This window comes from Liquorilactobacillus oeni DSM 19972, assembly GCF_001436275.1.
In the GTDB taxonomy this organism is placed as follows: domain Bacteria; phylum Bacillota; class Bacilli; order Lactobacillales; family Lactobacillaceae; genus Liquorilactobacillus; species Liquorilactobacillus oeni.
In genome coordinates this window covers 57,672-115,342 of sequence record NZ_AZEH01000034.1, presented here as the reverse complement: position 1 = coordinate 115,342, position 57,671 = coordinate 57,672, and the positions used below count along the sequence as shown (strand labels likewise).

Annotated in this window: 51 protein-coding genes and 7 pseudogenes (2 of these 58 cut by a window edge); 39 read left to right on the top strand and 19 right to left on the bottom strand. The window is 35.1% G+C overall.

Going from position 1 to position 57,671, the window contains the following annotated elements; all coding sequences use genetic code 11:
• From FD46_RS04530 to FD46_RS04515, 4 genes are all read left to right on the top strand, one after another.
• Positions 1 to 606, top strand: partial view of a PTS transporter subunit EIIC gene (locus FD46_RS04530; protein WP_057895992.1) — the final stretch only. It extends 711 nt beyond the left edge of the window; 606 of the gene's 1,317 nt are visible here — the last part of the coding sequence; its start codon lies beyond the left edge, outside the window; it ends in the stop codon at positions 604 to 606.
• Positions 596 to 1,450, top strand: coding sequence for an alpha/beta hydrolase (locus tag FD46_RS04525; protein ID WP_057895991.1), 855 nt, complete (start codon positions 596 to 598; stop codon positions 1,448 to 1,450). Before FD46_RS04530 ends, FD46_RS04525 begins: the two co-directional genes overlap by 11 nt.
• A gap of 196 nt (positions 1,451 to 1,646) precedes the next feature.
• Positions 1,647 to 2,075 carry a CopY/TcrY family copper transport repressor gene (locus FD46_RS04520; RefSeq protein ID WP_057895990.1) on the top strand — a complete coding sequence of 143 codons (429 nt, stop codon included), beginning with the start codon at positions 1,647 to 1,649 and terminating at the stop codon, positions 2,073 to 2,075.
• 13 nt (positions 2,076 to 2,088) lie between these two features.
• Positions 2,089 to 4,335 (top strand): heavy metal translocating P-type ATPase, encoded by a 2,247-nt coding sequence (locus FD46_RS04515; protein WP_420805342.1) that lies wholly within the window; start codon positions 2,089 to 2,091, stop codon positions 4,333 to 4,335.
• 373 nt (positions 4,336 to 4,708) lie between these two features.
• Here FD46_RS04515 and FD46_RS04510 read toward each other — a convergent pair whose 3' ends face one another.
• The 4 genes from FD46_RS04510 to FD46_RS04500 all read right to left on the bottom strand — a co-directional run bounded on the left by FD46_RS04510 (position 4,709) and on the right by FD46_RS04500 (position 9,091).
• A complete protein-coding gene (locus FD46_RS04510; RefSeq protein ID WP_057895989.1) occupies positions 4,709 to 5,734 on the bottom strand; it encodes a polysaccharide pyruvyl transferase family protein in 1,026 nt (341 codons plus the stop codon).
• A 19-nt stretch (positions 5,735 to 5,753) separates the two neighbouring features.
• A complete protein-coding gene (locus FD46_RS04505; protein WP_057895988.1) occupies positions 5,754 to 7,127 on the bottom strand; it encodes a sugar porter family MFS transporter in 1,374 nt (457 codons plus the stop codon).
• 159 nt (positions 7,128 to 7,286) lie between these two features.
• Positions 7,287 to 7,421 carry a hypothetical protein gene (locus FD46_RS10675; RefSeq protein ID WP_268872846.1) on the bottom strand — a complete coding sequence of 45 codons (135 nt, stop codon included), beginning with the start codon at positions 7,419 to 7,421 and terminating at the stop codon, positions 7,287 to 7,289.
• A 632-nt stretch (positions 7,422 to 8,053) separates the two neighbouring features.
• On the bottom strand, positions 8,054 to 9,091 hold the full coding sequence (locus tag FD46_RS04500) for a zinc-binding alcohol dehydrogenase family protein (RefSeq protein ID WP_187329019.1): 1,038 nt from the start codon (positions 9,089 to 9,091) through the stop codon (positions 8,054 to 8,056).
• A gap of 154 nt (positions 9,092 to 9,245) precedes the next feature.
• On the opposite strand from FD46_RS04500, the gene FD46_RS04495 reads away from it, so the two are divergent.
• The 3 genes and pseudogenes from FD46_RS04495 to FD46_RS04485 all read left to right on the top strand — a co-directional run.
• Entirely contained in the window at positions 9,246 to 9,593 is a 348-nt protein-coding gene (locus FD46_RS04495; protein ID WP_057895987.1) for a winged helix-turn-helix transcriptional regulator, read from the top strand.
• 151 nt (positions 9,594 to 9,744) lie between these two features.
• Positions 9,745 to 10,509: a MerR family transcriptional regulator gene (locus tag FD46_RS04490; protein WP_057895986.1), complete on the top strand. Its 765-nt coding sequence runs from the start codon at positions 9,745 to 9,747 to the stop codon at positions 10,507 to 10,509.
• 385 nt (positions 10,510 to 10,894) lie between these two features.
• Positions 10,895 to 11,278, top strand: a pseudogene (locus FD46_RS04485) (MFS transporter); the annotation flags it as partial.
• An 18-nt stretch (positions 11,279 to 11,296) separates the two neighbouring features.
• On the opposite strand, the pseudogene FD46_RS04480 reads toward FD46_RS04485, so the two are convergent.
• Positions 11,297 to 11,935, bottom strand: a pseudogene (locus FD46_RS04480) (glutathione S-transferase N-terminal domain-containing protein).
• 55 nt (positions 11,936 to 11,990) lie between these two features.
• Positions 11,991 to 12,278, bottom strand: a complete 288-nt coding sequence (locus tag FD46_RS04475) for an ArsR/SmtB family transcription factor (protein ID WP_057895984.1) — start codon at positions 12,276 to 12,278, stop codon at positions 11,991 to 11,993.
• A gap of 141 nt (positions 12,279 to 12,419) precedes the next feature.
• Between FD46_RS04475 and FD46_RS04470 the strand changes: the two are divergent.
• From FD46_RS04470 to FD46_RS04460, 3 genes and pseudogenes are all read left to right on the top strand, one after another.
• A pseudogene (locus tag FD46_RS04470) lies at positions 12,420 to 13,721 on the top strand (Y-family DNA polymerase).
• A complete protein-coding gene (locus tag FD46_RS04465; protein WP_057896026.1) occupies positions 13,714 to 14,034 on the top strand; it encodes a hypothetical protein in 321 nt (106 codons plus the stop codon). Before FD46_RS04470 ends, FD46_RS04465 begins: the two are co-directional and overlap by 8 nt.
• On the top strand, positions 14,027 to 14,395 hold the full coding sequence (locus FD46_RS04460; protein ID WP_057895983.1) for a hypothetical protein: 369 nt from the start codon (positions 14,027 to 14,029) through the stop codon (positions 14,393 to 14,395). The genes FD46_RS04465 and FD46_RS04460 overlap by 8 nt, the downstream gene beginning before the upstream one ends.
• Positions 14,396 to 14,638: 243 nt before the next feature.
• Here FD46_RS04460 and FD46_RS04455 read toward each other — a convergent pair whose 3' ends face one another.
• Complete coding sequence (locus FD46_RS04455) at positions 14,639 to 15,814, bottom strand: hypothetical protein (protein ID WP_057895982.1); 1,176 nt, start codon at positions 15,812 to 15,814, stop codon at positions 14,639 to 14,641.
• 350 nt (positions 15,815 to 16,164) lie between these two features.
• Here FD46_RS04455 and FD46_RS04450 point away from each other — a divergent pair, with 350 nt between their 5' ends.
• The 3 genes from FD46_RS04450 (at position 16,165) to FD46_RS04445 (ending at position 18,173) form a co-directional block, all read left to right on the top strand.
• Complete coding sequence (locus tag FD46_RS04450; RefSeq protein ID WP_057895981.1) at positions 16,165 to 17,214, top strand: tagatose 1,6-diphosphate aldolase; 1,050 nt, start codon at positions 16,165 to 16,167, stop codon at positions 17,212 to 17,214.
• 189 nt (positions 17,215 to 17,403) lie between these two features.
• The gene (locus FD46_RS10575) at positions 17,404 to 17,613 is read left to right on the top strand and encodes a metallophosphoesterase family protein (RefSeq protein WP_235805568.1); all 210 of its coding nucleotides are present in this window, start codon (positions 17,404 to 17,406) and stop codon (positions 17,611 to 17,613) included.
• Positions 17,589 to 18,173, top strand: coding sequence for a metallophosphoesterase family protein (locus FD46_RS04445; RefSeq protein WP_235805567.1), 585 nt, complete (start codon positions 17,589 to 17,591; stop codon positions 18,171 to 18,173). Before FD46_RS10575 ends, FD46_RS04445 begins: the two co-directional genes overlap by 25 nt.
• Before the next feature lie 168 nt (positions 18,174 to 18,341).
• Here the strand turns inward: FD46_RS04445 and FD46_RS04440 are convergent, their stop codons facing one another.
• Together FD46_RS04440 and FD46_RS10570 are read right to left on the bottom strand one after the other, a co-directional pair.
• A complete protein-coding gene (locus FD46_RS04440) occupies positions 18,342 to 19,316 on the bottom strand; it encodes an FAD-binding oxidoreductase (RefSeq protein WP_235805566.1) in 975 nt (324 codons plus the stop codon).
• Entirely contained in the window at positions 19,237 to 19,731 is a 495-nt protein-coding gene (locus FD46_RS10570) for an FAD-binding oxidoreductase (protein WP_235805565.1), read from the bottom strand. The genes FD46_RS04440 and FD46_RS10570 overlap by 80 nt, the downstream gene beginning before the upstream one ends.
• Positions 19,732 to 20,028: 297 nt before the next feature.
• On the opposite strand from FD46_RS10570, the gene FD46_RS04435 reads away from it, so the two are divergent.
• The 3 genes and pseudogenes from FD46_RS04435 (at position 20,029) to tnpA (ending at position 22,922) form a co-directional block, all read left to right on the top strand.
• Positions 20,029 to 20,919: a helix-turn-helix domain-containing protein gene (locus FD46_RS04435; RefSeq protein WP_057895980.1), complete on the top strand. Its 891-nt coding sequence runs from the start codon at positions 20,029 to 20,031 to the stop codon at positions 20,917 to 20,919.
• Positions 20,920 to 21,016: 97 nt separating this feature from the next.
• A complete protein-coding gene (locus tag FD46_RS04430; RefSeq protein WP_057896025.1) occupies positions 21,017 to 22,216 on the top strand; it encodes an MFS transporter in 1,200 nt (399 codons plus the stop codon).
• 242 nt (positions 22,217 to 22,458) lie between these two features.
• A pseudogene (gene tnpA, locus FD46_RS04425) lies at positions 22,459 to 22,922 on the top strand (IS200/IS605 family transposase).
• A gap of 91 nt (positions 22,923 to 23,013) precedes the next feature.
• Here tnpA and FD46_RS04420 read toward each other — a convergent pair.
• Positions 23,014 to 23,469 (bottom strand): DUF4811 domain-containing protein, encoded by a 456-nt coding sequence (locus FD46_RS04420; RefSeq protein WP_057895979.1) that lies wholly within the window; start codon positions 23,467 to 23,469, stop codon positions 23,014 to 23,016.
• Positions 23,469 to 24,893 carry an MDR family MFS transporter gene (locus FD46_RS04415; RefSeq protein WP_057895978.1) on the bottom strand — a complete coding sequence of 475 codons (1,425 nt, stop codon included), beginning with the start codon at positions 24,891 to 24,893 and terminating at the stop codon, positions 23,469 to 23,471. The genes FD46_RS04420 and FD46_RS04415 overlap by 1 nt, the downstream gene beginning before the upstream one ends.
• A gap of 162 nt (positions 24,894 to 25,055) precedes the next feature.
• Here FD46_RS04415 and FD46_RS04410 point away from each other — a divergent pair, with 162 nt between their 5' ends.
• The 4 genes and pseudogenes from FD46_RS04410 (at position 25,056) to FD46_RS04395 (ending at position 28,412) form a co-directional block, all read left to right on the top strand.
• The gene (locus tag FD46_RS04410; protein ID WP_057895977.1) at positions 25,056 to 25,655 is read left to right on the top strand and encodes a helix-turn-helix domain-containing protein; all 600 of its coding nucleotides are present in this window, start codon (positions 25,056 to 25,058) and stop codon (positions 25,653 to 25,655) included.
• Positions 25,656 to 26,179: 524 nt separating this feature from the next.
• Positions 26,180 to 26,405, top strand: a pseudogene (locus FD46_RS04405) (MazG nucleotide pyrophosphohydrolase domain-containing protein); the annotation flags it as partial.
• 32 nt (positions 26,406 to 26,437) lie between these two features.
• The gene (locus tag FD46_RS04400) at positions 26,438 to 26,965 is read left to right on the top strand and encodes an alpha/beta fold hydrolase (protein WP_057895975.1); all 528 of its coding nucleotides are present in this window, start codon (positions 26,438 to 26,440) and stop codon (positions 26,963 to 26,965) included.
• 877 nt (positions 26,966 to 27,842) lie between these two features.
• Positions 27,843 to 28,412, top strand: a pseudogene (locus tag FD46_RS04395) (site-specific integrase).
• A gap of 7 nt (positions 28,413 to 28,419) precedes the next feature.
• Here the strand turns inward: FD46_RS04395 and FD46_RS04390 are convergent.
• Entirely contained in the window at positions 28,420 to 30,264 is a 1,845-nt protein-coding gene (locus tag FD46_RS04390) for an MFS transporter (RefSeq protein ID WP_057895974.1), read from the bottom strand.
• Between the two features lie 164 nt (positions 30,265 to 30,428).
• On the opposite strand from FD46_RS04390, the gene FD46_RS04385 reads away from it, so the two are divergent.
• The 5 genes and pseudogenes from FD46_RS04385 to FD46_RS04365 all read left to right on the top strand — a co-directional run bounded on the left by FD46_RS04385 (position 30,429) and on the right by FD46_RS04365 (position 35,676).
• Positions 30,429 to 31,004: a TetR/AcrR family transcriptional regulator gene (locus tag FD46_RS04385; protein ID WP_057895973.1), complete on the top strand. Its 576-nt coding sequence runs from the start codon at positions 30,429 to 30,431 to the stop codon at positions 31,002 to 31,004.
• Positions 31,005 to 31,246: 242 nt separating this feature from the next.
• On the top strand, positions 31,247 to 31,930 hold the full coding sequence (locus tag FD46_RS04380) for a response regulator transcription factor (protein ID WP_057895972.1): 684 nt from the start codon (positions 31,247 to 31,249) through the stop codon (positions 31,928 to 31,930).
• Positions 31,920 to 32,921 carry a sensor histidine kinase gene (locus tag FD46_RS04375; RefSeq protein WP_057895971.1) on the top strand — a complete coding sequence of 334 codons (1,002 nt, stop codon included), beginning with the start codon at positions 31,920 to 31,922 and terminating at the stop codon, positions 32,919 to 32,921. The genes FD46_RS04380 and FD46_RS04375 overlap by 11 nt, the downstream gene beginning before the upstream one ends.
• 81 nt (positions 32,922 to 33,002) lie before the next feature.
• Positions 33,003 to 33,763: pseudogene (locus FD46_RS04370) on the top strand (ABC transporter ATP-binding protein).
• Between the two features lie 110 nt (positions 33,764 to 33,873).
• On the top strand, positions 33,874 to 35,676 hold the full coding sequence (locus FD46_RS04365; protein ID WP_235805564.1) for an FtsX-like permease family protein: 1,803 nt from the start codon (positions 33,874 to 33,876) through the stop codon (positions 35,674 to 35,676).
• A 692-nt stretch (positions 35,677 to 36,368) separates the two neighbouring features.
• Here the strand turns inward: FD46_RS04365 and FD46_RS10565 are convergent.
• From FD46_RS10565 to FD46_RS04345, 4 genes are all read right to left on the bottom strand, one after another.
• On the bottom strand, positions 36,369 to 36,617 hold the full coding sequence (locus tag FD46_RS10565; protein WP_235805563.1) for a hypothetical protein: 249 nt from the start codon (positions 36,615 to 36,617) through the stop codon (positions 36,369 to 36,371).
• Between the two features lie 439 nt (positions 36,618 to 37,056).
• Positions 37,057 to 37,530 (bottom strand): MFS transporter, encoded by a 474-nt coding sequence (locus FD46_RS04355; protein ID WP_057895967.1) that lies wholly within the window; start codon positions 37,528 to 37,530, stop codon positions 37,057 to 37,059.
• Between the two features lie 223 nt (positions 37,531 to 37,753).
• Positions 37,754 to 38,011: a helix-turn-helix domain-containing protein gene (locus tag FD46_RS04350; protein ID WP_057895966.1), complete on the bottom strand. Its 258-nt coding sequence runs from the start codon at positions 38,009 to 38,011 to the stop codon at positions 37,754 to 37,756.
• Positions 37,962 to 38,207, bottom strand: a complete 246-nt coding sequence (locus tag FD46_RS04345) for a hypothetical protein (protein WP_057895965.1) — start codon at positions 38,205 to 38,207, stop codon at positions 37,962 to 37,964. The genes FD46_RS04350 and FD46_RS04345 overlap by 50 nt, the downstream gene beginning before the upstream one ends.
• 398 nt (positions 38,208 to 38,605) lie before the next feature.
• Here FD46_RS04345 and FD46_RS04340 point away from each other — a divergent pair, with 398 nt between their 5' ends.
• Both FD46_RS04340 and FD46_RS04335 read left to right on the top strand, forming a co-directional pair.
• Positions 38,606 to 39,565 (top strand): D-2-hydroxyacid dehydrogenase, encoded by a 960-nt coding sequence (locus FD46_RS04340; RefSeq protein ID WP_057895964.1) that lies wholly within the window; start codon positions 38,606 to 38,608, stop codon positions 39,563 to 39,565.
• Between the two features lie 1,533 nt (positions 39,566 to 41,098).
• A complete protein-coding gene (locus FD46_RS04335; RefSeq protein ID WP_057895963.1) occupies positions 41,099 to 41,875 on the top strand; it encodes an acetoin reductase in 777 nt (258 codons plus the stop codon).
• A 1,187-nt stretch (positions 41,876 to 43,062) separates the two neighbouring features.
• On the opposite strand, the gene FD46_RS04330 is transcribed toward FD46_RS04335, so the two are convergent.
• Positions 43,063 to 44,145, bottom strand: a complete 1,083-nt coding sequence (locus FD46_RS04330) for a LysM peptidoglycan-binding domain-containing protein (RefSeq protein WP_057895962.1) — start codon at positions 44,143 to 44,145, stop codon at positions 43,063 to 43,065.
• Positions 44,146 to 44,547: 402 nt separating this feature from the next.
• On the opposite strand from FD46_RS04330, the gene FD46_RS04325 reads away from it, so the two are divergent.
• Together FD46_RS04325 and FD46_RS04320 are read left to right on the top strand one after the other, a co-directional pair.
• The gene (locus FD46_RS04325; RefSeq protein WP_235805562.1) at positions 44,548 to 45,000 is read left to right on the top strand and encodes a TetR/AcrR family transcriptional regulator; all 453 of its coding nucleotides are present in this window, start codon (positions 44,548 to 44,550) and stop codon (positions 44,998 to 45,000) included.
• Position 45,001: 1 nt separating this feature from the next.
• Positions 45,002 to 45,349 (top strand): PH domain-containing protein, encoded by a 348-nt coding sequence (locus tag FD46_RS04320; RefSeq protein WP_057895960.1) that lies wholly within the window; start codon positions 45,002 to 45,004, stop codon positions 45,347 to 45,349.
• 208 nt (positions 45,350 to 45,557) lie between these two features.
• Here the strand turns inward: FD46_RS04320 and FD46_RS04315 are convergent, their stop codons facing one another.
• Complete coding sequence (locus tag FD46_RS04315; protein ID WP_057895959.1) at positions 45,558 to 46,340, bottom strand: acetoin reductase; 783 nt, start codon at positions 46,338 to 46,340, stop codon at positions 45,558 to 45,560.
• A gap of 827 nt (positions 46,341 to 47,167) precedes the next feature.
• Here FD46_RS04315 and FD46_RS04310 point away from each other — a divergent pair.
• The 6 genes from FD46_RS04310 (at position 47,168) to FD46_RS04285 (ending at position 52,765) form a co-directional block, all read left to right on the top strand.
• Positions 47,168 to 47,677 carry a 2-thiouracil desulfurase family protein gene (locus FD46_RS04310; protein WP_057895958.1) on the top strand — a complete coding sequence of 170 codons (510 nt, stop codon included), beginning with the start codon at positions 47,168 to 47,170 and terminating at the stop codon, positions 47,675 to 47,677.
• A gap of 33 nt (positions 47,678 to 47,710) precedes the next feature.
• Complete coding sequence (locus FD46_RS04305) at positions 47,711 to 48,346, top strand: response regulator transcription factor (protein ID WP_057895957.1); 636 nt, start codon at positions 47,711 to 47,713, stop codon at positions 48,344 to 48,346.
• 323 nt (positions 48,347 to 48,669) lie between these two features.
• The gene (locus FD46_RS10405) at positions 48,670 to 49,467 is read left to right on the top strand and encodes a sensor histidine kinase (protein WP_235805561.1); all 798 of its coding nucleotides are present in this window, start codon (positions 48,670 to 48,672) and stop codon (positions 49,465 to 49,467) included.
• 90 nt (positions 49,468 to 49,557) lie between these two features.
• Positions 49,558 to 50,505, top strand: a complete 948-nt coding sequence (locus FD46_RS04295; protein WP_057895955.1) for an ABC transporter ATP-binding protein — start codon at positions 49,558 to 49,560, stop codon at positions 50,503 to 50,505.
• Positions 50,506 to 50,513: 8 nt separating this feature from the next.
• Positions 50,514 to 51,623, top strand: a complete 1,110-nt coding sequence (locus tag FD46_RS04290; RefSeq protein WP_057895954.1) for an ABC transporter permease — start codon at positions 50,514 to 50,516, stop codon at positions 51,621 to 51,623.
• A complete protein-coding gene (locus FD46_RS04285; protein WP_057895953.1) occupies positions 51,620 to 52,765 on the top strand; it encodes an ABC transporter permease in 1,146 nt (381 codons plus the stop codon). Before FD46_RS04290 ends, FD46_RS04285 begins: the two co-directional genes overlap by 4 nt.
• Before the next feature lie 287 nt (positions 52,766 to 53,052).
• On the opposite strand, the gene FD46_RS04280 is transcribed toward FD46_RS04285, so the two are convergent.
• The gene (locus FD46_RS04280; RefSeq protein WP_057895952.1) at positions 53,053 to 53,439 is read right to left on the bottom strand and encodes a YueI family protein; all 387 of its coding nucleotides are present in this window, start codon (positions 53,437 to 53,439) and stop codon (positions 53,053 to 53,055) included.
• Positions 53,440 to 54,111: 672 nt separating this feature from the next.
• On the opposite strand from FD46_RS04280, the gene FD46_RS04275 reads away from it, so the two are divergent.
• The 4 genes in view from FD46_RS04275 to FD46_RS04260 are tightly spaced (at most 51 nt apart) and all read left to right on the top strand, a layout consistent with a single transcriptional unit that may run on beyond the window.
• Complete coding sequence (locus FD46_RS04275; protein ID WP_057895951.1) at positions 54,112 to 55,305, top strand: ABC transporter substrate-binding protein; 1,194 nt, start codon at positions 54,112 to 54,114, stop codon at positions 55,303 to 55,305.
• A 50-nt stretch (positions 55,306 to 55,355) separates the two neighbouring features.
• Positions 55,356 to 56,234, top strand: coding sequence for a branched-chain amino acid ABC transporter permease (locus FD46_RS04270; RefSeq protein ID WP_057895950.1), 879 nt, complete (start codon positions 55,356 to 55,358; stop codon positions 56,232 to 56,234).
• A 51-nt stretch (positions 56,235 to 56,285) separates the two neighbouring features.
• Positions 56,286 to 57,194, top strand: coding sequence for a branched-chain amino acid ABC transporter permease (locus FD46_RS04265; protein WP_157047091.1), 909 nt, complete (start codon positions 56,286 to 56,288; stop codon positions 57,192 to 57,194).
• Between the two features lie 2 nt (positions 57,195 to 57,196).
• A protein-coding gene (locus FD46_RS04260; RefSeq protein ID WP_057895949.1) for an ABC transporter ATP-binding protein crosses the window boundary here: on the top strand, positions 57,197 to 57,671 show its 5' portion. The gene runs 305 nt beyond the window's last position; the window shows 475 of its 780 coding nt (coding positions 1-475); the start codon lies at positions 57,197 to 57,199; the stop codon falls past the right edge of the window.

Below are 57,671 nucleotides of genomic sequence, written 5' to 3'. Positions count from 1 at the left end.
TGTGCAGCTTTCTTGAGCAACGGTTTCTGGTTTTTGGGAATTACTGGTTCATTTAATTTTAGCGGTATTAACGCAGGAAGCACTATTCAAAACCTTGAATATGCCATTCAGCATGGTTCTCCTTGGGGAGCTCCTAACCCGATTACAATCCACACCCTTTTTGACAGCTTTGCGAATATCGGTGGCCCCGGAATGGCACTATCGTTGTTAATTACGATCCTTTTATATTCGCGTAACCAAAATTTTCAGTTAGTTGCTAAAACTAGTCTGTTTCCAAGTATTTTTAATGTGAGTCAATCGCTTTTAATAGGATTGCCAGTTCTTTATAATCCTCTTTTGGCTATTCCTTTTTTGCTTACTCCGGTTGCAAGTATCCTGATTACTTGGTGCGCTTTAAAACTCAACTTTATGCCGCCAACAGTTTATCCTGTCAGTAGCAGCACACCAGGTCTTTTAATCGGCTGGCTTGGTACAGGAGGGACATGGCAGGCTCTGTTGATCAGTATTATCAATGTCGTAGCAGGGATCGCTATTTATCTGCCTTTTATCATATTGGATAACCGGATAAAAAGCTCGCGAAGAGGAGAAATTGAGAATGAAAAATAGGTGGTTATACTGGATACTTGCCATTTTTCTATTGCTTGCTGTTTGTCTTCCTGCGTACAAGTGGAACCGTAGTAACATCACGCGCTTAAGAAATGCTGGAAAAACAGAAATGGCACCTGTTATTATGGTTCCTGGATCAAGTGCTACTCAGAATCGCTTTGATAGTTTGATTGCGGAATTAGGGCAAGAAGCCCCCCAGCATCATAGTGTACTGAAGGTGGTCGTTAAAACAAACGGAAAAGTAACTACAAGCGGTGTAATCAACCGCAATGATAATCAACCGTTTATTGTAATTAGTTTTCAGAATAATAAAGATGGCAAAACAAATATTGATAAACAGGCTGTTTGGCTGAATACAGCCGTTAAACAACTCATCAGTATATATCATTTTAATCATTTTTCCGCTTTAGGCCATTCTAATGGCGGGCTTATTCTGGCACTTTTTTTTGAACGATATCTCAAACAGACTCCGGCATTGCGGGTAGATCGTTTTATGACAATTGCGACTCCTTATAATGAGACGTCAACAAGTACAGTTTATAAAACATCGATGTTTAAGGAATTATACAATTACCGTGAAGGTCTGCCTGAATCGCTGGTGATGTATTCAATAGCCGGCACTGAAAATTATACTAGCGATGGTACTGTTCCTTATAATAGCGTTAATTATGCAAAGTATATTTTTCAAAGTGAAATTAGGAGCTTTACTGAGATCACTGTGACAGGGGCTAATACTGCACATTCAGATTTACCGCAAAATAAACAGATTGTATCATTGATCGGACAGTATATTCTTAGAGAAAATTTTCCCAAACTAAATGATCAAAGCCAAAGAAGGCACTAAATATGTTATTGTTTACAAATGTAGATTTAAATAATATAATGTTTTTGTAAGGTAAAGGTTTATTAGCATAGTAGGAATAAGGGATTAACAACCGCTTATTTGAAACTTTCCGCTTAGCGTACCCATGTTGGCGGAAAATAAGCGGTTTTGTTTAACAATTAAAATCTACGTTTGTAGACGAAAGGGAGGGCTTAGTATGGGAAGCAGCGAAGTAGGGGCAATTTCAGGCTCTGAGTGGGAAATTATGCGTGTTATTTGGACGTTGAATAATGTAACCAGCAGACAGTTAAGCGAAATCATGGGGCAAAAATGCGACTGGTCAACTTCGACTGTTAAGACATTGTTAAGCCGACTAGTAAAAAAAAGAATGCTTGCAACGAAACAAGAAGGACGGCAGTTTATTTATCACCCATTAGTTACGGAAATAGCAGCAATGAGTCAAACTTCGCTTGCACTTTTTCAAAGGATGTGCGCAATGAAAGTGGGCAAGGCAATTTTAGCAGACCTAAAAGAACTGACTTTAAGTAAAAGTGACATCGATAGTTTAAGTAATCTGCTGCAGGAAAAGAGAAAGACTGCACCTGATGAGGTTCCGTGCAACTGTTTACCGCACAAACATTGCTAAAAGGAGGAAAATGATGACAAAGAATGAGGATAAGAAAGAACAAAAAATGATGTGTCATGAACATGGCACTCATAAGCAGTACAAACAAAAAGAATGTAGCCAAGAGATAGGAAAAGTGCATGATCACCAGTGCCAAATGCATTCAAACCATGAACAATTGACTGAAGAAAATAAGAATAAAAGATACAACCAGATGGATCATCAGCAAATGGAGCACGCCTCAATGGATCACGGACAAATGAATCATGACCATAGCCAGATGATGGGGCATGATGAAATGATGCATGGCGGACATATGATGCATATGGGGAATCTAAAACAAAAGTTTTGGATTTCATTGCTGCTGATGATTCCAGTGATTGTAATGTCGCCGATGATGGGTGTAAAATTACCATTTCAATTTACATTTTCTGGTTCCGAATGGGTGGTTGCGCTTTTGGGAAGCGTACTGTTCTTTTATGGAGGCAAACCATTCTTTAGCGGAGCAAAGGGAGAATTGACAGAACGCAAACCAGCAATGATGACTTTAATAACCCTTGGGATCTCGGTTGCCTATATTTATAGTATTTATGCGGTGATTGCAAATAATGTATTTTCAGTGATGCCGCATGTAATGGATTTCTTCTGGGAATTAGCAACCTTGATTGTAATTATGCTTCTGGGTCATTGGATCGAAATGAATGCGGTTATGAATGCTGGTTCTGCAGTTGACAAGTTGGCAAAATTACTTCCTAGTAAAGCACACTTAGTTAAAGCGGACGGCAGTACCGAAGATGTTGCTTTAGCAAAATTGAAAATTAAGCAAGAACTCCAAGTCCGTGCTGGCGAACAAGTGCCTGCTGATGGAATAGTTGTTAGCGGTCAAAGCAGTTTGAATGAATCCTTGGTAACTGGAGAAGCAAAGAATGTTGCAAAGAAGCACGGTGATCAAGTGATCGGTGGTACGATAAATGGAAACGGGACTTTTAATTTAAAAGTTACCGGCACAGGAGATACTGGATACCTTGCCAAGGTTGTTAAGTTAGTACAGGATGCACAGAAAAATAAGTCACAAACCGAAACTATGGCTGATAAAGTTGCAAGTTATCTTTTCTATGCCGCATTGATTATCGGAATTACTTCTTTTGCTGCTTGGCTTTTTCTTGATAATCTGGCGTTTGCACTTTCAACTGCGGTAACTGTATTTATTATTGCTTGTCCGCACGCCCTTGGATTAGCAATTCCTTTAGTCGCAGCACGCAGTACTTCTATTTCTGCTGCTAATGGGCTTTTAATTAGAAATCGCAGTGCTTTGGAACAGGTGAAACGGTTACGTTATGTGTTAATGGATAAAACAGGCACACTTACTGAAGGAGATTTTAAAGTTAATGCAGTTAAAACACTGAGCACTGATTATGATGATCATAAAATATTGCAGTTGTTTGCCAGTCTGGAAAGCCAGTCAACTCATCCCTTAGCAACCGGCATACTCAAAGCTGCTGCTGCAGAAGGGATCACTTATGAAAAAGCAGTGGATACACACCAGCAAACGGGAGTTGGTTTAAGCGGAAAAATAGCCGGGAAAAGCTATGCAATTGTTTCTTTAGGATATGTTGAAAAACAGCACTTGAAGTTTCCGCGTGAAGAAACAGAAAAATTAGCTGCAACAGGCAATACTATCAGCTTTTTACTTCAAAAACAGCAGGTAATTGGTCTAGCAGCACAAGGGGATCGGATTAAACCGCAAGCTAAGCAAATGATTCAAAGCCTTTTAGAGCAGGGGCTGACCCCAGTTATGCTGACTGGCGATAACCAGGCAACCGCACAAAAAGTAGCAGCCCAGTTAGGGATCACTGATTTTAAAGCACAGTTGCTGCCGGAAGATAAAGAAGAACAAGTTCAGCATTATCAAAAAAAAGGTAAAGTTATGTTTGTAGGTGATGGGATAAATGATGCTCCCAGCTTAGCACGTGCAGATATCGGTGTAGCTATCGGTTCGGGAACGGATGTTGCTGTTGAATCTGCTGATATTATTTTAGTTGAATCAAACCCGAACGATATTGTTAAGCTGTTGTCGATTGCTAAATTAACGATACGTAAAATGGTTCAGAACCTGTGGTGGGCAAGCGGTTATAATATCATAGCACTTCCTCTGGCGGCAGGTATTTTAGCACCTGCTGGAATTGTACTAGATCCAATGATAGGAGCAATTGTTATGTCGTTGAGTACCATTGTAGTGGCTTTAAACGCAATGACTTTAAGAGAAGAGAATCTTAACTAGACGTAAATAATAATTTACATGCAGAGAATAGTGTTTTTTCCGTAGGAGAATTTTACTATAGTAAATATTTTTGCTGCCATTACGATTCATTTACCATGGTATTTTAATTATGATGTTAAAGTTACTCTACTATGTCCTTTAATAATTTTGCCTATCACAGCTTTTACAGCCATAACCGATGAAATGTGTTAAGCAAGTTCGCAATGTGATAGTAGTAAATAGAGGGACTGAGGCAAAAGTTAATTTTTGCCTCAGTCCCTCTATTTTAATCTTCAATACGCGCATTAGCGTGTTGCATGCAATCTCAAAGCCTAATGACTATTGGCACATCTCCTTATTTTTTATACTTAAAAAGTGTTAGTTGCAAATAGTATTACTTTTTATTTTGGTAGTAGTTTTTAATGATGTCATGCAATTGCTTGAAATCAGGTTTAACATCATAATCGTGTCTTGAAGAATTCATCAAGAATTTGAGCTGTCTGTTAATTCGGCCTAAGTCTTCTTCATCTGTGTAACTTACCCAATCGATACTTTCTATCCAGTCGAAATATGCATGTTTACCCTTACCATAACTATTTCCCATAAGCAGGCATGGTGTTCCAGTTAAGACTGAAAAGACCATTGCATGCCAGCGGTCAGTAATGATTACTTCCTGGTGTGAAAACAGCTCTAATTCACGTTCATATAATTTTCCTCGCGTTACAGGAGTAATGGCGTCAACATCATCTAAGACCGTATCGGTGAATTCTATTGGGCGCCCATTATCCAAAGACTTTTTTAATCCTTGAACGACAGAATCTTTTACTACTTTTTCTCCATCATGTCTGAATACAAACAGTGCTCCAGATCTTTTAACGTTTTTCTTCAAGGGATCCATGTACAACACCATGTCTGGTGTAAAGATAACTGTGTTGTTAAAGGTTGTCTGCATTCTGTGATAGCTTTGTGCATCACGTGCTACTAAAACTAAATTTTTATTTTTACTATAAGCTGCTTGGCTCAATTTTTGTTCTTTGCGACCATCTTCATTGTCTTCAAAGTGGATAGATTGTGGAAATGAAATGGTGAGGTTATCAGTGAAAGTGGAAAATACTTTTCTGCGTGCAACTTCGTGGTTAGAATATAGATTTCCCATGTTTCCGCCACCGGTAAAGGCTACAATATCACACCTATTGATTGCTTTTTTTACCACTGGGATAGCTTTGTCATCATCATCTTCCAACACTTCAATATATTGATATTCCGGGAATTCATTTTCAATGTACTTACGTGCTGCCAGTGAAATTGCCTGATCGCCCATATTAGTGTAGCCTGGGACTCCAAACATAAAGAACTTAGGACGCTTGTTATCTGGCAACTCGTGTGTCACTGCATTTGTTTTAATATAAAAGTTAGCCATATTATAATCTCCTCCTAATTTATATATCCAACGAATTTTTCTGGTAAGCAGACCGCAGTTTCTTTTGGTTAATAACAAACATTGCTAAAAAGAAGCTGATACCGTTCGTTAAGGCAAAAATGAAAAAGACAGCTGCTGTACCAAGTGTGGAAATCAATACCGGATATATTAAGCTGATTATGAAATTTGTTATCCAAGTAGTGGCCGTAGCGATTGACATAAAACGTGCTTTGACTGTTCCTGGAAACATTTCCGCCAGTATAAGCCATGTTACCGGGCTGACAATACCTTGATGATTTGCTAAAAATAAGACCAATGAAATAAGAACTAAACTATTTGTCATAGTTTGTGATAAAAAGGTCACATGCATGATGGCTCCTAATAAAACTAAAAAGACTACATTTCCGACCAAGCCGATTCGTAACATCAACCGGTGATCAAAACGCTCGATCAGACGTGTGCCGAAGATACTGGCAACTACGGATGCAGCCCCAATCAAAATATTAGCGTATAACGATCCGCTTTGTCCCATACCCACTTTTTCCAAAAGGATAGTTCCGTAATACATAACGGTATTGACACCAGAAATCTGCTGAATGAGAGCAATGATAATTCCTGAAACCAATAAGTATACAAGACTGGCATGGCTGAGTATACTACGCCAAGTAAAAGTTTTAACTTTTTGTGAATGTGGGTTTTTGCCTTTAACCAACTTGGTAAAATCAATATTTTGAAAACCAAGCAGTTGGAATACATGCCTAGCTCTTTTAAATCTTCGCTGCTGCAACAGCCAATGCGGACTTCCAATAATATTGAAAGAATTAATCCACAATATAATCGCTGGGATACATGCTAAAGCGATCATTACCCGCCAAATTGGACCCCAGTCACCCCAGATGCTGCCTAGCAATGCGTTAAAGCAAAATGCAACAAGCTGGCCCAAAACAATAAAAATTGCATTTTTATTTACATTATTCGCTCGTACTTGAGTTGGCGATATTTCAGCTAAAAACATTGGTGATAAACTTGATGCTGCTCCTACTGCCAAGCCCAATATAAAGCGAAAGATTGCCATAGAAGCAAAGTCGATGGATAATGCGCAACAGATAGTAGCAATTGTAAAGATGATTGCTATCCAGCGTAAAGTGACTTTTCTGCCAAAGCGATCAGCTAATTTGCCGCAAAATAGCGCTCCAATACAGGCTCCTATTACAAGAGAACTAGAAACTATCCCTTGTAGTGCAGGCGATAAATTAAGTTGGTCGGGTTTACTCATGAATGCTAACGCACCATTAATAACGCCCGTATCATAACCAAATAAAAAACCGCCCAGAGAAATAACATAAACACAATATTTCAAAAAGCTACTTTGTTCTTCAAGTTCAGGTTCCATATCTTCTCTTCCTCTGTTGCTTGATTGGCTGTTTAAATAAAATGCCAATAAGCTGATATATAAAATAAAAATATTTATGTACTGCAAAGTTTTAAAGCAGCAGCATAAATTGCTCAATGTTACTTTTGGTTAAAAATTTGATAACGTATGCACAAAATATTAACGGTAAATTTGGTCCTGCAACTTATCCCCTAATTTATCAATACCTTTAGCAGCAAAGATAGTACTTCCAACCAATATACCGCTGATGATCAAGATTGACGCAATTATAAATTTAAAAACCGATTTTAACATTCTTTAACCTCCCTTATGGTTTCGCTGAATGACTAAAGAACAATGAAAGATAGCTGTTGAGGCAACAGAGCTGATTAAAATATTGAACTATTGTCATTTGAGTTAAGTTAGGTTTCTAAAGTTCCTTAGTCAATCATTTTTTGGCCGAAATTTGCCATAATTTCAGTAAATAAAAAGTAATTAAACCTATTCACTCAAAACTAATTTAATAGGAATAACAAAATAACTTTTCTGAACTTGGCTTCAGTTCTATAGTACGAGATGCCTTTATCCGTACTACATTAGTATATTCTCATTATTATTATTTAACAAATTACTTGCTGTGCCCAATGAATTTATTAATAAACAGCGTTAGATAAAAGTACCTTTAAAATAATGACAGGTGGATTGAAAACTTTTAGAAGAAAAATTTTTATGAAATTTGGTAATACAGCGATCGCAATTGAAGATCTCTATAGTTTATATAATCTTATGCAAGAGGGCTGACTATTGAAACACATCAATATGGCAACTGCAAGAGAGTATAAAAAATGAGTCAAACTATAAATTTTGTCCCATTCCCTTATCTCGGCATTTCTTAAACTACTCGGACTATAGACAACTTGATTATTGGCTCAAAATACAGCTGGTAGTTAGATGCCAGAATAATTAATAACGACTTTACCGACCATATGATTAGATTCGACCAGTTTATGCGCCTTTTTAAGATTGGAAACATTGATTGGAAACAAAATCTTATTCAATGTACTTTTGATAATTCCTTGATCCAACAACTTAGAAATTTGATCTAAAATATTATGCTGGCTAATCATGTCAGAGGTTTGATAAAAAGATTTTGTGTACATCCATTCCCAAGCAAATTTAGCACGTTTTTGTGTTAATTTGTGTAAGTTAATGGGCCGTCGATTTTCGGTAATTGAAGCAATTCTCCCACTTGGTTTGATTAATTCCGCCATTTCATTCCAATGACCATCTAGATCATTTAATTCTAAGATATAATCCACATAATGATAGCCAAGGTTTCGGACTTCCTCCACTAAATCTTTTCGATGGTTAACGACTTGGTCGGCACCATGGTCAATGACCCATTTAATTGTTTCAGATCTAGAAGCACTGGCAATAACTTTTAATCCAGCCCAATGAGCCAGTTGAGTGGCAATTGACCCAACGCCTCCTGAACCATTAATGATTAAAATTGTTTTGTTACGGTTGCTTTTTTGTTTAGCTGGATCTATTTCTAATTGTTCAAATAATGCTTCCCAAGCAGTTAAAGAAGTTAAGGGCATTGCAGCTGCTTGCGCAATGGTCAATTTCGTAGGTGCATGACCAACAATTCTTTCATCAACTAACTGGCATTCGCTATTACTGCCAGAACGTTTAAAAGAACCGGCATAAAAAACAGGATCACCTTTTCCAAACAATGAAGCTTCTTCACCAACGGATACAACTGTTCCAACAGCGTCCCATCCAATTACTTTTGGAATTTTTAATGTACTATGGCCGCTTTTTCTAACTCCAGTATCAACCGGGTTAACAGACACCGCTGCTACTTTAACTAATAAATCGTGTCCCTTGGCTATTGGTTTAGGCATTTTAAACTCAACTAGACTGTTTTCTTTTTCAATAGGCAGATGTTCTTTAAAACCAATTGCTTTCATCATCTTAGTCATATTGATCTCCTCGCTTTCACCTCTATATTAGCCGTATAGCTAAAACGTGCAATATTGAAATTTTAAACACTAGTAACAAATAGTTCACTAGTGCATATTTAAAAAATGATCTAATATGGAGATAAAATAATAAAGATTAGAGGGGTATTTTATTATGAAACGACATATTTATAATTGCCAAGCGGGATGTCCCGTAGAAAGTACGCTACAAATAATCTCAGGGAAATGGAAAGCTGTTATTTTGTATCATTTTATGAAAGAAAGTATTTGTCATTTTGGTGAGCTGCAGCGTAGTATTAAGGATTGTTCTCGGAGAATGCTAGCAATTCAGTTGAAAGAACTGGAAAGTGATGGAGTAATTGAAAAAAAGATCTATCCTGTTACTCCTCCTAAGACAGATTATAAATTGACAGAATTTGGAGAAACTTTGATACCAGTTATTCAGTCTATGGAAAAATGGGGAAATTATTATAATCAAAGAGTTGATGAAAATATTAAATAAGCAATTATGGCTAATGATCTTTTTGTGTACTGCAGCTTTTAAAGTACCATCTGCTTTTTTGCAGTAGTTTAAGTTGCTGTTTTATGTACTTGACCTTGACGTGGCGTCAAGGACTATACTTTATTTTGCAAGTAAGGAGATGAAATAAACAATGGTATATTCGATAACTGCATTAGCAAAATTGGCTGGTATTTCAACACGCACGTTACGGTTCTACGATAAAAAAGGGCTGTTAAAAGCCCGACGATATCCAAAAAATAATTATCGCTACTATGATGAAATTGAAATTGATCGGCTGCAGAAGATCATGTTTTTGAGGTTGTTTGAGTTGCCGCTAGACCAAATCAGAAAAGTGCTAGATAGTTCTGAAAATGTGCAATACCAAGCTTTAAGCAATCAGCGGCAAAATATCATTGCTGAACGGGATCGGTTATCGAGATTGCTTGTTAATTTGGATCTGACACTTGCAACTATGAAAGGAGCATCAAAAATGAACGATGCAGAAAAATTCGCAGCTTTTAAAGCAAAAGCAATTGATGATAATGAAATACAATATGGCAAAGAAGTTCGAAGAAAATACGGTAATATGGTAGTTGATAATAGCAATCAAAAATTTAATTCTTTATCAGAGGATGAAATGACACACTTGCAAGATCTAACAAAGCAAATCTTGTCTATGCTTAAAACTTTTGTAGGAATTCATGACTTAGATCAGCCGGCTGCAAAGCATCTTTTTGAACTGCATAAAGAATTTTTGTGTATTACTTGGCCGAGGGGGCAGTATTCGTCTGAGGCTCATAAGGGTTTAGCTGCTATGTATGCTTCTGATCCGCGTTTCATCAAATATTACGAAGAAGGTACTGGGAAGAAGGGTGCAGCTAAGGCATTAAGGGCCATCATTGATAATTATGCTTAAATTAACTAGTTGAAGAGAGTGTGACATAAGTCGGTAAAATTTGAGTACTAACAAGAAATTACGAACACAGCGAGCGATTTGCTATGAGTAATTCGAGGTTAGACGGAAAATTTTGACTTATGGAACACGTTTATAGGAGCTAGGTTAAAATTTCACTTTTGACCCAGCCCTCTTTTTTGTACACTCTTGCAGTTGCCATACTAACGTGTTTCAATAGTCAGTTTTCCCACTTAAGCGTTCAAGAACTGCTTATAGTTAAATTAGTTAATAAGATTAATTTTATACATTTGTAAACCCTATTTTAATTGCTTGTATTATATGCAAGAAAAAGAAAAATGTACTCTATAATATTGAAGGTTTAAAAATAATGGCTTGCAATATTAGAAATAAGTTGGTACAAATATTTACTTTACCTAGAGCCTTTTTATTAGAGTTTTTGCTTTTTATAACAGGTTATATTGTTTTACCTTTTTCAACTTCAATCATAATGGTAACTGTTATTTTGGCATTAATTTACTTTATCGGCGATGCGATTTTTCCATTGTTTATGAGCACATTACAAGCGCGGACACCTCAGGCAAGAGGAAGCATGTCGTCTTTGACCAATGCTGCCATGTATTTAGGTGAGGCGATTGGTGGAATGTTCGGTGGTCTTCTAATCAATAACTTTACTGGCTTTTTCGGTATTTCTTTTTTTACAGTTAGCGGTGTTCTTTTAGCGATGCTACTGTATGCCCAACAGGGATATTTTAAACAAAAAACTAAGTAAAGTAACATTCTTAAGCAGCTAGTTTCTTTTTTCTTGAAGAGAATGTGGTTTTCCTTCCTGACTTAAAACTTTACTAACTGCTGAACGTTTTCGCATGTTACTGTCAAATCTTTTTAAGTTATTCAAGTCTTTAAAACTATAGTCCAACCTATAAATCCAGTTGGTCATCACAAATAGATAGGCATCAAGAACAGAAAATTGGTTATTAACCATATAATCTTGTTGATTCAACTTCTGGTCAACAAATTTAAGCCTTGGTAAAACTCTTTTATACACAAGTTGTTTTGAATTTTTAGTATTTGGTAGCCAGTTACCCTTTCTAAAAGGAGAGATGAAGTTTTTATGCAGCTCAGTGGCAATATAGTTCAGCTACACTCTTTGCTGCCAATAAACTTGACTGTCATGTTCTGCAATTAATTGTTTAGTTGTTGTTTTATTAGCAATATATTCTAAAATAACGGAACATTCAGTCATGATTTTACCATTATCATTTTGTAATGCTGGTACATAGGACTTGAGGGTGATTTTATTATAGTCGTTTTTTTGTGTTGTTTTATTATCTAGGTTAACTTTTTCGAGTATATAGGGTAGGCCGCTTTCTTCAAGCAGAATGTGCGGTGCTAATGAACTAGCACCGAATGCGTAAAATAATTTCATAATGATTTCCTCTTATTTCTATATTTATCGAAATATGTATTCAAAGAAAAAGGATTCATAATGAATCCAAAAAGTGAGGCAAATATTTCTGAAAAGTTTTTGCATTAAGCGATAGATATTTAGTTTGTGCTTGCCGTCTAGTGTTTGTTAAACCAGCCTTACGAAGAGCTTTGAAGTGATAAGAAACAGTAGAAGGTGCTATTTGCAGTACTTTGCTGACTTGGCTGCAAGTTAACTCTGTATCACTGGTTTTTAAAATTTTGATGATTCTGATTCGATTAGGCTCACTAAGCGCACTAAATAATTCAGCCAGCTTTTTTTCTTTGCTTATTTCGATATCCATAGAATTATTATATTTCTTTCTGCGTTTAATTTCAATGGTTAGTTAGCCAAAAAGTAAAATATAACAAATTTTCTGCATTTTATATGAACGTGTGTTCGCTTTTGTGCTAAAATAAAAATAAAATTAGCGGAAGTGATGTTTATGTTTATGGATGATGAATCCCGGGGAGTTTTCTTTTTAATTGACAATAAATCCTTTTATGCTAGCTGTGAAGCAGTTCAACGTGGTTATAATCCGCTCAAGGTACCATTAGTAGTACTTAGTGAAGAAAAAAATACCAATGGTGGGCTTATATTGGCTACCTCTCCAGAGGCTAAACGGTTATTTCATTTAAAAGCAAATGTATCTCGTAAAAGAGATTTGCCACAGGACCCCCGGCTGTATGTAGTACCTCCACGCATGAATCTTTACATTCAGCGTAATTTACAGATTAATGATATATTTACTCAGTTTACTGCTGTAAAGGATATCTGGCCTTATTCCATTGATGAAAGCATTCTCGACATAACGCATTCTTGGAAATTGTTTGGCAATTCGCCGCGTGAAGTTGCCCGCTTAATCCAAAAGACTGTGCGCAAAGATTTAGGTTTGTATACGACAGTTGGAATTGGGGATAATCCAGTACAAGCTAAAATCGCTCTAGATGTTTACGCTAAACATACCCATGATTTAATTGGTGAAATACATTATGAAACAGTAACTCAAAAAATTTAGACCATTAATAAATTGACCAATGTATGGGGAATTGGCAAAAAGACTGCCGAACACCTTAAGCATCTTCATATCCATAATATGTATGAACTTGCTCATGCTAATCCATACTTATTGAAAGAGAAAATGGGGGTAATCGGTTCTCAATTATTTGCCGTTTCTTGGGGTGTTGATCGCTCTAGGATGAATTACAGGCCAATTACTAAATCGGCTAGTATTGGCAACTCCCAAGTTTTGCCGCATGATTACAAAAGACAAGCAGAGATTGAAACTGTAATCAAAGAAATTGGCAAGCAAGTAGCTGCTAGGCTGCGACATCATAATAAGTTAGCGAACTGTCTTTCCTTAGCCATTGGTTTTTCTTACGCTGCAGCAGCGGAAGACGGACGCAACGGCTTTCATCAAGCGGTAAAAATTAACCCCAGCAACAGCGACCATGAAATCGCTAACCAACTTATTTTTCTATTTAGAAAGAATTGGGAAGGACAGGCCGTCAGAAATATTGCAGTATATAGTAGTAAATTGGTCTTTAATACAGGGCAACAACTTAACTTATTTTTAGATCCGGTCCGTCAAGTAAAAAATGAAAAGTTAAATTATGTTATTGATGAGATTCACAAGCGCTTCGGGTTTGCAAAATTAGTGTATGCAACAAGTTTAACTAAGGGTGGTACCGCTATTGAACGTGCCAAACTAGTTGGAGGTCATAATGGGGGAAATAGTTATGAATAATGATTTAGATGTTATTTGTGGCCGCATAATGCTGTTGTTTAAAAGAGTTGACCAGACTAGATACTGGATACAAGTTGCTAACGATCCTTATGATAGCAGTTATAATTTCTTTTTTAACAGTCAACGTAGGGGAAAAAGATTAAAATCTATTCCTTTACATAAACTTGAAAATTATGATCTCCGATATTTAGAGAAAATTATCGATGAATTAAAGCAGGAAACCAATTTGACAATTAAATTTATTGGCTTTGCTGACATGAGATGGCCTAAAACACAGAAAATAATTCAATGGAGGCGTGATAATCTTGAATAATGATCATTTTGATATGGAAACCGTCAATAATTTTTTCAAGTATGATTATTACGATCGTGGGATGGTTAAATGGCAAGGGTTTTATTTGTCTGATCATACTGCTGCTTTAAATAAACAAAACGCTAATCAGGAATATCATTATAAACCGCAGCAATCTTTAAAAAAGATTACAGAAATTCTTGCGGCTGCTTATAACAGACAGCAGAAAGTAACGATTCAGTTAAAAGAATTAGGTAAAAACAACGTTAATTTACCTGATATAACTACATTAGTACATGGATATAACGCTAATGATATTGTTATCGATTCTAATAGGTTTATCCCAATTAATGAAATCCGAAATATTGAATATACTAAATAAGTTGCGCTTTTTAAAAGTTTTGTTGTATTAAAATTGTTGAACGAAAATGATAGTATATCTCTTTTCAGAAAAGACATGTATAAAGCCTGAGCTTTTTAAAAAAGACTATCAGCGGTGGTCTTAAAAATCAACCAAGTATTATTGTATTACTCTTATGACAAATAAAGAACTTTGCCTTTATAAGCAAGGGTCAGCTTGTTTATCTAAGGCAGAGTATATTGGCTGTTTAATTTTAACCTGTTTCTAGTTATTGATAGTAACCGTGCCGTTAGTAAGACTGACAGCTTCATTGCTGATAATTTGGCCAGCCTCTGGATCAGTCAAGTACTTGATGCTGCTACTCATACCAACAAGAGGTGCATCAGCTTTAACGGTAATCGTTGATGCAGCTTCAGCTGGATTTTTTTGATCCATCTGTTCAAAAATTTTGATGTCATCTTGTGGTAAATCATTTGCTGCTACTAGTGTACTTGTTTTTTGATAAGTGGTGGCTTGTCCTTGACCGATTCGAATCAACTTATTTTCATTAATAAACAGATAGAGATATCCAAGACTATCACCGCTGGCAACAGTCTTTTGGTTCAATTGGTAACCAGCTCTAGCTGCGTTAATTTTTTGCGAAGCGTAGGTCGCGTTTTGGTTCAAGGATATCAATGAATAAGAATTTAAGTTTTGTATTGCAGAACGTTCGAAACTATCATAACGGTGCTGATATAGGTAGCCATCTTTAATCATAATTTTACCAGTATCACTGGCACTGGTAGTAGTTTCAGCTGCAATCCAAGTGCCATTTAATTTGGCTGCTGCAATCTGGCCGGCAGCTTTCTTAGTGCGTGTATCGGCAAATACCTGCCCGCGGTCGATCGTAATAGTTTGATCTGTATCAATATACTGAATGTCAATTGCATATAAGTGATGGCCCTTAGCCACAAATGCCTGATTTAATGGCATGCCATTAGTTTGTGTTTCTAAAAAAATTAAATCTGAAAGCTTGCTGATTTTAAAGCCTGCACCTAATTTTTTTAATGAAGCATTAACTTGCGTAACCGTCATCAAGTGAATTTTCTTTTGAGCGTTTTTAACAAAGTTTTTACGCATGTCTCGTTGCCACTCTTTCAACGGAACCTGCTTGTATTTAACAGAATATGATATAAATCGACCTTTGGAAGTGGTCCAATTGGAAAGGTCGTCAGTTTTTGAAACAGCGGAAGTCGATATGCTGTTAGAAACACCATGGTTTGAGGTTTGCTTAGAACTTATTTTCTTGCTGAAAGTCCAAGTTTTGGAGTTGGGTTTCAAAACTTTGAGCGTTGTTGCTTTGACTGTATTGGTAGTAATGGCAGTTTTTTGCTTCTGAGTGCTGCACCCAGATGTGAGCAGTATTATCAAAGCAATTATAAAAAAAGTTAATTTACGCATAAAATACTCCATTTCGTAAGTAATTTATTAATTATAGCATTTTTTAATAAATATTAAAAAAGCATCCAAGCCCTAATAATATGACAAAATACAGGAAAGAACACAGTGAAACAATACTGGAACGTAAAAAGAATTAAGAGGAGTCATTTTATTACAAGCAGATTGTAATTGCCAGTACATGGTGATTATGAACTCAAAAATTGAAAAGAGCAAAAAACATCACGTTTAATTTTTGTAAAACTTTATCGAGGGTAGAAATAGCAAAATTCTGATAGTACGCTTTACAATAAATAAAGGAAAGTTTATCATGTAAAGCGTAATCGTTACTATTAATTAAAGGGGGAAAATAAATGGTAAAGAAAAGAATTTCACGTGGCAAATTCACTAAGTTGCAAAAATTATCTAATGACCATGGCATCATTGCAGCACTTGCAATTGATCAACGCGGTTCAATGAAAAAGATGATGGCAGCAGCTGCCAAACAGGCAGGAAAGAATTATAATATCGAAATGGTATACGAATTTAAAGAACTTGTTTCGCAGATTTTAACGAATCATGTTTCAGGTATTCTACTAGACGAAGAACTGGGTTTCAAAGGAATTAAGTCTAAATCAGAACAAAGCGGTTTGATTTTATCCTATGAAAAAACAGGTTATGATGCCAATACAGTCGGGCGCTTCCCAGAATTGCTGCCGAATGAAAGTTTGCAGCGATTATTGAATAAAGGGGCAGATGCAGCTAAGGTTTTAGTTTACTATAACCCTAATGACAAAGATGAAATAAACGATGTTAAACATGCCTTTTTGGAACGTTTAGGCACTGAAGGGTTAGCGGCTGATATTCCACTCTTTGTGGAAATTGTGACTTATGACGATGCAATTCCGGATACAAAAAGCAGCGCTTTTGCCAAGAAAAAGCCACAATTAGTTATTGATTCGATGAGGGAATTTTCTAAAGAAAAATATCATATTGATGTCATTAAAACTGAAGTTCCAGTCAACTTTGATTATGTAGAAGGCTATACTGCAGATGGCGTTACTCCGCTTTATACAAGGGAAGAAGCAGCTAAGTATTTTGCTGCAGCTAACAATGCAGTAGATCGGCCCTTTATCTACTTATCTGCAGGTGTCAGTGCTGAAACTTTCCGCAATGAATTAACTTTCGCAGGAAAAGCCCATACAAAATATAATGGCATCTTAGGCGGACGTGCAACTTGGCTGCAAGGAGTCCAAGTTTATGCACAAAGGGGACGTGCAGGGCTGATTGAATGGCTCAACACACAAGGTAAGCAAAATGTTACCGAGTTGAATGACATCTTGAATGAAGGAGCTACTCCATGGTATGACTGGTATGGTGGATTAGATAATATTGAAGTCTTTGATAAAGATGTTATGGATTAAGTAAATAATATTGGTTTAAAATAAGCTTCTTATGATGGAAATTTCGGAAATTTATCCGCTATAATACATCAAGGAAGCTTTTTATAATGTGCTGAAGTATGAAATTAAAAGTTATTAGTAATTAAAATTATGCGAGTTACTCATTACGGGTACTGTAGTATTGTTATTTTTGACTAGAGGGGGTTTATTATGAAAATAGCTGTACTTTATGATATTTACGGCAATTATCCCGCTTTGATGGTTGTTTTAAGTCATTTGAATAGTATGAAACCTGATCTGGTGATTTTGGGCGGCGATTTAATTAGCGGCCCGATGCCTCTCGAAACTATGGAAGCAATTGAACAATTAAAAATAAGGTTAAAACAATTGGCATTATGGGTAACAATGATCAAGATGTGATTGATGCTTTTGAAGGTAGACCCCTTTCTTTGTCAAAACACGCCGAAAGACAGATTAGATGGGTAGCCAATAAATTAACTGCCAGTCAAATTCTTAAGTTAAAGCAATTACCGTTAAATACTTCTGCAGCGGATTACTTTTTTTGCCACGCGATAGCAGATAATAATCGGACAATTTTTACACCACATAATGATTTAATAAAGATTAAGAGCTTTTTTCAGGAAATTAAAGAACCGTTTATCATTTGTGGGCACACGCATTTGCAATTTAAATTAGATATTGGTAGTAAAATCATATTTAATGCTGGGAGCATTGGGATGCCTTTCTCAGATCAAGAAGGTGCCCAGTGGCTTTGGATAGAGGACCAGACATTTCATTTTAAAAAGACAATAGTAAATAAAAATTCTGCAATTAAAAGTATGAAAACCACTGATTTTCTATTTTTAAATGAATTTATTGAAACATATGTTAAAAATACTGTTTCTATTTCTAATGCTTACGAAATGCTAGATAAACTGGCAGTAGAGCAGCAGATTAGATTCAGAAGACAAAATAGTTAAAATTGACAAGGTGTTTAGAATAATAATTGAAGTTTGGATTAAATAGTGCAAAAGAAATAGGTAATTAATCGCTGCGCAGTTTTATGCAGCAAATAATTACCTAGACTAAAATTATTCAATTTCAAGTTGCATATCAAGAAATTGATAACATACTTAATCACTAATTTGTTAAGATTTTCTAGAGTTGTCGGGACTGATGTTTCGACCTTGATTAAATAGTTTATCAGGGTCTCCTTTGATGGCAATTGCTTTAATCTTAGAAGCTATATGGTTTGGCCAGACACGAGCATTTTCTTTACTACTAAGGTCACTTGAATAAGCACCATATACGCCAGCACCTAATTTTAATAATGGCTCAAAAATTTTGTTAGCTTCAACAGCATCATTCTTATTAGTCCAAAGTGCAATAAAGCCTTCAGCTTTTCGGCATGTCCATGCAGTGTCTGAGGAGCTTACAGTGTTTAAAGCTCCTCCTATATACCGTAATTCTATTCCCAGTGAATTAAAATTATTCAAAATATCTGTTATTTTTTTAGCAACCTGAGGAGTGAATTTTGTAACTAATGTATTTTTAACATAAACAGCCTGCTGACCAGTGTGTGGAATATGAGGAGCTAGTACCAGATCTGCATAACTCATAACTTTTTCTTGATGTTTAACTATCTTGGCAAGTTTAATTGCCTGATTAAGCCAAGCACGTGCACTGTTATCAGTCGTTCCTGCCCATATATTAGTGGCTTGTATACTAAAATTACCTGTATGATTATTAGTAATCATTAGTAGACTAGTTAGATTTTTAGGAGCGTGTCTGGCCCATTCTTGCCAATTACAAGCAAAGTCTATGAAATTGTCTTTTAAGCAATAAGTGATAGTTTGTAAACAAATTGGAGTTTTAATTTTACTTGTTTTATCTGTCAATTTGTTTGCCTTAAATAAGAATTCAGTCACAATTCCTGTTTGCGAACCGCCTCCACGTAAAGCCCAAAATAATTCTGGGCGATGTTTATTATCAACTGTAAGGATCTCCTCATTTGCAGTTACTATTTTAGCGCCAATTAAACGATCAATGGTTAAACCAAATTGTCGTACAAGTAGCCCAATTCCTCCGTAAACCGTTAATCCACCTACACCAGTGTTCCCCAAAATCACCACTGGAAATAACTAAGTTGTATGGGGATAATTGCTGTGCGACGTCTCCCCATACAGCGCCAGCCTGTATTTTTACAATTCCTTTATTAGCATCGATTATTTTAACTTTGTTTAAATTACTAATATCCAAAATAATACCACCGTCATTAACCGAAGACATCGTAATGCCATGCCCTCCACTTCTTACAGAAAATGGAGTTTTCTGATTAGTTTGTTTGTTGACCTCATGTGCATATTTTACTGTTTCTACTACATTTGTTTCTGTTTTTGCCATAATAACCAGGCGGGGAGTCCCAACACGAAAGTAGTTGGAACGGACCTGATCATAGGTGGGATTATTCGGAAAAATAGCAAGTTCTTTTAATGAATCAGGCAAGCTAGGCCAATTATTATTTTGATTAATTTTCATATTTTTGTACTCCTTAATAGCCAAAAAGTGTAGATATCATTTCTATTAATCTATTTATAACTAGATAGTAGGCTAAGTTAATTTATCATTTTTTTGATAGTAATTCACATTTTAGCTATCCTTATGAAATATTTGTGCTCTAATTAGTCATTTTTAATCCCAAAAGACACTATGCAGCATATCCTTTGAGCAATTAAATGCATATTAGGAAAGCAAACTTATGAGTGATAAGATAATATTAAAAGTAGTCTGTAATTAAAGATTTTAAAGGAGGGGTTAGCGATAAAATCAGATTCATTGTGGAATATTAAGGACCAATATCCAGAAAAGGATTCTTTTAACATTGACCAATTACGAATAGATAAAGTAAGAATATTTAATACTATAGAATTATATTTTCATAATTATAAGGATATTAAGCAGTTTAAAACACCACTCAGAATAGCTCCACACACTATTAGAATTGATTACGCCTACCACGGAGTAGTGAATTTTGAAGGAGATAAACAGGATTTATATTTGGAACCGGATTTATTGAAAATTGATAGGCGTTCTTTGGATGCGGGTAATTACATATTCACAGATGGCGGCTATGAGGGAATTACCATTTTAATCAAGGAAAGTAACAGGGATGCTGAGTTAAAACAGTTCATCGGTAACTTTCAAGGCTGGTCTAATTTTCAGCACTTTGGAAACTACTTTTTTATAAAAAGTAAATTCATAAAAAACTTGTTCAATGATTTAAAATCTAAAAACATTAGAAGTTCAACAATGTTTCTTAAGTTAAAGATTGCTGAACTAATATTGTATCTAAAATCATCTCAAGCCGTTAAAGATTCGATCTCAGCAAATCAATTATTATCAAAAGATAATAAAATTCTCAGAGACATCGTTAACTATTTGAAGAATAATTTAGACAAGCAGATTAGTTTGAAGGCCTTATCTGTTAAATTTGATGTAAGCCAAACCAAACTAAAAATACTATTTAAGAAAACCTATGGTGAAACAATCCATAATTATTGTAATAATCAAAAGATGAATTATGCAGCCGATCTTTTATTACAAACTGATATGAAAATATCACAAATAGCCGCTGGGGTTGGTTATATAAATCCAAGTAAATTTACCGCGGCTTTTAAGTTGAATAAGTTTTCAACGCCACGAAATTTTAGGAAAAAATTTAAATAAACTCTTTGGAGTACTATAAACTATTCAGAGTAAAATGGAGGATTCTATTTTGGTAAAGTGTAACTATTACTTCTTACCAAGAAAGGATCCTTTATTCATGAAGAGCAAACTATTTATAGCTACCCTTGTTTCATATTTAGGAATATACATCACGATGCCGGTTTTATCTGCAATTTCAACGCAAGCGCATCTATCACCAGGACAAATCGGTATAATGATATCTTTAGGAGCGATCGCAATGCTCCTTTTTGCTCCAGTCTGGGGGAAAATAAGTGACAAAATCGGCAGGAAACTCGTTATAGTAATTGGTTTAATTGGCATGGGAATATTCTTTATTCTATATATTGAACTTTTTAAGTTGTCAATTGCTCAAACAAAAATTGTTGCTATTTTAGTAACTTCTCTTATAGGGACAAGATTTTTTCTGGGCATTTTTATGACAACTGCACCAACTGCTGCTAATGCATACATGGCTGATATTTCTAGTCCAGAAAATCGAGCTAAGGATATGTCTTCCTTAGGCTTTGCTACCGGCTTAGCGATGGTTTTAGGCCCAATCATCGGCGGTTGCTTATCATCAGTTGGAACCTTATCTTTACCATTTTATGTATCAATTATTTTATTAATATTATGTGGAATTGTAATGCTTTTTATCTTACCTAATACAGATAAAAATACAACAATTTCTAAAAGTAAAACAACAATAGAAGAGTCAACGAAAGGCAATTTCTTTACGTTTAAGTTATTTGGCTGGCTCATAGTTGGATGCTCAGTGATGTTTGTAGTCGTCGGTTTACAATTATTAACTTCACTATATTTACATGATGCTATTGACCAATCAGTTATTCAGAGTGCTAAAACTGCTTCATTATTATTTGTTGTTTTGGGAATTGCCTTAATGGTTGCACAAGTTGCTCAAATAAAAATATTTAATTGGACTGCTAAGCAGATGATGATAAGAGCAATTCCACTAATCATTATTGGTCTCTTATTAATCGTAGTTGCAAATGGTTTTATCACTATTCTCGTTAGTTATATTCTTATTGGAGCAGGTGCAGGGTTAGGGATGAGTTCGCTATCTGCTGGAGCATCTTTAGCCGTTTCTCAGGATAATCAAGGGACAGCAGCGGGTGCTGTTGCAATGACACAAGGGATTGCTGGAATTGTTTCACCATTGCTTGGCTCTTTTATATATCAGATCAACATCAAATTGCCTTTCACGTGTTTTGCAATATTTGCATTTTTAGCTTATATCTTATTTATTTTTTCAAGCAGAAAAGCAAGTAATATAAGTTAATTAATATAATAAATAACCATTAGCAAATTAAGCAAAGTCAATATTCTCAGGTTTAATAGTATAGCTTAAACTGGTGGAGCAGGGCCAAAACATGAGTTTTGGCCCTGCTTTTTTTTTTAGTTCGTTAAATAAACCACAAGTTTTACTTGTGGGGGTCAAAAGAGCTTTAGCGAGAAAAACTTTCTTTCGATATAATAGTTTTCGGCTACCAACCAAAACATATACGAAAGGAAGTTTTTGCATTGTCAAAAGACGATAATAGCTTGGCACATACGAGATGGAATTGTAAGTATCATATAGTATTCACGCCGAAATACCGAAGAAAGGTTATATATGGAAAACTTAGAAAAGATATAGGAAATATACTTAGAAGGTTATGTGAGCTAAAAGAAGTGGAGATAATCGAAGCCCATGCAATGCCAGATCATATTCATATGTTTGTAAAAATACCACCAAAAATAAGTGTTTCAAGCTTCATGAGATATTTGAAAGGAAGAAGTGCAGTAATTATCCATGAACGTCATGCAAATTTGAAATACAATTATGGAAATAGGAGTTTTTGGGCAAGAGGATACTTCGCAAGTACAGTTGAACAAATCAAAAAACAATAGAAAAATATATTCGAGAACAAGAATCAGAAGATCGACTGCGGGATACAATTAGTAAAAGAGAATACATTGATCCATTCAAACAAAAAAATAATTAAAGCTGTAGCGGTTGGTAGTTTTTTGTTGGGCCCCTTGAAGGGGCTTTTTGTGTGGGGTCGAGCCCTTCTAGGGCTAATAAAAAGCCACCAGCTATGCTGGTGGATAATTACTATTAGCAATCCCAGCAAACATTAACTGACTAAAATGGTTGTTGTAATGGTAACGAGAAATCGTCCTGATTCTGGATGCCTTATTATGGTTAGAGCGTCTAATTTGAATTTTAACACCATCAGAATAAGTCATTTGCCTTTTTCCGGAGGTTTTATAAATGTATATCTGTTTTTGATTTTGCTGCTTGCCAACATTTTTATATGCAAGAATTTGGCAGTTACCGGGTAATGATGCAATTGAATTGATAGCTTTAGTGACTTTCGTGGTTTCGATGCTTGTTCCCCAATGTTCATACGAGTTTACAAGTAGAAGTGCTTGAGATCCTAGAAGCAATACTAGTGTTATAACTCCAGTTAATAGACGATGACTTACTTTAGGGATAACAATGATGGTGACTAGGGTTATGATGGAAATGATACTAATTGCAATTAGCATTATTTATCACCTTCTAGTTCTGGTTGCTCAGATGAGTTGTCTTTTGCAATGTGGTGGGTCAAGAACCATGCTGGAATAGCCGCTAATAACGTAATCACAATAGACCAAATAAATGCAGTGTGGTATGCGCTGGTCAAGTTGCTGACAGTTGGCACGAGTCCGTTAACCTGATTTTGGATTACTGTTGCAAGAATCGCTGAACCGAATGCTCCGCCAACGTTTTGCAGCATGCGGGTCGCCGTAGTTGCTTGAGCAATCTGTTCTTTTGGAATGTTAGTGTACGAATCAGCCATAACGGGGATTGTTAGACCGCCTTGTGCCATACCACGTACAAACAATGCAATTAAAATTAAATATTTGTTGGTGTTGACATCAAAATAGACAAACGGAATGGTACTGATGATCGCAATTATGATTGAACTGAGAACCACCCAGCGAGCACCGATGTTATCAGTTAATTTACCGATCTGAGTTCTGGTGACTAATAGTCCAAGACCTTGAGCAATCAAATAAGTTCCTGACCAGATGACACTTAGCCCACGAATATTTTGCAGGTACAGAGGTAGGAGAAACATTGCCCCATTAACGGCAACACCTGACATTAGTAAAATTACCGCTGATCCGGAAAAATTTGGTACCTTAAACATATTGAGATTAACCAATGCCCGTTGCGGAAACTTTTGTGCATAAAAGACATAGGCAATCAGTAAGTCAAACCCAAGAAAAGTTGGTAACAAGGCCTCAATACTAGAAAAAGTGTTGTGACTGCTGAAGTTGACAATACCAACTAAGAACCCGCTGAACATACCGCTGAGAATAAGAAACCCAATCCAATCTAATTTAGAGTCCCTTTTCAATGGTTCAAAATGTGGCATGAAAGTGAGGACAAATATTAGCGCAATAATAACAATTGGAATGTTGATATAAAAAACCCAGTGCCAGTTGAGTTGATCAATGATGTAGCCACCTACTGTTGGTCCAAGAATTGGTATGACTACCATGGGTAGACCAAGCGTAGCAGCTAATTTGCCAAGGCCAACACCGTTAGCTGCTCTGATAATTAGCGTAGTGAGCAGCGGAATAATAATACCAGAACCAGCTCCTTGAATCATGCGACCAATCATTAAAATGGTTATGTTGTTAGCAATTCCAGAAATAATTGAACCTACAAGGAAAATTAATAGGCCGTTGATATAGAGTTTTTTACCATCAAATTTGTCGACGGCCCACCCAGTAAACAAAATTACGATGCCAAGTGTTAAAACGTAACCCGTAGTGACCCATTGCGCGGTGCCTACTGAAGTATTAAGATCATCCATGATGGTGTTAATGGCGATATTAGTCATAGTGGTATCAAGCATTGGCGCAATGGCACCAAAAATTAATACGAAAGCAATACTGGCTAAACTATTTTTTTTTGTCATTTTTAAGACCTCTGATTTACATTTAGATACTATAGTCATCTATAAAACAAATTTATGATATAATATCCTAAGATTATTATGATTTTTAAGATACGGCCGTATCTATAATTTAAAATTGTAAACTTGTTCGCTCAAAAATGCAAGTAGATTAGGTGAAGACTTATGGTAGAGAATGAACATCAAAAAAGACGACACGGAAAAAAGCTTGAATATGATTTGCTCGAAGCGGCATGGAATGAGTTTCGAGATAAGGGATATGATAAATTAACAATGGAAGGTATCTCGGCACGTGCCAAGACTACTAAAACGGTTTTGTATCGTCGCTGGCCGAATAAAGCTACTATTTTAATTAACGCTTTTAAAAAATTTGGGCCTAAGGTTAATATGAATCCAGTTGATACTGGAAATTTGCGTGACGATTTAATTACCATGATGAAACCACCAACTCAATTATTTGAAGTGTTAGGCAAAGATGCTGTGCAAGGACTGATCGCAGATCAAGTTGGTAATAAGATTTTTGGACTGTTTAAGCATATATCCGATGATGGGGCTTCCTTTACTAAAATAATTACTCCAGCGCTAAAGAGTGCTGATAAACGTGGCGAGATCAAATTAGACAAAATGGATCAGCATGTCATAAACTTACCAGTGATTATGCTAATTACTACAGTTTTATCACAGGGAATGCTATCAAAAGGGGATCTTATTGCTATTGTTGATGACATTGTCATGCCAGCGTTTACTCATAGTTTGGACAAATAAGGTTTTAAGATGGTGGTGCACTTTTCTAGTAGAGGTGGCGACTCATTTATATTAAGACGTTAAGATTGTCCCATAACTGGATCGGGGCGGTTTTTTGTTTGTGGCGCTTATCAATATATGTCAGCAATGTAATTAGAAACATGACCGAAAAGCAGCGAGTATCTGAAAAACGCTTATTAGCTGTGAAACCTTCTTGAATGGCATTTTCTATGTTCCCATAGATCTTACCTCGTAAGGAAAAAGACAGGTGCCACCCTTAGAACTTCTTGCTTGGTCTATTTTATACAGAGGAAATAGTTAACCGCATAGAAGCTGCTAGGTTTTAAACTGCCTTGGAATTAGTGTAAGTTCTGATTTGGGATGGAGTATAATTAGTTATAAAGAAAAAAATTTGTTCCAAAGAATCAGAAAAAAGTAGCTTGTTTCGAACCCTAGTAGTTAAAAATTCCTTGTTAGTCATTTCATCAAACATATTTTTTAAGGGATCATGGTAACCATTAACATTGTGAAAAACACATGGATTGGAATTATCAAGAGCTATTCGAGCCATTGAAATTGGCCGTGATCACTCTGGAGAAGCAAAACAAGCGCAAGAAGATTTACAAGATAATTCAACTGAAGAACTTGCCGATGTATTATGTATTGGATCAGGTTTTGATCCTGACCGATAAATTTGATATTGATCATGAAGCATTACTTAAACATAGTGAAACTAAATTAACAAAAAAATTTAAAAATGATAGAGACTAAAATAAAAGATAATAAGAATCGAGGAATCCATAATGAACGCCATTATTTTCCACGGATCAGCACCGCACGCTACGGCTGACAAATTTTGGTATCAGGATATTGCTCAGAGTTTAAATGATCGTGGAATTGCAACGATCGTTGCGGACTTACCAAAGCTTGATCAAGAGTCTTTAACAGACACATTGACTAAGATTAAAGAAATGAATTTGATAATTGATCAAAATACTATTTTAATTGGTCATTCAGCTGGGACTAACATTATCTTTGCTTTGCTAGAACAGCTAACAACTCCAGTTAAGGCTGTTTACTTAATTGCTGGTTATAGTAAATCGAATGGAATGAAGCATACGACCTTAAAGAGTTCATACGATTGGGATATCATTAAGAAAAATTCAAAAGAATTTTATATGTTTAACTCATTTAACGATCCTTTCGATTGTAATGAAAAACAAGGTAGGCTTTTATTTGATCGTCTAGGTGGAACGCTGATTTTACGAAATGATGGCCATTTTACACAAATACAGCAACCATTATTAATGGCATTGCTAAAGCAATATTAATATGGGAGTGTCTTTTTTGATAAATACTACAGCATCATTGCCGATGAAGTGAAGAAAAATGTTGATAGTATAGTTACAGAACTTAAAATTAAAAATATGATTTATTGGTTTTACTTCTTAAATATATAATTAACTTATATAAAATAAAATTGGAAAACTATTCTGATAATCGCTCTGTTCCCCAAATGATTAGTAGAACAATTATGGAAGCTTATCTGTATGTACTATTTTTAACTAAAAGTAAAGGGAACAAAAGAACTATCAGATTAAAAAGACAGCTTATAAACTAATTGCATGCAGAGATGAAATAGAAAAATGATCAATCCTTTATATGATAACAATTTTACTAACACAAGTAATCCTAAAGGCGTATTACAAAGAGAGAAAGCAAGAGAGTTAGTTAACAATTGAAACATAGGCAAAACAAAATTAAACGTCAAAAAAGCGCAAATCGATGAGAATATTAAAGATTTTCTAGATTAAAATACTATTAATCTTAAACTGAAGAAATTCAAATACTTTTATAACGTTACCAAAGATAGGAAGGAAAACTATCTACAAAATTTGTATGATTTAGTCTAGCTTTATACCTTAATGAAGGTAAGCATTATAATCTTCTTATACACTAAATTTCTAAGCGAGTACATGCAACTATAATATTTACGCTGAATATGACTCAGCGACTACTGAACCAAAAGTAACCAAGACGATAATATACCAATATCTATTGATGCTGTGTTTGCCGGACACGCACTCAAAAATATCGAAAGAATAACCCCTAATATCTATAATTTGGATATTGGGGGTCGTTTATTTGTAAAATGTAATTATAGTATGCTAATTTCAATAAAAATTTTCCGGAAAAGATAGCTCATTTATGCAACAGATTGTCTTACTAATCAAGATTCCAATGTATTAAAAGAAGTTCAAAACATGTTGCTTCATAATTTTAAAGCTGGGCGCCGTAATTACACTATTTTTCAAGTCGGCAAGGAAACTTCGCTACGTGTGAGTGACGGGACACATGGTGACCCCTTAACGAAAACGGAACCGTACGTCAGAGTATGTTTGTCCACGACCAGAAAAACGGTAAAGTCAACTTACTACTTAAAACCGGTTCAACAAGATTTGGTAGCTTACCAAGCATGGTGCCTTGAACACCATTCAGTCGCTGAATGGCTATTTTTTTCAATCCAACGCCCGGATCGTTGTATCACCGAAAAACAATTTTATAAAATCATGAGTAAAATGGGCGATTTTTTAGGTATTAATACTTAGGAACCCATACAATGCGTAAAGCCGGTACCTATCATATTGTATGTAATCTGATTACAACATTGGCCTAGTGGATCTACTAAATCATTCAAGTGAAGCCATGGCTTTAGCTTACTTAGGATTAGATCAAGTCAGTCAAGAAATCATGTTGGATCAAATTGATTTTGGGTAGTTCAATATTAATTTCTCAATTGTTTACGATCGGTTAGTAGGGCAATAGGTGATAGAACTAAAATAATTAACGCACTTAGTAAATAAGTATGACTAAAAGCGCGACTGATCTGTCGATTTTTAGTATGCTTGATTTTTCTTAAGGCATTAGTTAAAGCTTCTTTTTGTGCAAGTTGTTTGATTCCAATTAATAATTTATGTTGACCTTGGTTTATTTTTTGGTTGCCAACATTAATCTTTTTAGAAGCCTCTGTAATTTTGGCTATGGCGGCATCTTCATTTTCTAGCTTAACTAAGGAAAGTGTTAATTGCTGATTGCCGTTTTTTAGACCTTCAGTTGCTGCAGCAAGCTTCTTTTCTGCTTGATAAATCCGATGAAGATCGGTTCTCTTTGCAGGTTGCGGCAAATTAGCTTGAGATTTAGCAGCCCGTTTAAGTGCGCGTTGTAAGTTCTTTTGTTTATTTTTAGTGGTTAACCCAGCCGATCCGGTAGTTGTGAATAGCTTATTCAATTGTTGATGGGCCACTGTTTTCACTTGTAGTGAGAGCTGCTGTCGATTTACAATCTGAATCGCATCTTGATGGATATTTTGCTTAGCAGTATTGACATTATTATCAAGCACTGTAACTAGGATAGCAATTCCTAAACAAGTCCCAATTTGACGGGCCGCGTTAACAATCCCTGAACCAATCCCACTTTTATTCTTAGGTAAATGCTTAACTGAAGCGACTAAAGATACTGAAGAAAAACCAAAACCAACCCCATTAATCACGAGAAAGGTAATCATAATTACTTTAGGTGTTGTGGTAGTGATAAACGACAACAACAGTAAACTAGCAGCCATGACTAATAGTCCTATCAAAGTAACTGGGATCGCGTTAACTCGATCAAAAAGCTTAGTTCCTAATGGCATAGTGATCATAATGGTTAAAGAAACCGGAATAATAATTAGTGCCGCATGTAACGCAGTATAGTTCAAAACATCTTGTAAAAAATAATTCAAAATTAAAGTGGGGCTGACTAGAGCAAAGCCAGTTAAAAAGTAAACTAAGCTAGAAGCAGTTAATGTTTTTTCACGGAATAGATCTAATTCAAGTAATGGGTTCTTTACCTTGCTTTCTATAAAGATGAATAACCCAATGGCCAGTAAACTGCCACTGAGTGCACCTAAGATGGTTCCTGATTGCCAGCCGTATTGATGTCCTTCTAGTAGCCCAAAAGTTAAACCGCCCAAGCCTAAAGTTAAAAGGATAGTACCTGGCAAATCAATTCCGCCAGCTAAAGATTCATCATACGATTCTCTTATACAAATAGCAATAATTAGAAATGCTGCAATGGTTAAGGGTACATTAATGCCAAAGACCCAGCGCCAAGAAGCATATTCAATGATCACACCACCAATTGGTGGTCCCCCAGCAGCTGCTAAGGCGGTCACAGCTCCCACAATACTAGCAACTTTTGACATATTCTCTTTGCCAAAAATTTCGATCCCCATCGGCAAGACAATGGGGGTAATAATGGCGCCGCCTATACCTTGAAAAAAGCGAAAAACAATCAGTTCTGACAATGAAGTGGCTAACATACAAGCCGCTGAAAAGCCACCGAAGAATGCTAATCCTAGTAACATGATTTTTTTGCGACCATAACGATCAGCAATTTTTGAACCGGTGATCATAAATACCGCTAAAGCCAACGTGTAGATGGTTGCTACCCAACTTGTGTCAGTGATACTGGCATTGAAGTGGGTCATAATTTTGGGTAAAGCGATGTTGACAATGGTACTATCCAATGTCCCCATAAACATCGCAATCGTTAACCCGATAAAACTGATAATCTTGGTAGCTTTTGACATCCAATTGCACTCTCCTATCGGTAACACATGGATACATAAGAAACATTTGTTACCTTTATTTACGATTTATAGTATAATCAGCGATAAGGATTAACACAATCCTTATTTGCTAAGTGCTACAAATTGCTATAATTTGTCACCGATAAATAGGAGATGTCATCGAAATGAACGGAAAACAACGTATGGTTGAACAATCTAAGCAATGGTTATGTGATGCACTCATCAAATTGATGAAGACGGAAGATTTTCAAGACATTTCCATTACTGAAATTGCCCAAACAGCTGAATTATCGCGAAAAACGTTCTATCATTCTTTTAAAAGCAAAGAAGCCGTAATTAACTACCTATGTGATCAGTTATTCGATCAATATTTTGAACAGCTTGTCCAGCAGAAGCCCCAGGCTGGTGAAATTATGTTAAAGACTACTTTTGACATTTTTTTAAATTTCTGGTGGCAAAAACGAGATTTAATCCAATTACTGATTCGACAGGGTTTATTTGATCATATGAATGAAATCTGGCAACGCAAAGCTATCCCACGTTATAATCAGTTTGCTGCTCCTTGGCATATTAATGGTTCACCTATCCAAGTGAACTATATAATGGCCTTTCAATTGGGTGGTTTTACCAATATCCTGAGGGTCTGGTTAGGTCAAGATGATCCCGAACCACCAGACAAAATTAAAAATTTGATGTTATGGGCTGCTCGTCAACTAGCAGATAGTTTGAATTCGAATTAAGTAAAGCGCAAACTGATACGCTCTACTTAAAATTGTTCTAGAATTTCAGGGCCTTAATCTCTTGAACTTAGATCAGATCAACCAAGAGATAATGTTAAAGCAAATTAATTTTGGCTAACATTGAAGGGATCGCCCCCTCTTTTGTATATGTTTTTAAATCACATAACTTAGGAACCATAAAGGACAGAATAACTAAGGTTATACTAAACTGAAAGATGATGTTCCTAATTAAGGAGATAATGATGCAGAAAATATTTGTTATTGAAGATGACCGTACTATTCGCAACGAAATGGTACAATCTTTAAAAAAGTGGAATCTTCAGGCCGACTGGGTCCAAAGCTTTCAGAACATTGATTCTGAAATCAAACAGCAAGTTCCTGATCTTATCGTTATGGATATTACATTGCCATTTTATGATGGCTTTTACTGGACACAAAAAATTCGGGAGTTTTCCAAAGTTCCCATTATGTTTGTTTCAGCGGCAGAAATGGATCCTAACGCCATTCGGGCCATTTCCATCGGAGCTGATGATTATCTGACCAAACCGTTTTCAATAGCTGTGTTTGTTTCAAAAATTCAGGCTATTTTGAGGCGAACTAATCAGACCGACCATTTAGTCGAAGCAATCAACTTCAACATGTATTCTTTAAATATCATTACAAATGTGCTGAGCTTCCAAAAAGAATCTGTTAAATTGACGACCACTGAAAGCATCATTTTGAAATTGTTATTTTTGAACCCTGACCAAGTTATTTCAAAAAAAAAGATTATCAAAGCAATCTGGCAAAATGGGAACTTTACCGATGAAAATATTCTAAATGTCAACATGAGTCGACTTCGTAACAAACTGGGGCAGATCGGTTTAGCAGATAAGATAGTTACTGAGTACGGTAAAGGTTATAGGTTATTGGATGATGAAAAATAACACAAAACTGGTTTTTAAAATAATCATTTCTGAGTGGATCAATCTTGTTATTTATCTGCTATTTTTAGCACTGTTCTGTTTTATATGTATCCTTTACAAAGTAGACTTAAACGTTATCGGTGACTTGACCCGCTACACGATAATGCCATTTTTAATGATCATTGGTTTTCAAGTATATCGAAAGTATACCGATGTCAAAGCAACCAATACGTTGATTAAGGAAGAAAATTTTAAACGAATTCATCTCCATGGCTTTTATGGACGTTTGTATGCCCAGACACTCCAGAAATTTATGAAGCAAAAACTAACTGAAAATAGAAACTTGATGGAATCACTTAAAAATCGAGAAGACTACTTAATTTTATGGAGCCACGAAATGAAGACTCCGCTCACTTCCCTGTTAATGATTGCTGAAAATAATTCCTCTGTTCCAAGTGAAGAAGTTTCAGAAAAAATTGAATTAGTTAATTATCAGCTCAAACAACTCTTAACTTTTGACCGGTTGGATGACTTTAACCATGATTTAGTTTTTGAAAAAATTAACTTGTCTGACTGTGTTAAAAAGGTGATTCAGCAAAATGTTTCTTTCTTTTTGTCCCATGACGTCATGCCTAAAATCACTGTACCACCGGCAAAAATATTAACCGATTCAAAATGGCTATCAATTATTTTAGAACAGGTCATTACCAATGCTGTCAAGTATTCAGATAAAAATGGTATTGTTCAAATTAGCTTTAACGATGACACACTGACTATTGTGGATCATGGAATTGGCATTGCCAAAAGTGAGCTACCCAGAATTTTTGAACAGGGGTTCACCGGCAGTAATGGCCGAACTCATGGGGAAGCAACCGGTATGGGTTTATATATGGCTCAACGGATTGCTAAAATACTCGGTATAAAAGTTAAGGTTTCATCTATAGAGAATGTTGGCACAACAGTTAAGCTCTTTTTCAATTCAAAAAAATCACGACAAAATAACAAATTGTAAGATTCCTTAATGCATTGTAACTACAAAGCTTGGGGAATTTTTTTTATACTAAATTATGAAAAGATTTTTAGGAGGGGAAAAATGAGTTTACTAAATTTAAAACATATCAAAAAAGTATTTTCAGCGGTAACGAAAGTGAGGTTCAAGCACTAAAGGACATTAGCTTTTCAGTTGAAAAAAGTGATTACGTTGCCATTATGGGGGAATCCGGTGCCGGTAAGTCTACTTTGTTAAATATTATTGCGACTTTAGACCAGCCGACCAGCGGCGAAATCATGCTTAATGGAACTGACCTGAGTCATTTATCCGAAAATGAATCTTCCCAATTTCGCAGGGAGCATCTTGGATTTGTTTTTCAAAGTTTTAATTTACTTGATACTTTCAGTAATCGGGATAATATTTATCTTCCACTGGTACTATCAAAAAAGCCTCACCAATTCATGGACAATAAACTAAAGCCGCTAAGTAAAATTCTTGGTATTGAAAAGCTTTTAGACCGGCAGCCTTCTGAAATTTCAGGTGGGCAGAAACAACGGGTTGCCATTGCTAGAGCATTAATAACTGATCCTAGCATATTACTTGCAGATGAGCCAACAGGTGCACTGGATTCAAACAACAGCGAGAAAATTTTAAACGTCTTCGAACAAATTAATGAAAGAGGCCAAACAGTGCTCATGGTAACGCATAGTGTTCAAGCAGCAAGCTATGCGCAAAGGACCTTATTCATCAAAGACGGTAAAATTTACAACAAGTTATATCGTGGTGACCAAAGCAGAAACCAGTATCTTCAAAAGATTATCGATAGTCTAACTGCCTTGGAAAATAATGAGGAGGTTGACTAATGGTTCAGCTAAAACTCGCTCTTCACAATTTGGTTAAAAGTAAAAATCAAAGTTTACCTTTTATATTCTCAAATTCAATATGGGTCACTATCACTTATATATTTCTTTCAATGATTTATAACACTAATATTAAAACCAATTCATATGGGGCAGTTGCAAATTATATTCTAAAGCTGGGTTTGATATTTATTATTTTAATCGCTGCTTTATCAACATTTTATGCTGAACGCCTACTTAGTAAACAGCGAACACAAGAACTGGGTTTATACAGTATGCTTGGTCTTACAAGACGCCATCTTAAACAAATTGTTTTACTGGAAAATAGTTTATTCTACATGATCTGTATAATTATTGGCAGCGTCGCAGGTATTACTTTTTCGAAATTGGCTTTTATGAGTTTGGAATCTCTTTTGGGAACAACTTCACTTCATCAAAACTTTACATTACTGCCATTGATATACGTCGCCGCCATTTTTGCTGGTATTTTTATATTGATCATTCTCTTTGATTTCTGGGGATTAAAAAGGGTTAACCCGATTAATTTATGGGCTAAATCTTCCCAACCTGAAAAAGAGCCAAAATCACATACTCTACTTGCCGTCCTAGGCATTATTGCCTTGCTGATTGGATACTGCATTTCAGTGATGATTAAGCCAACCGGAGCTGCATTCGGTCAGTTTATTATCGCTATTGTACTCGTTGTTGCTGGCTCATATTTAGTGTTTATCACTGCAAGTATCAGTTTGCTTAAAATTCTCAAAAAGAATCAAAATTATTATTACAAACCTAATCACTTTATCTCGGTTTCGAACATGCTCTACCGAATGAAACAAAATGGCGCTGGATTGGCCTCAATTAGCTTGTTATGTACATCAATCTTGGTTGCCTTAATTGCGTCGGTATCGTTAGTCGAAGGACAAAATAATTTGATTAATCTTTGGAGCCCAGTAGACGTACAAATTGTATCAAAAGCTCCTCTTTCAACTACTGCCAAACAAACTATTCATAAACTTGCAAACAACTATCAAATCACAATGAGTCAGTCTCATATGGTAGCTGTCACAACACCTTCGATGGGGATATTATCAGGTAAACATTTTAAACCTCAATTCAACACAAAAACTGAATATACGTTATCTTCACTTGATCTCAGACAATACAACCATCTCCAAAATACTAACTATCACCTTAAGGATAACGAAGTATTAATGTATGCCCCCGGAACCAATTACTTGCAGCGTCACATAAGCGTTCAGGGAAGAACTTATAAAGTTAAACGAATTAAGAAGTTTAATGGGGCGTTTGTTTACAGTCATAATATATATAAATCTATCTTTATTGTGGCCGCCAACCCAACAATTGCCAAACAGCTTAATCCTCACTCTTACGTTTATGCTCAAGGTTTTAACACTCACGGAACCAAATGGCACCAGAAACAATTTGCCAATGCTGTTCAAAATGCTCTAAAAGTAGATCCAAGCAATTTTACTTCAAAATACATCATGAGAGACCTATTAAAAGCAATGTTTGGTAGTTTACTATTTATGGGAATTTTAATCAGCATTGTAATGATTTGTGCAACAACCATGATTGTTTACTATAAACAGGTTTCTGAAGGATATGCCGACAAACATAATTACCAGATTATGAGCAAGATCGGATTAAGCCAAAAAGAGACTAGAAAAGCCATCCAAAGTCAGGTACTGACGGTTTTCACACTCCCAATTATTGGGGCGATACTCAATCTGATATTTGCCTTACCGGCAATCAAAAGTGTGCTGACAATTTTTTCAATGTATGACTTGAAGATATTAGTTGTTGTGAGTTTTTGTACGATTAGTGTACTTATTATTAGTTACACTATCATTTATTTAGCAACAACTAATGTTTACAGGAACATCGTTTCTCACTAAAGTTTTGAATGATTCGCGATTGCTAGTTATGCCTGATTTAAACATCAAGTCAACTAACACTTATTTTAAAATACTAACTAGAAATCTTCTTTGAAACAGGGCTCAATAACTTTTAACAGCATCGAAACGTTATCATAGTTGAAATTACTGGTGCAAAAAAATCTATCTATGCATTAACACTACCTTTAGAGTTGCTTTCAGTTGTGTAAAGTATCAATTTTAAAAGATGGATTCTCTATTTTTGATAATTAATAAAGTAATGACTGCTAGAATTACTCAAAATTATATTATAAATATATGAAAATAATTTTAATAATACAGTACAGTAGATTATTAATCAATTAAAAACAATAAACTAGAAGGAACTTGTCTAGGATAATAAAATTAAAAAATTTAATCTGTGTTTATATCTTTATTTCCTGTGATAATCAATGATAAAAACACTTCATTGAACAGAAAAGAGAAATCCAATAATCAGTGGGGTCCCTTTTCAGTTCAATTTTTTTACAACCATATATAAAATTATTAAGAAAAACTGTAAATAAACGGATTTTTTGATCGAGAAAGTTATCAGTGAGATTGATGTAAATTTTGTAACATCATGTTTATTAGGTTTTATATATCTAGCTATTTAAAAATTACTTTTGAATCGAAGTTTTAAATATACAATTAAACTAATTATTATTTTTTAGCTATTTTGTAAAAATATTACTGTTTACTCTTTTTAAGAGGAATGTAGGGACAAACATCAAAATAATTCCTAGCAAGCTTACCAGAAAGCCTGTTTGAAATGCCTGCATTACATGATTAACGCGATCGTTGATTACTACTGAAACAACAGTAGCAATTAATGCTGTTCCAAATCTAGAGCCAAATTGCTCTAACATATTTTCTACAACACCAGTCTCAGCTAAGTATTTCTGTGGTAACCTATTGTACATTTCGGCACTAAAAGGAACTTTAATTGATTCAAAGAGGTTAATCCACGTAAGAATAAAACAGCTTCTACAGTCCACATATTTGTTGAGGAATCAATAAAGATCAATGGTATTGTCGTCGCGGCTAGTCCGATAATGCTAATTTGTAATAAACTTTTGCTCCCAGTAAGTGCAGCCATTTACCAAGCACTGGGCGAGTAATGATCCTTGAGGTAATAATGTTAAGCTTGCTTCAATGGCGTTAAAGCTCCGCCTTTCTTAGAAGTATAATGGGCAATATAAACATTGGCTCTAAAACACTGTAGTATTGTATAAAAAAGAACCAATATTAGATACGGTAAATTATTTATACTTGAATAAATTTAGTGGTAAAACTGATTGATGTTTGCACGCAGTATCGTAAATAAAATATGTGGTTGGTTACAGCAATACCAATAAGTGTCTATAGTTTGCTTTGTTCTGAAAGCCCATATAATAGACTTGCCAATAGCAATGGCCCTAATAAATCAAATTTATTATTTTCATTGAAGGGTGCAAATGCCGGTACATATTTAACCATCAATACTATAGCAACTACGGTAATGGAAATATTAATATCAAATAACCACTTCCACGACCAATTTTGTACGATAAAACCGCCAATAATTGGTCCAAATATCGGTCCTAGCATCATTGGTGTAGTGACAATTCCACGACCAACATTTTCACGATCTGCGATTTTTACAAGTAAAGTCTTCATGAGTGCTGTAATAATTTCAGCTGCTATTCCTTGTATTACACGTAAAGCAATAAATACTTGTACATTATTTGACAGTATGATTAGAAATGAAATTATCCCAAAAGCTAGTGTAGCAATAATCATGGTCTTTTTACCGTCAAAATGATTCAATAAGAAACTCGAAAATGGAATTGTCATTGCAAGTGAGGGTATAACCGGTCTCTCCCAACTGCAATACATTCAAAGTTGTATTAAAAGCTTAGGTCATACCTTTGTACAGCCATATTCATATCCAACATGGGCGCTATAGCACCCAAAGAGACTGCCTAAGCAGCAGCTAATAAAGATTTTGGTAATTTTTTCAAGGTTGATTTTTCATTTTTTGTTTCCTTGTAAACAAAAAATGTAATCCTTTTTAAGATTACATTTTTAGGCTATCCATATAAGCATTGTAAGTAGTTAGGAATGCCAGCATATCATCAAGTGTTGATTCTGGAACATGTTTAAAAACCTGCTTGTCACGTTGATAAAAATCTTCATGTAATTTTCGATGTTTAGTATCAACAGCAATACTCTTTTCTGTTAACTTGAAATAAATTTCTTTTTTGTCATCAGGATCCTGATAAACCTTAATTAGCTTTTTTACTTGCGTTTTTTGTAATTTTACTAATTGCTTCACGTGGCATATGGTATTTTTTAGCAAGTTTAGTAATATGGGCATCATTTATGTTGGCTATTAACTCAATGATCTCTATTTCTGAGAAAGTTAAGCCTGCTAATTTCTGTTTTACTATAGGCATATTATAAGCACTAATTTTATTGAATAAATCCGCCATATTGGCGATAAGTTCACTTTGTTTATCTTCTTTTGTCATGAATACTTGTATTGAATTTTTGTTTCCTGCGCAAGTATTAAATATTGAAATCAATTAAATGTGCGGAATAATTTGAATTTTACAATCAAAACATAAAACACCATTTTTATTAAATGACTATCTATTCCTTGGTGCCGAAGAGGAGCTTCAAACTTTATGCAGATGTTTGTCAACTTTTATCGATAATATTAATCAATAAGTCTAGTAAAATAGTTATGGTCTATAGTTTTGATTCTGAAAACATCATTATATTGTTACCACTTTAAACTATTCTGCATTGGAAGTATTGTTGTCGCAAGGCTTTTTTTGTCGCCATTATATTACCACTATAAAATCATGATTATCTTTTTTTGCTTTTTCTGTTGTACACTTAGAGCAAAGCTAATGGAGGTTATTTTATGAAGATTATACTCTTAGACGGTTATGGATTAAATAAAGATTTAAATTGGGATTTATTGAATCAATTGGGAGATTGTACCTTTTATGATCGAACACCAGTTGATGATAAAAATGAAATCTTGAAACGAATCGATGACGCTGAAATTGTAATCACACACAAGACACCATTAAATGACGACGTTATAAGCAGGGCTCCCAATTTAAATTATATCGGTATTATGGGAACTGGTTATGATGTTGTTGATATTAATAGCGCCCATAAAAATAATGTTGTTGTTACTAATATCCCTACCTATGCTAGTGACGCAGTGGCACAGTTTACTTTTTCCCTATTACTTGAAGTGACTGGCCAGGTCGGGCTTCATAATCGACTGGTTCATGATAATAAATGGTCAAAAGTTCCCGATTTCACTTTTTGGGATAAACCATTATTTGAAGTAAAAGGCAAAACACTAGGTTTAATTGGCTATGGTCATATTGCACAAAAGGTTGCTAAGTTAGGGCATGCTTTTTCTATGAACGTTATTTTTTATAATCATCGTTTAAAAAATGTATCTGAAAAGTGGATTAAACAAGTATCTCTAGATGAGCTTTTACGACAATCGGATGTGATTAGTTTGCATGTAATTCAGACACCAGAAACAATAAACCTAATTAATAAAACAACTATTGCAAAAATGAAGAGTAATGTTATTTTGTTAAACACAGCTAGGGGAAAATTAATTAACGAAGTCGATATGGCTAATGCTTTAAATAATAATCGAGTTTACGCTTTGGCAACAGATGTAGTTCAAAAAGAACCTATTAACAGAGAGAACCCTTTATTAAAAGCAAAAAATTGTTATATTACTCCACATATTGCTTGGGCTCCTTTTGAGACAAGAGAAAGATTATTAGATATTACGATAAATAATTTAAAAAAATATTTGGCAAAAGATCCTATAAACGTTATTGAGTAATTTAGTACTGTCCAAATAGAATTCTGATCTTTCTGAGAGTATGTCTTTATATCTTAACGGTTTATAAACGATAAAGAGCTTCTCAAAAACGTTGAAAGAATAATCCCTAATTGAAAAAATGTTTATCTAGGAGCTATAAATCGCAACAATGTCTTGCTATATTAATAAGCGGAAGAATAAGTATAAGTTTAAAAAACTGAAAATACAATCAAAAGGTGTTTTTATATTGGAATTTGAAAGTCAAAATTGTTAATCAATACCAGTACACAAATAAAAGTGGTCAAATTCTTTTGCAAGAATAATTAATAATCACCAAATTTTAGATTGAATTTCAAACAAATCAACAGCTAACTTTTTAATATATCTTTGCTGTTAGGTAAATGCTGATCTATATCCGTTTTGAAAGAAAAATGAGAGAAGATCAGTGAAAAAGCTCAAGAAGAACTCAAAGAGTTTGTGTAGCTGGAAGCGTCAGTTATAGTTGGTAAGGTTATCCTATCCTTTTCTTATTAATTTTGTAACACCAAGCATAGTGAAAAGAATCCCAAGTGCAACAATGGTAGCTTTAAAATTGTCAAATAAGGCTGACAATAGAAAGAGAAATCCTGCAAGTAGATATAAAATTGAACTTATTTTAGTTTTAGTCATTTATGTTAGTTCCTTCTGTATGATATTTATGGTCATTTACGTAATCAGCAAATTTTCTGTCTACTCAATAATGAGCTGATCAGCTTTAAAATACTTTTTAACAATGTGTCTTTTTGAATCAAGCGCCGTGAACATGTCTGCGAGCTTGACGTTTTTTATTGTATTTAGATTACCGTAAAATAAAAGCACTTTGTCTGATTTTTTGTTCAAATTTTGGTTTTATACTAATTATTACAAAATAATCCTTAATGATTAGAGTAATTAACTTGGCTGTTTGAGTCAATACTAGCCTTTAAAATTTTGATTAATTTGTTTAACCAATGTTCCAATCTTATTTTGTCTAGGTCGAGCCAACTTTTTTGATAATACGGTGGTCTTGCCAGTGGAGTTAGCAAACGAGAAAAAATATTTCTATAAAACTAACGAAAATTATTAGCGGAATAAACTCTTATCTGGCTTTTAATAGTATGTGGAGACCTTGTGAGATTAAAATGATTACTAAAACCCCAATGATTCCAGTTAATAATGATTTTGCACCGAATTTTAACCATACGAAACACGCGATTAATTCGAGTCCAAAGATTAAATATTTCAGCAAGTTCATCATCTCCTTAAATTTTAATAGCATTTTATCACAAATCAAAAATCTAGGTTATTCATCAGATTTATTAATTTAATTGAAGGTTTAATGCAATAAATTGTGTGAAATATTAAGATAGCTGCTTGCATATCATGTTTATTTTTAAACTTTTTAAATTTCTTTTGAATATCATAGTGAAGCAACTAAAAAAACATATAAACGCTTTCATTGTCTAATAATGTATGCTATGGTCTAGTTGTAAATTTTTATTTTTGAAAAGTAATTCAAAGATGGGAGGTTTTATCATGTCAAAAGTTGTAATGATCACTGGAGCTGCTCAAGGAATAGGGGCCGAAATTGCTGACCATCTATCAAAAAACGGCTTTGATGTCGCGATTGCTGATCTTGAACCACAAGCCTCAAAAGCAAAAGAAGTTATTGCTAAGATTGAAGAAAATGGTCAAAAGGCAATCTTTGTTCCAGTAGATGTAACTGATCAAACTGACGTTGCTAGTGCTATTGATACAGTTGCTAAAGAACTAAATGGTTTTGATGTAATGGTTAACAATGCGGGTATTGCTAAAGTAGATAAATTTGAAGATATTGATCCTAAAGACCTGGAGCTAAGTTTTAAGGTTAATGTTTTTGGTGTTGCTTATGGGATCCAAGCAGCAGCAAAGAAGTTCAAAGAATTGAGTATTCATGGAAAAATTATAAATGCATCGTCAATTGCTGGTATGCGAGCATTTCCTGTTTGGGCTACTTATTCAGCAACTAAAGCAGCAGTAAGCAGTCTTACTCAAGCAGCTGCAAATGAATTTGCACCAGACCATATCACTGTGAATGCTTACGCTCCAGGAGTTGTTGGTACTACGGGAATGTGGGATGAAATTGACAAAAAAATGTCCGAGATTAATGGCAAGCCTATTGGTCAAAATAAAAAAGACTTTATTAGTACAATTCCATTAGGCAGAACAGTAAAGCCAAACGATATTGCTAACATTGTAGACTTCCTTGCTAGTTCCGCTGCTGATTTTATCACTGGGCAAACATATGCAGTTGATGGCGGTGGATTATTGTAGTAAATAAAGTATTATTACTCTGATTTTTGATATAAAATTTACTATATTTTGTGCTATTGACTATGAGAAGCACAATACAAATATTTAGTAATAAAATATTCTAAAGGTGCTTTTATGTGTGCCCTTGCGGCACACATTTTGTTTGTGCCATATTAAGGATAACTTTGTATCAAAACGCAGAAGTGAAAGCGTGTAGTAGTTATAAACAGTACTAGGTAAAAGATGGAACTCAGATTACCAAATGAAAACGCACAAAAAACTACCATTATAGCTATGATCGAATACTTGAATAAATAATCCATATAAAAACATTCAACTTTTTTTTCAGTGGCAAACCTTTGTAGTTACTCGACTAGTTTTGTGTATATCTAGTAAATGCTTAAATTGGAATCTTTTTTTGAAGAAAATAATGACTTGAACATTTAAAAAAATGAAATTAATATTTCTAGAAATATTAGTTGAAATAATGCATTTGCCTTTATGAAAAATTTAATACATAAAAGATGTTCTGTCTCGGTTTCTAATGTCTAAAAATTAATTTTCACTCGGAAAATATTTTAGAATAAATTAACTATTTATTTAATTGGTTAGCTGATATTATTAAATATTATACCAAGTTATAAAATAACAAAATTCTAAAATTAAGGTTGTCGATCTAGTTGTTCTTGCAGAGTAGGGCATGTTATCTATTCTTTTTCAAGAAAAACTATGTACTTGATTGATAATAAAACAGTTTACTGAAACCGGATTATTTTAGCAAAGCTGATTATTTGTATGAAGAATGCAAGTAAAAGTATTGCAATTTTCATTTTGATATAAGTTTCTACATAACATATTCTGAAGTTATATGTAAATGAAGCGAATTTCTCCTTAAAGAAACTGCAATAATTGCTGCAATAGCTTTATCAGATAAAAAGAAGTTGGATCAAAATATGAATTTTGACCCAGCCTCTTTGCTTTAACCTGAAATAGATGAATTAGCGTGTTTCAGTAGTTAGCCTCCTTCTGCTTAACCACGAGGTTACTTGTAGTAAAATTCAGACTATATGCGTAATTCGCAGTTAATGCTTAAAACCTAACGACTCTTGGCGCACTCTCCGGTATCGCCAAGAATGCATCATCTATTTTATGGAAAATCATAATTTCCAATTATTAACTGATACTTTAGAACCCTTTATTTTTAAAACTTATTTCTTAACTAGCTCGTTGATTGCATTTTGAATATTATCAGTTGCTGTATTTATAGCAGCTTGTGTAACCTCATCAGAAGTCATAGTACTGTGGCCCTTTTGAACACTGATTTGCAGGTTATTTAGTGAATCAGATGTATAAACATCAGTCTGTTTTAAATAACTTTCGGCCTGTCCTATCTTAGCTTGCAGCTGAGTTTTATTAACAGCTTGTTGCTGAATTTTTTGTAAGTTATTGATTGCTTGGTCAATTTTAGCAACAGCATCGGTGACGTTTTGCTGTGTTGGGTTGGCGGCTTTGATTACGCCGTTTCCTTGAACGGCTGCATCAGATAATTTCTGCAGGGAAGTATCAGTATATGTGCCATTTGTATAAAGATACTTGTTAGCTTCTTGCAATTTGGTTTCCAGTGGTTGTTTATTGACCACTAATGCCGCTTCCTGCAAACCATTAATAGCATTAGTAATTTCATTAATAGCATTAGTAACATCAGTTTGAGAAACTGTATCAGATTTAATGATACCGTTACCACGATAAGCTGTATTACGCAAATTTTCTAGAGATTGCTCAGTATATACGCCATTTGTATAAAGATACTTGTTAGCTTCTTGTAATTTAGCTTCTAAAGCAGATTTATCAACTTGATCAGAACTTGATGCCGAGTTAGCTTGACTGCTGCTTGATTGTTGTGCTGCTGACTGCTCGTTGCTTGCAGGCTGCTGCGGGACTACAATCGTTTTACCGGCGAATTTAAGTGAATTACCGGTATAAATCAAATTTTCATTAGGGATATTGTTAATTGCAGCTAATTGAGCGACACTAATGTTTGATCCCTTAGCCTTTAAAGCCTCTGAAATACCCCATAATGTGTCCCCGTTGTGAATTGTATACAGTTGCTGCATATTAGTAATTTGACTTGCGATTTGTTGAGGTGAATTAGCAGTCCAATTTGTTGTATCGGCATCAGCTTTTATTGGTACCGTAAAAAGCGCACCGGAGATGAGAGCAGCTGCCGCAGCAGCTTTTAGTTTAAGGCGTTTATCAACTACTTGTACTTTATTAATTGATTCATTGTTCATAGATATAACCTCCGCTCGAATGTTCCGAAAAAATCAGCTTTTGCTGTTTAACGGTGAAGTATTTTGGTCTGTCTAATTATAAATTGATTTAATTTAAAATCAGCTCCTGTCCGCGTTTATTTTAAATAACTGTTTAATTTTCATACGCTATTATCAGTGTAACGCTTACACACTATAAATCAAATGATGTGCAACCTATAAGATATTTATAATGAGAGGTTAAGAAGATAGTTGTAATAAATACATATATTAGTAAATATAAGCTAAAATTATTATTAGAATTGTAATTTTAATAGACGAAAGTTAACAGCTTGCCAGAAACTTTATATTTTAAAGCTGGACTGTGTGCTTACTCAGGCATTTTTCGACTAAGCCTGAAAAATTACAGGTTATTAACTCTTAATGATAAATAATAATGAAGAATTTAGTAGAAGATTTTTTATTTTTGACTGTTTGGTCAAAAAAGAGTACCATAAGATTATGGGAAGAAATAAAAAATTTAACCAAGAACAAGTACTCGCTGAAATAGGAAAATTATTTGTAAAGTACGGTTTTAACGCAACCTCATTAGACGACATTGTAAAGTGTACAGGGTTACTTAGAGGAAGTCTTTATAGCACATTCGGAAGCAAACAAGGTATGTTTGTTTCTGCTTTAAAACTAAGTTTGAAAGGAGAAAATAACCAAGTTAGCTGGGGACTTTTAATAATAGCGATGTTAGAAGTAGCTCCAAGAAATAATATGGTACGTGACATAGTACAACAATGGTATAAAGAAAACAAAAGTGCAAATGTTGCTGAGTTAATAGGACTTCAATTACTAAAACATGGCGGAATTATAGAAGGGGGACAGTAGTATGGAAAACAAGGTTCAAATAACAGCTGAAAAATTAATTGTAGTACCTCAAGGTATTAATAAGTTAGCTTCATTAAAGAGAAGATTGGAGTTTGCCTTAATCAATGTTATGGGTGCGTCTATTGACGAAGGAATTTTAAATGAACGTAAAGGAATAAAGGCACCAGGAACAGCAATGCCCGGATATTGGTCAGGTACTTTTACTAAAAATGGAGAAAAAACATTCTTTAACATCAAAAGGCCGAATAAGCCTGTTGTAGTCCAATTAAAAAACGAAAGTTATTCACGATTGGTATTGGGCGTTCAAAATCCAAGCAAATTGGTCGATGATATTAATAATAGTATTTGAAAAATTTTTATTTTGTTATCGTAAATAAAGCTATAGAAAGAAAATAAAATTATGGTCCGATAAATAGGTCGTTAAAAGTATTTTTACTGAAATTTTATTTCTATAAAAAAAGTCTCTTTTTGATTTGGCAGATGTGGTTCATTTTCCTTCCTGTCAAACAAAAAGGGGCTTTTATGATTAATTTCGATGGTTACAAAAGTGGTACCTCTTAACGATAAACCAATCCGCCATCGACTAAGATAGCCTGTCCAGTGATGTAGTCTGAATCTTCTGAAGCCAAAAATTTTACTAAATTGGCAACATCTCTAGGCTTTTCATACCTTCCCAAAGCGATTTCAGAAGCATATTTATCAAAGGCTTCGCCTGGTTTTAATGAAGGATCAGCTTTGACCATTTCTTCATCAATACGGTTCCACATCTTAGTTTTGGCTACTCCTGGACAATATGCATTCACAGTAACATGTTTGGCAGCTAATTCTTTTGCAGCTACTTGAGTAAATGCTCTTACTGCATGTTTGGTTGCTGAATAAGTACCCAGCATAGCATAAGCTTCGTGCCCCGCAATACTGCAAGCATTGATGATCTTTCCTTTTGTGTCTTGTCTGATGAATTGTTCAGCAGCTGCTTGTGTTCCATATACAGTTCCAAAGACATTAACGTTAAATAATTTTTGGAGCTCATCTTCGCCAATCTTTAAGAAGGGACCAACAGCTTCAACCCCCGCGTTGTTGATGAAAACATCTAAGTGACCAAATTTTTCTACGGTTGTTTTAACCAATTTTTCTTGGTCAGCTTTTTTTGAGACATCACCTACAAAATATGCTGCGTTAAAGCCTTCTTGTTCAAATTCTTTGACTGTCTTGCTAAGCAGGTCTTTATTAATATCATGCAGCATGACTTTAAATCCATTTTGTGCCAAACGCTGTGCAATTGCTCTTCCTAAACCACCAGCAGAACCTGTAACAACAGCAACTCTATTCTCTTCTGTCAAAAATTTGTCTCTCCTTTACCATAAAACGTGTAGACTTTTATCTTTATCCACTTAAAAGTATTTTTAATGTATATTTGTTAGTTTGTGTGTCTTTTGACTGGTTACCCTTTTTCACCCACTTTCATACATAGTTAAGCGCTTGCATTATTTGTCCCAACATCACTACTGAGTGCGTTTTTCCTGAACCTTACTATGTTTTTATCTCACTATATTAACCCCCCTAATCTGTCTATTTTTTTGCTACCCCCTGGTAACGCGTACATTTTAACACCTGAAATGAAAAAATAAAAACAAATGAATTTCTAGAATAGCTAACTTTAGGTAAGCAGTAAACGGATTGCAGAATAAACTAGGATAGTGCAAAGAACTGAAAATATAAAGAGGCAGAACCAAATTTTTGACTCTGCCTCTTATAGTGATAAGACTTTTTATTTATAGAACCTTTGTATGCTCTTTTTTATTATTTTGAATAAAGATAAAACTCCAATACAGTTCTGTGAGCATAATTAAAAATATGGCTAAAAAACGAAGTTTGCTCCAAAGCAGTCATTTAAGGTTCCTATTAAAATTGATGCGAAGACTTCAATTAATTGAGCAATACAAAAGGGTCTATAGCAAAATAAATTTTATTGTGAACTTTTTTGTGCAATAAATAATCATACTGATTATTTTAAAATACTGGATTGCTTATTGATATACACAGTTCAATTAGAGTTTTATGATTAACATATTTATTTTACATAGCGGTTCAGTCCCTTTTTACGTTATTATTTTAGTAGGAAGATTTATTATTATTTAAGCGGTAACAGAAATGGGAGAAAAGAAAAATGATCTTATTAAGCGCCTGCCTTGCAGGTTTTAATGTTCGCTACAATGGAACTAATGCACAAAATGATTTGGCAAAATGGCTGCTGATCAATGGGCAAGCAATAACGATGTGTCCCGAAATACTTGCCGGTTTTGGTATTCCTCGACAATCAGCAGAAATCAACGGCGGTTCTGCCGCAGAAGTGTTTGCGAAAAAAGCACATGTACTTGAAAAAGAAGGTAATGATGTCACTGCACAATTTGTCTATGGTGTTTCAATGGCGATGAAAATTGTATCTCAAAATGATATTTGTGCAGCTTTTTTGAAAGATAACAGTCCTACTTGCGGGGTGGATAAAGTTTATGATGGCAGTTTTAGCGGGAAGAAAAAAAGCGGTATGGGACTTTTTACACAGTCGCTGCGTGCACGAGGGATTTCAGTTTTTTCTGAGCAGCAATTGCAGGTAGAAAAGGTAAAGCCTTTTATAGTGCCAGATTTGGTTATGGCTTTGGAGCACAAATTTTCTTAAGAATCAGACTAGAAACAAAAAGGAGGCATTAAAATGATTAGTATTTTGATATGCGATGATAACGAATTTGTTACTAGCGGGATGCAGATTATTCTGAATACGCAACCAGATATTGAAGTGAGGAAAGTTGTGAATAACGCACAAGCTGCTATTGATTACTGTCAGAATAATCAAGTTGAAATAGTTTTGATGGATGTACGATTGAATAATGGCATGAATGGAGTTGAAGCTACAAAAATTATTACAGAAAGTTCTTCATCAAAGGTAATTATTTTAACGACTTTTGATGAAGATGAATATATTTCTACAGCAATTATTAATGGGGCTGTTGGTTATCTTCTAAAAAACACTAAACCCGAGCAGATTATCCAAGCAATTAAAGCAGTTTCTGAGAATCAGAGCATTATTCAGCAAGAGATTTGGCAGCGGATTCGTAAACAACTTGAAGTTCCTAAGAAAAAAGCTTCTTTAACGGAGTTGACCCCACGGGAACGAGAGACTGTCGTAGCTATTGCAGAAGGTTTGACGAATAGAGAAATTGCCCGTAAGCTCTTTTTGAGTGAAGGAACTGTAAATAACATGATTTCGCTTATTTTACACAAGCTGAACTTAAAACACCGAACTCAAGTTGCAATTTACTATTTACGAGGTGAATTTGAAAATAAATGAATGGTTATAAGGTAATGACAGATGTTTTTAGCAGCCTATTAATTTGTACTATAACAGTGCTTACTTATCCCCTGCACAGTACCGCTGCTGTGCTGACCCTTTTGATTTCGTTGCTTTATCTTAGCTTGAGTTTTATTACTGCAAGTTTTAAAAAAAATCAAATTTATTTTCATTTTACGCAAGTGGCACTCGTTATTTTGGCTATCCTGCATTTAAAACTTTTTTGGCTCTTATTTGGAAATGTACTCTTTCACTTTGAATTTAAAAACTTAAAAAAAAACTTTGGGATGATTTGGTGTACCCTTCCGGTTTTTTTGATTTTTTTGGACAAACAAATATCACTGAGAGAACAACTCTTTGCTTTTTTCTGGTGTCTGCTGGTCTATTTTTTTGAAGCCCTACAAAATAATTATTATGCTGCTATTTATAACCAAGAATCGAATTTACTTAAAAGAAGACTGCAGATTGCGCACTTGAGCAAACGATTATTGACTGTTAGCAATGAAGCCAAACAACAAACAGAATTGGCAGAGTTAAAAGAAAGAAATCGGCTGACGCATGAGATTCATGATCAGTTGGGGCACAGTTTAACTGGTGGGTTAATACAGCTTGAAGCTGCTCAGATTTTACTAAAACAGGATCCTGAAAAAGCGAAACGGCTGCTAGAGCAAGCAACTGAAATCAGCCGCACCGGAATTGAAGAAATTCGGCAGATACTTAAGGCAACGGCTCCAAGTCATTCCCGTCTTTCTTGGCAGCAATTACAGCTTGAACTGGCCGATTTTGAAAGCAATTATGCGATTAAAACAGTCAAAAAATTTCATGGGGATTTGGGTATGATTACACCGTTGCAGTGGCAGATACTATTGCAAAACTTGCAAGAAACTTTAACAAATACAATTAAATATGCACATGCCAACCAAGTAGAGGTCGAACTGAATGTTTTCAATGAGATCATTCAATTCAAGTTTTCCAACGACGGTGACGTTCCTGTCAATGTGAAAAAGGGGTTAGGAATTTTAGGTATGGAACAACGTTTAGCCCAAATCGAAGGACAGCTTATTGTGGATACCACTAACAATTTTGAATTAAATATGCTGCTTCCAATCAGTAAGTCATGAGAAAACTCATGGGTTAAAAGTGAGAAAATACACTGGTTACCAAAATTTAAAGAGAATATAGTTATTTATATACAAAAAAGGGGGTAAATGATGGAAAATATTGTGGAAATTAAAGAATTAACGAAGAAGTTTCCTAGTGGAAAACTTGCTGTTGACAATCTTTCGCTTAAAGTTAAAAAGGGCGACATATTAGGATTTTTAGGCCCAAATGGCGCCGGCAAATCAACTACGATAAATATGATGATGGACCTGATGAATAAAACTAGCGGCACGATCACTCTTTTCGGTGAAAGCGCGACGCATAAGAGCAATGAGGTACGCAGTAAGATTGGAATGGTACCGCAAGAAATTGCAATTTACGAAGATTTGACGGCTATAGAAAATGTCAATTTTTTTGGCGGACTTTACGGTTTGCGGGGGAAAAAATTGAAAACTGCGAGTCTTCAGGCTTTGCGTTTTGTGGCACTTGAGAAAAACGCAAAAGAAAAAGCCGGCAATTTTTCAGGAGGGATGAAACGCAGATTAAATATTGCATGTGCAATCGTACATGAACCTCAATTGATAGTCATGGACGAACCAACTGTTGGGATTGATCCGCAATCACGTAATTTTATTCTAGGAATCATTGAAGCCCTTAATAAACGTGGAACTACAATAATATATTCAACTCATTATATGGAAGAGGTTGAACGAATTAGTAATAAGATTGCCGTTATCGATCATGGGAAAATGATTGCCTATGGCAGTGAAAATGAACTGATTAGTTTAGTTACTGACACGCAAAAATTCAATATTGAAATTGCCTATCCTGAGAGGATAAACGTGAAAAGAATTCAAGTGATCAGCGGAGTACAGTCAGTGGAAATTAAGGAACAAGTACTGCAAGTTGTGGCTGATTCTGAAAAGAATCCATTAGATGATATCTTGAAGGTACTTGTTGATGAAAAAGCTGCTATCAAAATGGTAACCCAGGATAAACTTAATCTAGAAAATGTTTTCTTAATGCTGACTGGCCGAAAACTAAGGGATTCGAAGTAGGTGAGAAAATGAACTGGATAATTATAAAAAAGCAGTTGTTAGTTGAGTCACGCAGTTTTGGAACCTATATTTGGCTGTTGTTCTTTCCGCTTGCAATGATGCTGGTTTTAGGAAATGTATTGACAAATGCGTTCAACGATACACCATTAAAGATCAAAAAGGTCAGTGTTGTTTATAAGATACCTAAAGCGCATCAGCCTGTTGCTGAAGCTTTTAGTAATTTTGCCGCCGCTGCGGACTCGCGTTACATTTCATTCAATAAGATCACAAATAAAGAATCTGCGTTGAAACAGGTTAAACGAGGCAATAAAACGGCTTTGACAGTTATTAACAAAAAGGTACTCACGGTTTATTCAAATAATCCCGATATATTGCAAAGCAGTATTTTGTCTGCACACCTTCAAGGGTTTACGGAAGAATATGCTGTAAATGCAGCCCTTCTGCATATAACGAAGGATCCAGCACAATTGGATAAACGAGTGCCTGACTATACAAAAACTGTTAAGAGTGAAAAAACCAATGGAATTAAACAGCCGAGTTCATTTCAATACTATGCAATTGCGATGATTGCTTTGAGCTGTTTGATGACTATGATAATAGGAACAAGGCTTTTTTCTGATGAACGTGAACGGAAAACTATGGCACGAATGTACATTTCGCCTGTTCCACGAAGCCAAATTATAATCAGCAATTTCTTCGGCTCTTTTGTATTGCGTGCTTGTTCGCTTGCCTTGTTGATGGTCGTGGTTAATAAGTTCTTTACCGTTAGTTGGGGAAAAAATGTTGTCCTGGTATTTTTCAGTTTCCTGAGTCTAATAATGTTTGCAATGCTTCTTGGTATTACGATCGACATTTTTTCTAAAGGAGCCAAAAGTGTTACAACAGTTGCTAATATTGTTGTTCAGACGTTCCTTTTCTTTGGTGGTGCATATTTCCCTGTTTCAAAAACCCAAGCACTGTTTTCGCCTGTTGGTTGGGTTTTGGTTTCAGTGCGAGAGATGGTTTACTCTAACCAGATTGCAACGGCAGCATGGCCGATTTGGGCACTGTTGGCACTTTCAAGTCTTTTGATTGCTGCATGTGTAAGCATAAGCCATTGGAGGGGGATGACAGCATGAAAAATTTTACTTGGCTATTTAAATTAAGGCTAAAATCTTGGAAAAAGCATCCAGTTAGACTGTTTTTAGTAGTGTTTATTCCATTTATTTCAATTTTTATCTATTTTTCGAGCTATCAACGCACCACTTCTTACACTAATAATATTTCATTTGGTATAGTAAATGAAGATAAGGGTACTTATACGAATGCACTTATCACGTTTTTAAAGAAAAATATCAAACTTAAGGAATATCCTTCGAGAGCAGCAGCCGATGATGGACTTTCAAATAACGACGTCAATGCAGTTGTTTATTTAAAAAAAGGCAGTAATAGAAGCTTGAAAAATGTGAAACCAAAGGGAATTTCTATCAAAAGTCTGCAGGGCGATTTAATTGAAAAGCAGGGTAAAATGCTGCTTGCTGCTGCAATTTCTAAAGTGGTCAGATTACAAAGAATAAGCAAAGATACCGCAGAGTTTAAAAAAAGTGAAAATTATGTAAAAGCTAATCAATTGACTATAAAGCAACGTAACACTAATGATCAGGAAAGTAAAAATATGCTGACAACCCAGATTATTGGTTTTTTAATGATGATGATGCTGTATAACATCGCTGATTTTGCAGGAGATGTAATTCAAAATGAAAGAGCTAATCATGTCTATTATCGCTTGTTGACTACTCCTTTAACGAAAAATGAATATCTTTGGGGGACTGCATTATCTGCATTGCTTATTGGTACAGTAGAGACAGTTTTGACTACTTTGCTTATGAAGTATGTCTTTAACATTAATGCGGGGATTCCTTATTTAACACTTTTTGGGATACTTGAAGTATTTTCACTCATGGCAGTAATTATTTCTATGATGATTGGGTTGGCAGTTAATCAACGAGGAACTGGTAATGCACTCCAGACTCTTTCTTACACTATTACCTCGTTGCTTTCGGGAACTGTGATCCCGCTTGCTATCATGCCTGATTTCATGCAGCACATTGCTAAGTTTATGCCGCAATATTGGGTGGTGGAGACTATTTCTAGTATTCAAAAAGTTAAAAATATTCAAATTGTTTTAACGAATTTAACTGTTTTGCTAGCATTTATTCTGTTCTTTTTCAGTGTTACGTTGTTTGTTGCCAAACATAAAAAAACGATGCAGTTTATTTAATTGCTGAAATTAGTATGATTAACGACTATTGAAACACGTTAGCAACTGCAAGAGTGTACAAAAAAGGGGGCTGGGTCAAAAGTGAAATTTTAACCTAGCTCCTATAAACGTGTTCCATAAGTCAAAATTTTCCGTCTACCCTCGAATTACTCATAGCAAATTACTCGCTATGTTCGTAATTTCTTGTTAGTACTCAAATTTTACCGACTTATGTCACACTCTCTTTCTTGTGCTATCTGTGTTAACATATGCCAGTGGCAAGCCTAAACTGGGCTGTGTCCGCAACTTTAGTTCTTATGCGCGACATCCACATTACTAAGGTTAAGAGCAGTGTCTTTGCTTGCCACAACAGCAGCAAGTTCACTTTCAGAATTCGTAGTATTATTTGCCACTGTTTCAAAATTTGTATTAGTTTGACGAGAGATTTTGATCAGTGCGGAAAAAGAACCGGAAGGGACATTTCCATTTATCAATAAATGATATTCTGGGTGGCTTTCAAGTTCTTTTTTTAGTATTTCTAAATAATCAGAGTTTTTAACTTCTTTAAAATCGAGTGTTAATGCTACCCGCTCACGGAAAGTACCCAGATAATGCCGCTGTTCATCAGGCTTTAACTGAGGTGTACCATAAAGGCTTGAGTCTAAACGATTTTCAAGTTCGTCATTTGATGCCATAATTTCCATCCTTTCTTAATTAGAGCAAAAGAGACTATCCATATTCAAGATACCATATCTATGTCATGGAATAAAATAAACGTTTTCCACAAAAGCTTTTTTAAATGTATTTTAAAAATAAAAAGAGCGTTTGGAAAAAGACTATTGGGGCAATCTTGTCAAAACTTAGGAATATTTTGTATTTTTAGCATAAAACTATGTTTTTAAAAAAAAGATTGACGAAAAATTAACTTTCCATTATACTATCGTTATTCACATTAAATCTTGATTGGAGGCTACTATTATGAAAAGAACATTTTTAAAATTAATTAAACATAGAGTAGTCGCTATCCAACAAGATTTAGCCCTACTACTAAAGAAAAAGGACCCGATATTAGTTAATTCTGCGGTTTAACTGCCAGCTGATTTAGCTAATTGATCGAGCCCTTATTTGTCTTTAATAATGGGGCTTGATTACTAAGAGAATTCAAACCTCATTCGTTAAAGAATGAGGTTTTTTGTTTGAAAAAAATTGCACAGTTGTTGAGAATTTTTGGAAACTAAGTTTGAACTTAAACGAAAAGTCTTACTTTCTGTAGCATGATTACGAGGTGATAATTTTTAATTAAAAAGCAATTTTAGCATTTAACGTTTATTACATTAAAATTTATAAAAAGGAAAGTAGGAGTAGGAATGGAAAAAAAGGCATTCAAAAAAATAATGAGTTTCGGAACAGCTATGGTGGTTGCAGGTATGCTTGCAGGATGCAGTACTGCTAAATCTGCAAGTAAAGGGAATCCTGCTGGTAAGACAATTAAAATTGGTGTGAATATGGAACTTTCTGGTGCGGCAGCCGGTTATGGCAACTCACAGAAACAAGGTATTCAGCTGGCCGTCGATAAAATAAACAAGGCAGGCGGAATCAACGTAAACGGGAAAAAAGAAAAGGTTACTTTGGTTATTCGTGATAATAAAACATCTACAAGTACTGCTGCTTCTGTTGCTGCCCAATTAGTCAATAAAGATAAGGTTAATGCGATTGTAGGGCCCGCTACAACTAATGCAGGAACGGCTCAAATACCTAATATTACTAAAGGAGCTGTTCCCAGCGTCAGTCCTTCTGCAACAGATCCTGATTATACTTTGCAAAAAAATGGTAAGGTACAGGATTATGTTTTTAGGGCTTGCTACCAAAATAATTTTCAAGGATCAACAGCAGCCAAGTTTGCATATACAAATTTAAAAGCAAAACGTGTTGCAGTTTTGGCAGATAATTCCAGTGATTATGGAACAGGATTAGCTAAAGCTTTCAAAAAGTCCTATAAGGGAAAGATTGTGGCTTCGCAATATTTCCAAGAAGGTGACAAAGACTATAATGCAATTTTGACATCCTTCAAAAATAAGAAAATTGATGCCATCTATGTACCAGGATATTATTCAGAAATCGGTTTGATTGTAAAGCAAGCAAGGCAAGCAGGAATTAATGTACCGATTATCGGCAGCGACGGAATGGCTGATCCTAAGTTGGCGCAAATTGCCGGTAGTGAAAATGCTTCAAACATTTATTACACAACACCATTTTCAACACGTGTTGCAAACCAAAAGAATACGGCAAAGAAATTTATGGAAGATTATAAAGCACGTTACGGCGAAGAAGCACCAACCTTTTCAGCTTTGGCATACGATTCAGTTAATATGATAAAACAGGCTATTGAAACTGAAAAGTCTGCTGATTCTGTGAAAATTGCAGAAGGGTTAGCTAAAATAAAGAATTTTGATGGAGTAACAGGACACATTACTGTAGACAGTAAACACAATGCTAACAAACCGATTGTTGTTGAGACGTTAACAAACGGGAAAGTCAGTGCTGCCAAAGAGATCAAATAATTACTATGACGGCATATTTGAAATTTGCGAGTAGATGAGGAGGAAAAAAAGTGCAGACATTTTTTCAACAGGTAATTAATGGCTTGTCACTGGGCAGCATTTATGCATTGCTGGCTTTGGGCTACACAATGGTATACGGGATTATCAAACTGATTAATTTTGCGCATGGTGACATCTATATGCTAGGTGCTTTTTGGGGATATTACGTAATTAATGTTTGGCATTTTAATTTTATAGCTGCATTGTTATCGGCAATGGTAATATGCGGGCTAAGCGGTGTTATTATTGAGTACTTTGCATACAGACCTCTACGGCATTCTCCCAGGATCACTGCACTGATTACCGCAATCGGTGTTTCATTTTTCCTTGAAAATGGAATGGCATATCTTTTCGGTTCGAATGCTCGTGATTTTCCTCAAATTGTTAAACAAGTTAACTACAATATTGGAGGAGTCAGAATTTCAAATATTCAAATTCAAATTTTAGCTACTGCATGTATATTAATGCTCCTTTTACAATTAATTATTAGGTATACCAAGATGGGGCGTGCAATGAGAGCTGTTTCAGTCGATAACGATGCTGCTCAACTTGTTGGCATCAACCCTAATCTAACCATTTCTTTTACCTTTGCACTGGGATCCGCATTGGCTGGAGCAGCTGGAGTGATGATCGGCTTGTATTATAACTCAATTGATCCTTTGATGGGGATGACTCCAGGAATTAAAGCTTTTGTAGCAGCAGTTGTAGGAGGCATCGGCTCAGTTCCGGGTGCGTCTTTAGGAGGTTTTTTGATTGGCTTGTTGGAAACACTTGTACAGTCGGTTGGGCTGTCAGCTTACAAGGATGCAGTGGTGTATGTGGTTTTAATCGTCATTTTGCTGATATTGCCTACTGGTATCTTTGGTAAGAATGTAAAAGAAAAGGTTTAGGTGATTATTTTGAAAGCAAATTTAAAATATAATGTTTGCTGGTTTATCGTTATGGCGGCAGCTTTTTATCTAGTAAATATACTAGTAATGGTGGGCATAATTGATAGCTTTATTGAAAATATGCTGGTTACGATTTGGATTAATGTTATTTTAGCGACGGGTCTGAATCTGATTATCGGATTTGCTGGGCAGTTTTCACTGGGACATGCGGGTTTTATGGCAATTGGTGCTTATGCAGCTGCAATTATAACGCAGCAAGTTGATACTGTTGGGGGATTTTATCTTTCATTAGTGGTCGGGGTTATTATAGCGATAATCGCTGCTGTGATTGTTGGAATTCCAACCTTGCGTTTGAAAGGTGATTACTTGGCGATTGCAACGATGGGAGCCGCTGAGATTATTCGAATTATTATCAACAATTTAAAAATTACTAACGGGCCAGCTGGAATGTTTAATATTCCGCAATTTGCGACTTGGCCCTTCGTTTACATTACGATGTGCGTAACAACAATCGTTGTTGTTAATTTTATTAATAGCCGCGGTGGAAGAATTATTATGTCTGTCCGTGATGATGAGATTGCAGCAGAGTCTATGGGGATTAATACTACTAGGTGGAAGTTGGCAGCTTTTGTTTTGGGAGCAGCTACGGCGGCAATTGCTGGTGGTTTGCATGCTTCATATTTGCAGACGATTGCGCCAAACGATTTTGGAATTATGGAGTCTATCTCAATTCTGATTATCGTAGTTCTTGGCGGAGTCGGCAGTATTACCGGCAGCGTTGTTGCAGCTGTAGTGCTGGGCGTATTAGACACTATCTTGCAAGATTTTGGAACTTTGCGCATGGTGATTTATGCAGTAGCCTTAATTTTAATAATGGTCTTCAAGCCCTCTGGTTTATTGGGAACATGGGAGTTCTCAATCAGACGATTATTTGCTTCATTGAAAAGAAGGAAGGTGTAAATTTGACAACCTTACTTAAGGTGAATAATTTAGTGAAAAAATTTGGTGGTTTAACAGCGGTTTCCGATGTTTCCATGCAGATAAACAGTGACGAACTGATTGCTTTAATAGGACCAAACGGTGCTGGGAAAACTACACTTTTTAACATGTTGACTGGGGTTATTTCTCCAAGTTCTGGAACAATTACTTTTGATCAAGAAGGAAAAAAGATTTCTTTAAATCATAAAAAGGCTTACCAAATTGCAGAACTGGGACTTGCACGAACTTTTCAAAATATTCGGTTGTTTAAAGACATGACCGTTTTGGACAACGTACTTGTTGCAATGACTAACCAATACAAGGAAGGATTTTTGCAAGCAGTTTTACGTTTTCCAAAATTCTATCAGACAGAAGATGTAATTGTTAAAAAAGCTCGTAACCTATTAGCTATTTTTGATCTTGATAAAGATATGCATAAAAGAGCATGTAATTTGCCTT

Excerpts from the sequence above, each read along its gene's own strand:
- FD46_RS04525 (WP_057895991.1), top strand. The coding sequence starts at position 596 with ATGAAAAATAGGTGGTTATACTGGATACTTGCCATTTTTCTATTGCTT.
- FD46_RS04520 (WP_057895990.1), top strand. The coding sequence starts at position 1,647 with ATGGGAAGCAGCGAAGTAGGGGCAATTTCAGGCTCTGAGTGGGAAATT.
- FD46_RS04515 (WP_420805342.1), top strand. The coding sequence starts at position 2,089 with ATGACAAAGAATGAGGATAAGAAAGAACAAAAAATGATGTGTCATGAA.
- FD46_RS04510 (WP_057895989.1), bottom strand. The coding sequence starts at position 5,734 with ATGGCTAACTTTTATATTAAAACAAATGCAGTGACACACGAGTTGCCA.
- FD46_RS04505 (WP_057895988.1), bottom strand. The coding sequence starts at position 7,127 with ATGGAACCTGAACTTGAAGAACAAAGTAGCTTTTTGAAATATTGTGTT.
- FD46_RS10675 (WP_268872846.1), bottom strand. The coding sequence starts at position 7,421 with ATGTTAAAATCGGTTTTTAAATTTATAATTGCGTCAATCTTGATCATC.
- FD46_RS04500 (WP_187329019.1), bottom strand. The coding sequence starts at position 9,091 with ATGACTAAGATGATGAAAGCAATTGGTTTTAAAGAACATCTGCCTATT.
- FD46_RS04495 (WP_057895987.1), top strand. The coding sequence starts at position 9,246 with ATGAAACGACATATTTATAATTGCCAAGCGGGATGTCCCGTAGAAAGT.
- FD46_RS04490 (WP_057895986.1), top strand. The coding sequence starts at position 9,745 with ATGGTATATTCGATAACTGCATTAGCAAAATTGGCTGGTATTTCAACA.
- FD46_RS04475 (WP_057895984.1), bottom strand. The coding sequence starts at position 12,278 with ATGGATATCGAAATAAGCAAAGAAAAAAAGCTGGCTGAATTATTTAGT.
- FD46_RS04465 (WP_057896026.1), top strand. The coding sequence starts at position 13,714 with ATGAATAATGATTTAGATGTTATTTGTGGCCGCATAATGCTGTTGTTT.
- FD46_RS04455 (WP_057895982.1), bottom strand. The coding sequence starts at position 15,814 with ATGCGTAAATTAACTTTTTTTATAATTGCTTTGATAATACTGCTCACA.
- FD46_RS04450 (WP_057895981.1), top strand. The coding sequence starts at position 16,165 with ATGGTAAAGAAAAGAATTTCACGTGGCAAATTCACTAAGTTGCAAAAA.
- FD46_RS10575 (WP_235805568.1), top strand. The coding sequence starts at position 17,404 with ATGAAAATAGCTGTACTTTATGATATTTACGGCAATTATCCCGCTTTG.
- FD46_RS04445 (WP_235805567.1), top strand. The coding sequence starts at position 17,589 with ATGGGTAACAATGATCAAGATGTGATTGATGCTTTTGAAGGTAGACCC.
- FD46_RS10570 (WP_235805565.1), bottom strand. The coding sequence starts at position 19,731 with ATGAAAATTAATCAAAATAATAATTGGCCTAGCTTGCCTGATTCATTA.
- FD46_RS04430 (WP_057896025.1), top strand. The coding sequence starts at position 21,017 with ATGAAGAGCAAACTATTTATAGCTACCCTTGTTTCATATTTAGGAATA.
- FD46_RS04420 (WP_057895979.1), bottom strand. The coding sequence starts at position 23,469 with ATGCTAATTGCAATTAGTATCATTTCCATCATAACCCTAGTCACCATC.
- FD46_RS04415 (WP_057895978.1), bottom strand. The coding sequence starts at position 24,893 with ATGACAAAAAAAAATAGTTTAGCCAGTATTGCTTTCGTATTAATTTTT.
- FD46_RS04410 (WP_057895977.1), top strand. The coding sequence starts at position 25,056 with ATGGTAGAGAATGAACATCAAAAAAGACGACACGGAAAAAAGCTTGAA.
- FD46_RS04400 (WP_057895975.1), top strand. The coding sequence starts at position 26,438 with ATGAACGCCATTATTTTCCACGGATCAGCACCGCACGCTACGGCTGAC.
- FD46_RS04390 (WP_057895974.1), bottom strand. The coding sequence starts at position 30,264 with ATGTCAAAAGCTACCAAGATTATCAGTTTTATCGGGTTAACGATTGCG.
- FD46_RS04385 (WP_057895973.1), top strand. The coding sequence starts at position 30,429 with ATGAACGGAAAACAACGTATGGTTGAACAATCTAAGCAATGGTTATGT.
- FD46_RS04380 (WP_057895972.1), top strand. The coding sequence starts at position 31,247 with ATGCAGAAAATATTTGTTATTGAAGATGACCGTACTATTCGCAACGAA.
- FD46_RS04375 (WP_057895971.1), top strand. The coding sequence starts at position 31,920 with ATGAAAAATAACACAAAACTGGTTTTTAAAATAATCATTTCTGAGTGG.
- FD46_RS04365 (WP_235805564.1), top strand. The coding sequence starts at position 33,874 with ATGATTTATAACACTAATATTAAAACCAATTCATATGGGGCAGTTGCA.
- FD46_RS10565 (WP_235805563.1), bottom strand. The coding sequence starts at position 36,617 with ATGTACAATAGGTTACCACAGAAATACTTAGCTGAGACTGGTGTTGTA.
- FD46_RS04355 (WP_057895967.1), bottom strand. The coding sequence starts at position 37,530 with ATGACAATTCCATTTTCGAGTTTCTTATTGAATCATTTTGACGGTAAA.
- FD46_RS04345 (WP_057895965.1), bottom strand. The coding sequence starts at position 38,207 with ATGACAAAAGAAGATAAACAAAGTGAACTTATCGCCAATATGGCGGAT.
- FD46_RS04340 (WP_057895964.1), top strand. The coding sequence starts at position 38,606 with ATGAAGATTATACTCTTAGACGGTTATGGATTAAATAAAGATTTAAAT.
- FD46_RS04335 (WP_057895963.1), top strand. The coding sequence starts at position 41,099 with ATGTCAAAAGTTGTAATGATCACTGGAGCTGCTCAAGGAATAGGGGCC.
- FD46_RS04330 (WP_057895962.1), bottom strand. The coding sequence starts at position 44,145 with ATGAACAATGAATCAATTAATAAAGTACAAGTAGTTGATAAACGCCTT.
- FD46_RS04325 (WP_235805562.1), top strand. The coding sequence starts at position 44,548 with ATGATAAATAATAATGAAGAATTTAGTAGAAGATTTTTTATTTTTGAC.
- FD46_RS04320 (WP_057895960.1), top strand. The coding sequence starts at position 45,002 with ATGGAAAACAAGGTTCAAATAACAGCTGAAAAATTAATTGTAGTACCT.
- FD46_RS04310 (WP_057895958.1), top strand. The coding sequence starts at position 47,168 with ATGATCTTATTAAGCGCCTGCCTTGCAGGTTTTAATGTTCGCTACAAT.
- FD46_RS04305 (WP_057895957.1), top strand. The coding sequence starts at position 47,711 with ATGATTAGTATTTTGATATGCGATGATAACGAATTTGTTACTAGCGGG.
- FD46_RS04295 (WP_057895955.1), top strand. The coding sequence starts at position 49,558 with ATGGAAAATATTGTGGAAATTAAAGAATTAACGAAGAAGTTTCCTAGT.
- FD46_RS04290 (WP_057895954.1), top strand. The coding sequence starts at position 50,514 with ATGAACTGGATAATTATAAAAAAGCAGTTGTTAGTTGAGTCACGCAGT.
- FD46_RS04285 (WP_057895953.1), top strand. The coding sequence starts at position 51,620 with ATGAAAAATTTTACTTGGCTATTTAAATTAAGGCTAAAATCTTGGAAA.
- FD46_RS04280 (WP_057895952.1), bottom strand. The coding sequence starts at position 53,439 with ATGGCATCAAATGACGAACTTGAAAATCGTTTAGACTCAAGCCTTTAT.
- FD46_RS04275 (WP_057895951.1), top strand. The coding sequence starts at position 54,112 with ATGGAAAAAAAGGCATTCAAAAAAATAATGAGTTTCGGAACAGCTATG.
- FD46_RS04265 (WP_157047091.1), top strand. The coding sequence starts at position 56,286 with ATGGCGGCAGCTTTTTATCTAGTAAATATACTAGTAATGGTGGGCATA.